Origin of the sequence: Christiangramia sabulilitoris (genome assembly GCF_007050985.1) — a bacterium.
Classification (GTDB): domain Bacteria; phylum Bacteroidota; class Bacteroidia; order Flavobacteriales; family Flavobacteriaceae; genus Christiangramia; species Christiangramia sabulilitoris.
In genome coordinates, this window is the sequence record NZ_VHSF01000002.1 from 1 (window position 1) to 57671 (window position 57671).

General features: G+C 37.2%; 42 protein-coding genes (1 of these 42 running past the window's edge). 15 read left to right on the plus strand and 27 right to left on the minus strand.

What is annotated here, in order from left to right; genetic code table 11:
• Both FGM01_RS06575 and FGM01_RS06580 read right to left on the minus strand, forming a co-directional pair.
• Positions 1–907, minus strand: a 907-nt coding sequence (locus FGM01_RS06575) for a right-handed parallel beta-helix repeat-containing protein (RefSeq protein WP_143410360.1), incomplete at its 3' end; no start/stop codon positions are given.
• Between the two features lie 135 nt (positions 908–1042).
• Positions 1043–3100 (minus strand): S8 family serine peptidase, encoded by a 2058-nt coding sequence (locus FGM01_RS06580; RefSeq protein ID WP_143410361.1) that lies wholly within the window; start codon positions 3098–3100, stop codon positions 1043–1045.
• Positions 3101–3377: 277 nt separating this feature from the next.
• Between FGM01_RS06580 and FGM01_RS06585 the strand changes: the two genes are divergently transcribed.
• The 3 genes from FGM01_RS06585 to FGM01_RS06595 all read left to right on the plus strand — a co-directional run bounded on the left by FGM01_RS06585 (position 3378) and on the right by FGM01_RS06595 (position 7349).
• Complete coding sequence (locus FGM01_RS06585; RefSeq protein ID WP_143410362.1) at positions 3378–4412, plus strand: helix-turn-helix transcriptional regulator; 1035 nt, start codon at positions 3378–3380, stop codon at positions 4410–4412.
• A gap of 152 nt (positions 4413–4564) precedes the next feature.
• Positions 4565–6715 carry a M3 family metallopeptidase gene (locus FGM01_RS06590; RefSeq protein WP_143410363.1) on the plus strand — a complete coding sequence of 717 codons (2151 nt, stop codon included), beginning with the start codon at positions 4565–4567 and terminating at the stop codon, positions 6713–6715.
• A 61-nt stretch (positions 6716–6776) separates the two neighbouring features.
• On the plus strand, positions 6777–7349 hold the full coding sequence (locus FGM01_RS06595; protein WP_143410364.1) for a pseudouridine synthase: 573 nt from the start codon (positions 6777–6779) through the stop codon (positions 7347–7349).
• On the opposite strand, the gene FGM01_RS06600 is transcribed toward FGM01_RS06595, so the two are convergent.
• From FGM01_RS06600 to FGM01_RS06615, 4 genes are read right to left on the minus strand one after another with little or no spacing between them, the layout of a single operon-like run.
• Entirely contained in the window at positions 7346–7906 is a 561-nt protein-coding gene (locus FGM01_RS06600) for a biliverdin-producing heme oxygenase (RefSeq protein WP_143410365.1), read from the minus strand. The genes FGM01_RS06595 and FGM01_RS06600 overlap by 4 nt on opposite strands.
• A complete protein-coding gene (locus FGM01_RS06605; RefSeq protein ID WP_143410366.1) occupies positions 7881–8447 on the minus strand; it encodes a response regulator in 567 nt (188 codons plus the stop codon). Before FGM01_RS06605 ends, FGM01_RS06600 begins: the two co-directional genes overlap by 26 nt.
• A gap of 60 nt (positions 8448–8507) precedes the next feature.
• On the minus strand, positions 8508–10718 hold the full coding sequence (locus tag FGM01_RS06610) for an ATP-binding protein (protein ID WP_143410367.1): 2211 nt from the start codon (positions 10716–10718) through the stop codon (positions 8508–8510).
• 3 nt (positions 10719–10721) lie between these two features.
• Complete coding sequence (locus FGM01_RS06615; protein WP_143410368.1) at positions 10722–14387, minus strand: CheR family methyltransferase; 3666 nt, start codon at positions 14385–14387, stop codon at positions 10722–10724.
• Positions 14388–14979: 592 nt separating this feature from the next.
• On the opposite strand from FGM01_RS06615, the gene proC reads away from it, so the two are divergent.
• The 7 genes from proC to FGM01_RS06650 all read left to right on the plus strand — a co-directional run bounded on the left by proC (position 14980) and on the right by FGM01_RS06650 (position 25151).
• Positions 14980–15786 carry a pyrroline-5-carboxylate reductase gene (gene proC, locus FGM01_RS06620; protein ID WP_143410369.1) on the plus strand — a complete coding sequence of 269 codons (807 nt, stop codon included), beginning with the start codon at positions 14980–14982 and terminating at the stop codon, positions 15784–15786.
• A gap of 30 nt (positions 15787–15816) precedes the next feature.
• Positions 15817–16590 carry a glutamate 5-kinase gene (gene proB / locus FGM01_RS06625; RefSeq protein ID WP_143410370.1) on the plus strand — a complete coding sequence of 258 codons (774 nt, stop codon included), beginning with the start codon at positions 15817–15819 and terminating at the stop codon, positions 16588–16590.
• A gap of 31 nt (positions 16591–16621) precedes the next feature.
• Positions 16622–17821 carry a glutamate-5-semialdehyde dehydrogenase gene (locus FGM01_RS06630; protein ID WP_143410371.1) on the plus strand — a complete coding sequence of 400 codons (1200 nt, stop codon included), beginning with the start codon at positions 16622–16624 and terminating at the stop codon, positions 17819–17821.
• Between the two features lie 98 nt (positions 17822–17919).
• Complete coding sequence (locus FGM01_RS06635) at positions 17920–19794, plus strand: M61 family metallopeptidase (RefSeq protein WP_143410372.1); 1875 nt, start codon at positions 17920–17922, stop codon at positions 19792–19794.
• Positions 19795–19912: 118 nt separating this feature from the next.
• Positions 19913–21916 carry a monovalent cation:proton antiporter family protein gene (locus FGM01_RS06640; RefSeq protein WP_143410373.1) on the plus strand — a complete coding sequence of 668 codons (2004 nt, stop codon included), beginning with the start codon at positions 19913–19915 and terminating at the stop codon, positions 21914–21916.
• 48 nt (positions 21917–21964) lie between these two features.
• Complete coding sequence (locus FGM01_RS06645; protein ID WP_143410374.1) at positions 21965–23635, plus strand: ABC1 kinase family protein; 1671 nt, start codon at positions 21965–21967, stop codon at positions 23633–23635.
• A 28-nt stretch (positions 23636–23663) separates the two neighbouring features.
• Entirely contained in the window at positions 23664–25151 is a 1488-nt protein-coding gene (locus tag FGM01_RS06650; RefSeq protein WP_143410375.1) for a S10 family peptidase, read from the plus strand.
• 6 nt (positions 25152–25157) lie between these two features.
• On the opposite strand, the gene thrC is transcribed toward FGM01_RS06650, so the two are convergent.
• From thrC to FGM01_RS06675, 5 genes are all read right to left on the minus strand, one after another.
• Positions 25158–26453, minus strand: a complete 1296-nt coding sequence (thrC, locus tag FGM01_RS06655; protein WP_143410376.1) for a threonine synthase — start codon at positions 26451–26453, stop codon at positions 25158–25160.
• A complete protein-coding gene (locus tag FGM01_RS06660) occupies positions 26450–27370 on the minus strand; it encodes a homoserine kinase (RefSeq protein WP_143410377.1) in 921 nt (306 codons plus the stop codon). Before FGM01_RS06660 ends, thrC begins: the two co-directional genes overlap by 4 nt.
• A gap of 2 nt (positions 27371–27372) precedes the next feature.
• On the minus strand, positions 27373–29820 hold the full coding sequence (thrA, locus tag FGM01_RS06665) for a bifunctional aspartate kinase/homoserine dehydrogenase I (RefSeq protein WP_143410378.1): 2448 nt from the start codon (positions 29818–29820) through the stop codon (positions 27373–27375).
• A 332-nt stretch (positions 29821–30152) separates the two neighbouring features.
• Positions 30153–31616, minus strand: coding sequence for a magnesium chelatase (locus tag FGM01_RS06670; RefSeq protein ID WP_143410379.1), 1464 nt, complete (start codon positions 31614–31616; stop codon positions 30153–30155).
• Between the two features lie 10 nt (positions 31617–31626).
• A complete protein-coding gene (locus FGM01_RS06675) occupies positions 31627–32757 on the minus strand; it encodes a vWA domain-containing protein (protein WP_143410380.1) in 1131 nt (376 codons plus the stop codon).
• A 166-nt stretch (positions 32758–32923) separates the two neighbouring features.
• Here FGM01_RS06675 and FGM01_RS06680 point away from each other — a divergent pair, with 166 nt between their 5' ends.
• Together FGM01_RS06680 and FGM01_RS06685 are read left to right on the plus strand one after the other, a co-directional pair.
• Positions 32924–33745: a phosphatase PAP2 family protein gene (locus FGM01_RS06680; RefSeq protein WP_143410381.1), complete on the plus strand. Its 822-nt coding sequence runs from the start codon at positions 32924–32926 to the stop codon at positions 33743–33745.
• A 16-nt stretch (positions 33746–33761) separates the two neighbouring features.
• Entirely contained in the window at positions 33762–34874 is a 1113-nt protein-coding gene (locus tag FGM01_RS06685; protein WP_143410382.1) for an endonuclease/exonuclease/phosphatase family protein, read from the plus strand.
• Here the strand turns inward: FGM01_RS06685 and FGM01_RS06690 are convergent.
• From FGM01_RS06690 to FGM01_RS06700, 3 genes are read right to left on the minus strand one after another with little or no spacing between them, the layout of a single operon-like run.
• Positions 34843–35247 (minus strand): response regulator, encoded by a 405-nt coding sequence (locus FGM01_RS06690; RefSeq protein WP_208012715.1) that lies wholly within the window; start codon positions 35245–35247, stop codon positions 34843–34845. The genes FGM01_RS06685 and FGM01_RS06690 overlap by 32 nt on opposite strands.
• Positions 35248–35269: 22 nt before the next feature.
• Positions 35270–38608 carry a PAS domain S-box protein gene (locus FGM01_RS06695; RefSeq protein ID WP_143410384.1) on the minus strand — a complete coding sequence of 1113 codons (3339 nt, stop codon included), beginning with the start codon at positions 38606–38608 and terminating at the stop codon, positions 35270–35272.
• 56 nt (positions 38609–38664) lie between these two features.
• Complete coding sequence (locus FGM01_RS06700) at positions 38665–40023, minus strand: capsule assembly Wzi family protein (RefSeq protein ID WP_143410385.1); 1359 nt, start codon at positions 40021–40023, stop codon at positions 38665–38667.
• A 76-nt stretch (positions 40024–40099) separates the two neighbouring features.
• Here FGM01_RS06700 and FGM01_RS06705 point away from each other — a divergent pair, with 76 nt between their 5' ends.
• Entirely contained in the window at positions 40100–40831 is a 732-nt protein-coding gene (locus FGM01_RS06705; RefSeq protein WP_143410386.1) for a tyrosine-protein phosphatase, read from the plus strand.
• Positions 40832–40839: 8 nt separating this feature from the next.
• Here the strand turns inward: FGM01_RS06705 and FGM01_RS06710 are convergent, their stop codons facing one another.
• The 10 genes from FGM01_RS06710 to FGM01_RS06755 form a co-directional block, all read right to left on the minus strand.
• Positions 40840–43242, minus strand: a complete 2403-nt coding sequence (locus FGM01_RS06710) for a GumC family protein (RefSeq protein ID WP_143410387.1) — start codon at positions 43240–43242, stop codon at positions 40840–40842.
• Between the two features lie 2 nt (positions 43243–43244).
• Entirely contained in the window at positions 43245–44018 is a 774-nt protein-coding gene (locus FGM01_RS06715) for a polysaccharide biosynthesis/export family protein (protein WP_143410388.1), read from the minus strand.
• Between the two features lie 10 nt (positions 44019–44028).
• On the minus strand, positions 44029–45996 hold the full coding sequence (locus FGM01_RS06720) for a polysaccharide biosynthesis protein (protein WP_143410389.1): 1968 nt from the start codon (positions 45994–45996) through the stop codon (positions 44029–44031).
• Positions 45997–46005: 9 nt separating this feature from the next.
• Positions 46006–47160, minus strand: a complete 1155-nt coding sequence (locus FGM01_RS06725; RefSeq protein ID WP_143410390.1) for a DegT/DnrJ/EryC1/StrS family aminotransferase — start codon at positions 47158–47160, stop codon at positions 46006–46008.
• Entirely contained in the window at positions 47153–47767 is a 615-nt protein-coding gene (locus tag FGM01_RS06730) for an acetyltransferase (protein WP_143410391.1), read from the minus strand. Before FGM01_RS06730 ends, FGM01_RS06725 begins: the two co-directional genes overlap by 8 nt.
• Complete coding sequence (locus FGM01_RS06735) at positions 47767–48372, minus strand: sugar transferase (RefSeq protein ID WP_143410392.1); 606 nt, start codon at positions 48370–48372, stop codon at positions 47767–47769. Before FGM01_RS06735 ends, FGM01_RS06730 begins: the two co-directional genes overlap by 1 nt.
• Before the next feature lie 27 nt (positions 48373–48399).
• The gene (locus FGM01_RS06740; protein ID WP_243735776.1) at positions 48400–49563 is read right to left on the minus strand and encodes a glycosyltransferase family 4 protein; all 1164 of its coding nucleotides are present in this window, start codon (positions 49561–49563) and stop codon (positions 48400–48402) included.
• A gap of 64 nt (positions 49564–49627) precedes the next feature.
• Positions 49628–50857, minus strand: a complete 1230-nt coding sequence (locus tag FGM01_RS06745) for a hypothetical protein (RefSeq protein ID WP_208012716.1) — start codon at positions 50855–50857, stop codon at positions 49628–49630.
• Between the two features lie 211 nt (positions 50858–51068).
• On the minus strand, positions 51069–52040 hold the full coding sequence (locus tag FGM01_RS06750; protein WP_143410393.1) for a hypothetical protein: 972 nt from the start codon (positions 52038–52040) through the stop codon (positions 51069–51071).
• Positions 52041–52242: 202 nt separating this feature from the next.
• Complete coding sequence (locus FGM01_RS06755; protein WP_143410394.1) at positions 52243–52806, minus strand: hypothetical protein; 564 nt, start codon at positions 52804–52806, stop codon at positions 52243–52245.
• 425 nt (positions 52807–53231) lie between these two features.
• On the opposite strand from FGM01_RS06755, the gene FGM01_RS06760 reads away from it, so the two are divergent.
• Both FGM01_RS06760 and FGM01_RS06765 read left to right on the plus strand, forming a co-directional pair.
• Positions 53232–53900 carry an acetyltransferase gene (locus FGM01_RS06760; protein WP_143410395.1) on the plus strand — a complete coding sequence of 223 codons (669 nt, stop codon included), beginning with the start codon at positions 53232–53234 and terminating at the stop codon, positions 53898–53900.
• Positions 53900–54838, plus strand: coding sequence for a glycosyltransferase family 2 protein (locus FGM01_RS06765; protein ID WP_143410396.1), 939 nt, complete (start codon positions 53900–53902; stop codon positions 54836–54838). Before FGM01_RS06760 ends, FGM01_RS06765 begins: the two co-directional genes overlap by 1 nt.
• Here the strand turns inward: FGM01_RS06765 and FGM01_RS06770 are convergent.
• The 3 genes in view from FGM01_RS06770 to FGM01_RS06780 are tightly spaced (at most 30 nt apart) and all read right to left on the minus strand, a layout consistent with a single transcriptional unit that may run on beyond the window.
• Positions 54818–55690: a glycosyltransferase family 2 protein gene (locus tag FGM01_RS06770; RefSeq protein ID WP_143410397.1), complete on the minus strand. Its 873-nt coding sequence runs from the start codon at positions 55688–55690 to the stop codon at positions 54818–54820. The two genes, FGM01_RS06765 and FGM01_RS06770, sit on opposite strands and share 21 nt — an antisense overlap.
• Entirely contained in the window at positions 55683–56648 is a 966-nt protein-coding gene (locus tag FGM01_RS06775) for a polysaccharide deacetylase family protein (protein WP_143410398.1), read from the minus strand. The genes FGM01_RS06770 and FGM01_RS06775 overlap by 8 nt, the downstream gene beginning before the upstream one ends.
• A 30-nt stretch (positions 56649–56678) precedes the next feature.
• Positions 56679–57671, minus strand: the 3' portion of a protein-coding gene (locus FGM01_RS06780) for a hypothetical protein (RefSeq protein WP_143410399.1). It continues 207 nt past the right edge of the window; 993 of the gene's 1200 nt are visible here — the last part of the coding sequence; its start codon lies off the right edge, out of view; the stop codon is at positions 56679–56681.

Sequence of the window (57671 nt, forward strand, 5' to 3'; positions counted from 1 at the left end):
AAGAATTAGCTATCACATTATTAGCAATCAGTCCAGGATTTTCAACAGGAGATTGACAAGATCCCAAATAAACTCCATGATAACCAGGACCACCTCCTATCAACCTATTATTAATTATCTCTCCTCCTCCTTCTGAATCACTTACCCATAATGAAGTACCATTATAGTGGGGCTGAATAGAAACAGAATTATTATTAAAAATAAAACCTGATTGATACTGCAAATGAACACCTCGGTATCCTGAGTTTTCTATGACATTATTTTCTATTACAGTACCCGGAACTCTTGAATAATAATCCGCCTTATAAGAAATACCTATAGAACCTCCTGTAATAAAATTATTCAGCAACCGAATATCACTCGAAGAAGAAGGGTCGAACCATACCACGGCCTGATTCGGGTGAGTTGATGTGGTCGTTGGACTGCTGAGCTTACAGTTCTCTACCAAGATATCATCTCCACGTCCAAACATCTGTAAGTTCCGACTATAACCAGTTCCAGTAGCCTCAAAACTTAAATTTCGTAATATGATATTGGAGGCATTGTTGAAATAAAAAATATAGTTATCTGCCGTACCGGTTGCTCCATAGGTCAATAAAACATCTTCCGCATTTCCACTGGCTGATTCATAAGTGATCGTGTTGGTCGTGGAAGATCCCAATATTTCTCCTATTAAGACCTGCTCGTTATAGGTGCCTGCTGCAATTTGAAAAACTACAGGCCCACTAACCCCCTGGGTTGTAATATCAGTTACTGCATCATTGATGCTAGCATATTCACTACCGTTTCCTCCTACAGAGTAGGTTCCATTAAGCTGTGCTAAAAGGTTAGCGGAAGGGATTAGGAATAGAAGAATTAAAAGAAATTTAAAATTCCTGATCGAAAATTTTGAGTAAAAAGTTTCCATACGAATACTCGTTTTGGTTGTTTAATAAAAATGCAGGCCATCAATGAGTCAGGGCTTGACTATTGAGTACGTAGGGGAACTCGTAAAATATATTATTGAATAATGAATTCTATTTATGAATCAATTATTTTCTTCTTAAAACTGAACCGTGATCTCATCTGAGCACAGTTCGAGGGAATTTGAAATACAAACTTTATAGGTAAGCGATGTACTCCCTTTTACACTAATTCTATCGGTATATGATCCTGTATTGGGAACTCTATGTCTTAACCTGCCATTTAGATAAATATCTATTTCCTCTGAGGTATTTGAAGGTGTCCAGGTCAGATCAGTGTACTCCTGACCTTTTATTCGATACCCATTAACGGTAAGAACTAAATTAACGGGGTCCGGTTCAATTGCCTCCATCCATCTATAAAAAAGATTACTCCCTCCCCGATCATCTGTTACGGTTAAGCTTACTTTATAATATCCTAATTCACTGAAAGTATGGACAGGATTTTGTAGCGTTGAAGTATTCCCGTCTCCAAAATTCCATAACCAGTTTTCAATTGTACCATCGTTATCCCAGCTGTCATCCTTTAAAAAGAAGGTAACACCATCTTGCTGATACCAAAATGATGCAGAAGGTGGCTTATTAGGCATTTCATCTGGATTTTCCACCTCGACAGGAATTAATACTTCAGAGCAATTATTATAATTTGTTTCACAGATCTGGAAATTAAAAGTATCATTTCCTTTTGCAGAAAAGGACCCAAAATACAACCCGTTATTTTCTACCTGACCAAAGAATTCACCGTTCTTATAAAGTTTTATGTACTGGTCCGCTGTGGGTTCCCAGGTTAAAGCGACCTCAATTCTTCTTTTCTCTTTATAAGAAAATACTTCAAAGTTTAACTGCGGAGGTGCGGGTGGAGAAAAATTGATATTATTCCAGAGACTATTAGCAAAATTACTGGAACCCTCAGGCACATTAGTTATATAATCCGGGGTAGAATTCTCTCGTATTGCAGAATGAACTTCCTGGGGAGTTGCAGAATTGTTTGCCTCCAAAAAAAGCGCGGCAATCCCTGCAACATGAGGAGAAGCCATAGAAGTACCGCTCATGATCTGCGTTGATGTATTATCTATATGTGAAGCTGAAAGAATATAGGTGCCAGGTGCAAATATATCTACACATTCACCAAAATTGGAATACCCGGCCATGTTATTATTTACGTCGCTTGCACCAACTGTAATTGCTCCATCAACATTAGCAGGAGTAAATAAACAGGCATTATCATAACTATTTCCGGCAGAAACCACATAACTGATTCCTTCTGAAATAGAGTTTTCTATTGCAATGGTCACAGGTTCGGTTTCTACAGAAGCAGTTCCTCCTAAACTCATATTCACTACTGCTGGTTTAAGGGCATTTAGTGTAATCCATTCTATCGCGGCCAGGATCCTTGAAACCGAAGATCCTCCATTACATCCAAAAACTCTTACTGAAACCAGTTTTACGTTCTTAGCAACACCGTAAGTATTCCCACCAACCGTTCCAGCGACATGAGTACCATGACCTCCACAATCTTCTCCGGGTTTTTGATTAGGATCTGTATTTTCCGGATTTTCCTCTAAAACAAAGTCATATCCCAGGCTCGCCCTGCCATTAAATTCTTCATGAGAGTAATTTATTCCCGAATCCATAATATAAGCATTTACACCGCTTCCCGTAGCGGAATACGCGTATGCCCTATCCATAATAATGTCTCTGGAATCTAAACGATCCAGTCCCCAGGTTACATAATTCTGGACGTAGCTTTCATTCGGATAGACATGAACATCCTCATAAACAGCCTCAACCCGCTTATCATTTTTAAGTTTTAAAACCTGTTTTTCTGATAATTCTGCGGCAAACCCTGAAAAAACTCTTTGGTATTTTCTGGTTACCCTAGCTTGTGATGGAATATTATTTATCTCTTGTAACAATTCATTTAAAACCTCTTCCCTCTTTAAGTGACCCTTTGATGGCCTTTTATTTAATATCACTATATAACTTTTATCAACTTGAGAAGTTTTGGAATGAACCCGAAGGATTGCATCTGGATCATCTTCGAAGTTTTCTGATGTACACGAAACCAGAAACAAAAAAAATAGAAACAATAAAATTTTGTGACAGGAAGCTGTCCAAGAAAAGTAATTTAAAAACATACCCTACGTTTTTTTTGGTGATTAGCTAGGTTTCTTATACTCGATCGGGGAAATCGATGCCGTAGGGAACTTCGACAGGAAATTCTAAAAACTGAGATTGAAGATAGAACTTTTAATTGAAACAGAGGGCAAAAAACAACCTAAATACCTGATTTACAATTATTAATAATATTTTCAAAAAACTTTTTAGTATAAGTTTAACTGGCCATTTGCTTTATTTTCGAGGGGTAGAATGTAATTTTAAAAACATTTTTAACTAATTAACTGAACCAAAAAAATGAAAACCTATCATTTAGAATTAAATGATGTAGACGATATAATTCCGGAACTGGCCAATCATTTTGGAACAGTCTATCAGGAAGAACTTGGAGAATATAATCTCGGGATACCCGCTTCCATTGGTGAAGGAACCATAAGCGTAATTAACTTTCCAAACGGGATAGGCCTTCATACTTACCAATGTACTTTTAAAGAAGATACCCAATTCATTTTATATCATCTTAAGGTTAAACCTATCCGGTTTATTTACTGTTTGGAGGGTGTTATCACCAGTGATTTTGGAAATAATCAGGATACAGAAACACTGCAAAACCATGAGTACCTCATCGCTGCACCAAAATCTGATGAAACCCATAATCTATGTATTCCCGGAAACAAGGAGGTAAATTTATGTTACCTGGAAATTGACCGGGTGAAATTTCAAGAATATTTTTCTTTTGACCTGAAGGATTTGGAGCCTGTCTTTTTTGAATTATTCAGTGATACCAAAGCTGGTACCAGGATCTCAGAAAAATCAAGTTTCAGCCTCAAGACAGCAGAAACCATCAAGGAGATAAAGAACACAGATATCCAGGGTTTTCCCAGGATAAACTTTATAGGTGCTAAAGCTTTGGAGATCCTAAGTTATATGCTAACCCAGTTTAAAAAAGGCGAAAATTCTTCCGATACAAAAAAACTGAAGGAGAAGGACATAAAAGCTATAGAAAAAGCTGTGGATTATATCGATACCAATATTTCCAACACCGGAACTGTGAATGATCTTGCTAAAATCGCGGGCGTAAATACCAACAAACTTCAGGAAGGTTTTCAATCTATTTTTGGAAAAACAGTGAATGAATATATCAGGGATATCCGTCTAACCAGGGCACTGAACATCCTCTCTGCAGGAAATAAAAACGTAAGTGAAGTTGTTTATGAACTGGGACTGTCCAGCCGAAGCTATTTTTCCAAGATCTTTAAAGAAAAATATGGAATATCCCCACGCAAGATTCTAGCCAGACGTACGGTGAATAAAAAACTCGAGGAGAATTAAACTGTTTTTTCCTGAATATTGTTTTCTATGCCCTGAAACTTCAAAAATGCATATAGTTTTTTTCTCTCTTTACCAAGACTAAATCTATTTACAAGCTTAATCCAACATATCATTTCTTCGTATATTCAGGCGAAATTTAAGAACCCAAATAAATGAACCCACACTTAAAAAAAGGACTGTGTTTTATAGCAATGGTCAGTATTTTAGGCTATGCTCAAAGTCAGAAAAAACCACAAAATACCATGAATAATCCTTTACTCACAGACTGGACCGGACCCTACTCAGGAGTTCCCGCATTTGATAAAATGAACGTGAAAGATGTAAAGCCAGCTATTAGAAAAGGTATGGAAATGCATCTTGCTGAAATTGATAAAATCGCGGAAAACCCGGCAGAACCAACTTTTGAAAATACAATTGTCCCAATGGAAAAGGCAGGATCTGAACTTGATCGTGCTTTTACATATTATGGCATTTTCAGCAGTAATGTTTCCAGTCCCGAATTCAGAGAAGTTCAAAAGGAATTATCTCCGGAGATCTCAGAGTTTTCCTCGAAAATAAGTCAGAATGAAAAGCTGTTCAAACGAATTAAAACGATTTACGAAAAATCCCGTAATAATCCGCTAGAACCTTCAGAACAAAGAGTTATAGAACTGATTTATGAGGATTTTGCCATGCAGGGAGCAGATCTTGATGAAAAAGCAAAGGAGCGCTATGCAGAGATCAATAAAGAATTATCAGGTTTATATACGCAATTCTCGAACAATGTTCTAGCAGACGAGGAAAACTATGTTCTTTATCTGGAAAAGGATCAGTTAGGCGGTTTGCCAGATTCTTATATTAAATCTGCCGCCCAGGCAGCGGCCCAACGTGGTAAGGAAGGCTTGTATGCTGTTACCAATACCCGCTCTTCTATGGATCCTTTCCTCACTTACTCTACAGAGAGAAGCCTGCGCGAGAAAGTCTGGAAGAGTTATTATTCCAGGGGAGACAATGCTGATGAATATGATAATAATGAGATCGTAAAACAGATCCTGAAACTTCGCGACGAAAGGGTGAAATTATTAGGTTATGATAACTATGCCCAGTGGAGACTTCAAAACAGGATGGCCAAAAATCCTGAAAACGCTATGAACCTTATGATGAAGGTTTGGCCTGCTGCTCTGGCCAGGGTTGAGGAAGAAGTTGCAGATATGCAAAAAATAGCTAATTCTGAAGGTGCCAATATTGATATCAAGCCGTGGGATTATCGCTTTTTTGCTGAAAAAGTTCGCAAAGAAAAGTATGATCTTAATAGCGAAGAGGTAAAACAGTATCTTGAATTAGGTAATTTAACTGAAGCTTTATTCTTTACAGCTGGCGAACTTTTTAATTTTAATTTCAAGCTGGTTAAAGAAGGTAGTGTACCTGTTTTCCATGAAGATGTAAAAGTGTGGGAAGTAACCGATAAGGATACTGGAAACTTAATTGGTCTTTGGTACCTGGATCCATTTGCCAGACAGGGCAAGAGATCTGGAGCCTGGGCTACAACTTACAGGAGCTATAGCGAATTGATGGGTAAAAAACCTGTGCTCGCTTCCAATAACTCGAATTTTATAAAACCTGCACCGGGAGAACCTGTATTGATCTCCTGGGATGATGCCGAGACATTCTTCCATGAGTTTGGACATGCCCTGCACTTCCTTTCTGCAGATATTAAATATCCCACGCTCAATGGAGGAGTTCGGGATTATACCGAATTCCAGTCTCAGTTACTGGAAAGATGGCTGTATACAGATAAGGTGATCAATCAATTTTTGAGACATCACAAAACCAATGAGGTCATTCCTCAAGCCCTTGTGCAAAAGATTAAGAAAGCATCTACCTTTAACCAGGGATTTGCGACGACTGAATTTCTTGCCTCGGCGATTATGGATATGAAATACCATACTACCAATCCAGATAAGATTGATCCTGACACTTTTGAAAGAGAAACACTTAATGAGTTGAATATGCCGGAAGAAATTGTCATGCGCCACCGCACGCCGCATTTTGGACATGTTTTTTCAAGCGAAGGATATGCTACCGGGTATTACGGCTATTTATGGGCAGATGTGCTTACTGCCGATGCTGCTGAAGCTTTTGCAGAATCTGAAGGCGGTTTTTATGATAAGGAACTGGCTCAAAAACTGGTTAAATACCTGTTCGCCCCAAGAAACGCAATAGATCCTGCTGAAGCTTATAGGAAGTTTAGAGGCAGAGACGCGAAAATCGATGCTTTGATGAGGGATCGCGGATTCCCGGTTCCAGCAGAAAGCAATCAATAATACCAGCCTTTTATATTTAAAAAATGTCCCGTAATTCCGGGGCATTTTTTAATTTCGGCCCATGCATAGACATTTCAAGATCTATAAACCTTTCGGCTTTTTAAGTCAGTTTATTACCAATCAGAAAACCGCCGGTAAATTTAAATTACTGGGTGAGCTACATGATTTTCCAGAAGGCACCATGTCTATCGGCAGGCTGGATAAGGATTCTGAGGGGTTGCTTTTACTAACTACCAATGGAAAGCTAAGCACCAAAATCACAGCAGGTAATTCAGAAAAGGAATATTATGTACAACTGGATGGAAAAATTACCCGGGAGGCGGTAAATGAACTAAGGACCGGGGTTGAAATAAGTATATCTGGCAAAAAATATATGACCAGGGAATGCAAGGCTGAAATTCTGGAGCATATCCCGAATTTCCCCGAGCGGGCAAAAAAGATCCGGGATGAACGCCACGGACCTACCAGCTGGGTAAGCATTACCCTTACCGAAGGTAAATTCAGACAGGTAAAAAAGATGACCGCTGCGGTTGGATATCCTACCCTAAGATTGGTGAGGGTAAGAATTGGTAAAGAATTACTGGGTGATCTAAAGGCCGGCGAAGTAATAGAAATAGAAAAAGTTGATCTCTAATCAGTCTGAGTCAATTGAATATTGAAAGCTTTTTCGAAAAGTAAAAAAGTCTCTTTTGCTTTACTTGTAGCCAGATCGATCTCTGTTTCACTAAATTCTTTTGAACGTAAAAATTTCAAATACTCGTTCCAGTTCCTGACACTATCCCGGTGACCATTAAAAAATAACGGAGCAGCAATTGTTTTCAATTCAGGACAATTTGAAATCTCTTTTCCAATGAGCATACCACCCATTGCCGATCCTTCAACCACATAAGCGGCACCAATCGCCTCTGCTTCATTACTACAAATGAAATCCAGATTATGCTCCAATTCATGTACCCCCAGATTATTAAGATCCTGGGCTAACCTCTGGGTTTTATCTGTAGAATAATTTTTCAGGTAATTCCCTATCTGCGCCTCAGCAGCATCATAGGCGATATAATTCTGAAACAGTAATAATTTATATTCTTCAAGGCTAATGGAGTGATCCATAATTTTCCCGGCAAGATTATCCTTTTCGATCTCGCGGTGTAAAGTAGAAGTTTCCTCTCTAAGCCTGTTCAGTATCTTCGTCATCTAGCTTGAATTGGTTTATGGCCAGTTTGATCTTTTTAATATTCTGCTGGTGTTCAGAATTATCTTCGTTGATCTTGTCCAAATAATCGTAGATCTGGTTTACAGTTATCTTGTTATCCCTTATCCTGTTCCTTAGTTCTTCCCGGCCGGTCATATTAATAACCACCTTTTTAAGCAATGGCTCCAGTTTTTCGCTAAGGTTGTTCATATGTTTTTTCAGGATATATCCTGAAGCACCATTCAAAATAGTATTTGCGGCAAGTTCCTCATCATTGATAGTACCTGTAATAAAGATGAAATCTATATTTTCATCAATACTTTTTACAAGTTCTAGTACATCCAGACCGGTACAGTTGGGAAGATTAAAATCTGACAGAACCACCTCGGGGGCAAAATTAAGCAGGAGCTTTTTGCAGTCTTCCAGGCTATCTACGATTTCGATCTCGGGAGATTTAACGATCTTATTAATCTGTCTTTTAATAAGCATGGCATCTGCCTCACGGTCTTCCACCAATAATATTCTAAGCGACGTATTAATCATTTAGTACAGATATAGTTTACGAAAGTATTATAAAGAGGATAAAAAGGCAATTATAGATTGTTAAACATGAAAATAGAAAACCGATCCCTGACCCGGTGAGCTTTCGGCCCAGATTTTTCCCTCATGTTTTTCGATTATTTTTTTTACGATGGCCAGGCCAATTCCGGTGCCTTTAAAATTCTCTCCTGAAAATCTTGAGAATAAATTAAAGATGTCTTCTTTATATTTCATATCGAAGCCTACCCCATTATCCCTGACGAAATAAACGGTCCTGTTCTCTACGGTCGCAGATCCAATTTCTATTCCGGGCCGGTCATTATTCTCAGAGTATTTCAGCGCATTAGTAATAAGGTTAGACCAGACCTGAGCGATCATTCTCTTATCTCCAAACATAGCCGGTAAATCTGGCTCTATAGCTATTTTAGTAGCTGGATAATTCACTTCCATATTCAGAGATTGTAGAATATCTTCAAGCAAATGCTGCACAGAAAATATCTGTTTATTCATTCTTTGAGCTGAAACACCGGCAAAAGAAAGTACATTATCTATGAGTTCACCCATTTCCCGGGTAGAACTCAGGATAGTATCTATGGCCCTTTGTCCTGGTTTAGGGAGACCGGAATAATAGTCTTCTTTCAAGATAAACGCATAGCCATCAATTCCCCGCAAAGGCGCTTTTAGGTCATGAGACAGTCCCTGGCTGAATAATTTCAATTCCTCATGTGCATCTACCAGTTGCCGGTTAAGATCATCTATCTTTCGCTTTTGTCTTTCCAACAATATATAGCTAAGACTTTCGCTTAAATTACCAGCTCCTGCAATTTCGTGGTCCTTCCAGCTATCAGAATATCCTGTAAGTTTTTCAGACCATTTATCAAAAGATTTCCTTGGGGTTAATCGCTCTTTATTTCTATCGTAGGTGGCTTTATTGGCGGGGTTTCCTCCCCAGTCTACAGTTTGAATAACCTCAGGCCTGAACCAAAGGATAAAATCCCTTTCGCTACGACCTAAACGTACACTTAGTAACCCCGAGGCAACCTCCTGAAATTCTTTGGCTTCAGGATATATTTCAGAAAGATTATTAGTACTGAAAAGATTTTGCTCTCCCGGCAGTATAAGTTGCTTAAAAAGTTTTTTGACCTGCCTTTTTTCCGGTGTTTCACCAACCAGTTTGATCTTTCCATTTAAAATTATGGCTGCCCCGGAAGAGGGTAACAAATCGGTTATTTTTAATGGAAACTCACTAAGGCCTTTTTTAATATTATCCAGTTGCTGGATTTGATCGATTAACCTGATCCTAAGGGCATCGTATTTTTCAATTTGATTCAAATAATGCTGTGATTCTTTTACAGACAACTCATTCGAAAATATTTGAATTAAAAATTCACAGGTTTGTCTCTGGTAATAATTTATAAACCTGGCCTCATTATGGTGACAGGCCAGTAATCCCCATAGTTTACCATTACTTATCAATGCGGCGGTAAGTGATGCACCCACCTGCATATTTTGAAGGTATTCTATATGTATTGGTGACACTGCCCTTAAATTAGAATTTGAAAGGTCTAACGGCTCGTTATTAATTGGAGAAATTTCAGGAGTAATTTTTACCGGCGTATAATTAACATCAGCAATAATGCGAATCTTATTTTTCAGGAAAAGCGCCCTGGCTTGTTTTGGAATATCACTGGCCGGATAATGCAGGCCCAGCCAGCTTTCCATGTCTTCATTTTTCTCTTCAGCGATGACCTTACCATTCCAGTCCTCATCGAATTTATAGATCATCACCCGGTCATATCCAAAAGTTTTTCTGGTAATCCGGACCGCATCCCGGCATAGATCTTCACTGGTGCCGGCGTTATTCAAAGTGCTGAGGATTTCAGATAATTCTTTCTGAAAATCCAGACTATTTTCGTTTTTCTGAACCGGTTCAATATCCACAATCAGGCTTTCACCACTGGAATGCGTTATCGCTACAAAGGTTTCACTTCCTATCTTCACCTCTACTACCGGGAAAGTATCTTCTTCAGAATTGGCCTTAAGAATTTTATTACTCAATTCTTCACCTAATAAAGATTTTAAATTGCTTTTTAAAAGCTTTTTTTCAGGCCAGCCAATGATCTCCTGCGAATTTGCACTTACCTGAGTAATCTTTCCGTTAAACCTGTTACAAGCCAGCAGCAGGCCGTGATCCTGGGTAGCACCAATAATATGAATGGGCTCTTTTTCACAACTGGATAGATCAACCTTTTCAGGATAAATGTCTCGCGGCATTTATTAATTCGCTTTTAATTTGAAATAGAAAGTACTTCCAACACCTTCCTGGGAATCCACCCAGATAGAACCTTCATGCAGAAGCACTATTTTCTCCACATGAGCCAGTCCCACTCCGGTTCCATCCATATTTTCATTACCGGGCACCCGGTTGAAAATGGTAAAAATATTTCGTTGGTCTTCTTTGGAAATACCTATTCCATTATCCATAATTGAAAAAACCCAATGCTTATTTTCCTTGTATGCAGAAATTCTAACTTCCGGATCCCTGCCTTTAGGTACGTATTTGATAGCATTACTGATAAGGTTCTGAAAAAGCAATCTTAGTTCTACTTCATAACCCTTTAATTTAGGCAAAGCGCCGGTATGTATCTTGGCATTGGTATCCTTAATACTTTTACCAAGATCATATTTTACAACCTCCACAATTTCTTTTGTATCCACCAAAGTCTTCTGCCCGTTCTTCCCAATACGGGAATGTTCCAGTAGAGCTTTTATCTGTTCTGAAAGTCTGTCTGAAGCATTTTTTATATACTTAATATAATTAACTCCCTTCTCGTCCAGCTGGCTCGCATACATTTTACCAAGCACATCACTACCAAATTTAATAGTGGCCAGAGGTTCCTGGAGATCATGAGAACAAATAGAAACAAACTGTTCCAGATCTCGGTTTGCTCTTTCGAGATCATTCTTCTGTTCTCTCAATTGCTCCTCTGCTTTCTTTAAAGCCGAAACATCAACACAAGTGAAACGAATAGTTATAAGTTCATTATTTTCATCTTTCTCTGCCGTGGCATTTACTATAACCGGTAAAACCTGACCTTTCTTAGTCACCATATTCCGTTCAAGGTTGATCAACTCACCGGTTCTTTCGATACTGGATTTTAAATTCACATCTGAAAGTTGAGAATCACTTTCAAACAACTCATGAATTGGTTTCCCAATAAGATCATCCTTTGAGGCAAACCCCAGCTTTTGAACTGCTTTCTTATTACATTGAACTATTTCTGAAGTATTGGGATCTACACTAATGTGTAATACCGGGTCATCTTCGTAGAAAGATTTGAATCTCTGTTCACTGGCTATTAGCTTTTCCTTGGATTTTTGAATCGATTCAATATCCACGAAAGTGATTACCACACCATCTACCTTCTCCCCCGATCCCATATAAGGACTAATACGTTGCAAATAATTCTTACCTTCCCTGGAAACTATATGTTTTTCAAGGGTTTTACCCGTATTAAGCACCTTCTGGCATCTATCCAGAAAGTTCTGCTTCCGGGTAAGTCCAAAGCTATTGGTAAAATTATCTATTGGCCTGCCAATATCGCCGTTGATAAGGCTGAAGTGTTTTTTGATTGCCGGAGTAAATTTCCTGATCTTAAAATCTGAATCAAGGAAAATCACCCCAATATCTGTACTTTTTAGGAGGTTGTTCATATCGGCATTTAATGCTGCTAGATCGTCCATCTTCTGGATATTCTCAGCATTTACCGTGTTTATCTCCTCATTAACACTCTGCAGCTCCTCGTTGGTACTTTGCAATTCCTCATTAGAAGCAAGCAACTCCTCATTGGCCGCCTGTAATTCCTCGTTACTGGTTTCTATTTCTTCTAAAGAAGACTGCAGATCTTCCTTGGTAGTTTTTAATTCGTGCTCGAGTCCTGCTACATATTCTTTGGTTTGATTAGAAGGGCTCAATTTAGGCACCTCCTCTACCTCCTCAAAGTTTAATTCCTTTTCAATAAATGTGATCACATAATTGGTTTCTCCTTCTAAACTATGATCTGTAAAAGGTTTGATGACAATATCTGCACCAATTTTACCGTCCTTATTATTAATGATCACATCTCTGTAAACAACCCGTTTATTTTCCTTTAGAGCTTTATTAAAGGTTGACTGGACGGCATATTTCAACTCCTTATCCAGCATATCCAGAAGATTGATTGAAAAACCACTTAAAGGAAGGTTGGCATATTTCCTGAATTCACCTACTGCCTGAAGGATATTATAATCTGAATCTACAAAAACTGAAGCTCCGCCAAACTGTTCTAAAATGGTTTCATTAAGCTCAGCCTGTAACTTCTGTTTGATAGGATTACCGCCATGGGCACGATTTCTCTTAAATATTCTATCCTGACGATTCTCAATTAAGCTGGAATTTTGCGTTTCCGTAAGGGAGGCATGACTTATGCCATTCTTGATCCTCGTACTGGGTTTAATATTTTTATAAATTTTCCATCTACGGTCTATTTCTGTAAAATGCTCTTTATGGCTTTGCACACTTTCACTGGTACCTAAAACCAGTATGCCATTTTCCTTCAGCGCATAATGCAGCATGTTCATCGCCTTCCTCTGGATACTATTTTGGAAATAGATCAATAGATTTCTGCACACCACCATATCCATATTACTAAAAGGTGGATTCTTTATAATGTTATGCCTGCTAAAAATGACAGATCTTCTAATTTTCTCAGAAACCTGGTACCCTTTGGTCTTGCTTATAAAATACTTAAGAAGTAGATTCTTGGAAATATCGGCGACTATACTTTCGGGATAAATACCTTTACTACCTATATCAAGATGAGTCTGCGAAATATCTGTGGCGAAGATCTTAATTTCTATATTTTTGCCCTGGGCTTCCATTTCCTCGTGCAGGCACATGGCAAAGGAATAAGCTTCTTCACCAGTACTACAGGCTACATCCCAAACTTTTAGAGTTTCACCATCTTTCTTTTCAGAGATCATTTTAGGGAAAACATCAGTCCGTAACTTTTCCCAAACTTCCTCATCCCTGAAAAATTTGGTAACTCCTATCAGAAATTCCCGGTAAAGGATTTCTACTTCCTCGTCATTATTCTTAAGGTATTTAAAATATGCTTTTAAGCTTTTACACTTACAAATATTCATCCTCCGTGCTACCCTCCTGGCCAGGGTGGCATATTTATATTCCCTAAAATCCAGGCCTACTATTTCGTCAATATAATTCAGGATTCGATTTAATTCTTTTTCATCAAATTCTGAATCGTCACCTTCGTGAGAAAAAATGGCCGGAGCAGAAATAAAATCTAACAGTTCAGGACCCATATCTTCTACCGGAAGTATATAATCTACTAATCCGGTATTGATAGCGCTTTTAGGCATTCCATCAAATTTGGCATCTGTTGGTTCCTGTACCATCACCATCCCGTCATTTTCCTTAATTGCACGGACTCCTCGGGTTCCATCACTGCCTGTGCCACTTAAAATCACTCCAATACTGCGTTCCTTACGCTGTTCTGCCAGAGATTCAAAGAACATATCAATAGGCAGATTGAGCGTCTGGTTATTAGGCTTTTCAGTTAAATGAAGGCTATTGCCGTTGAGGATCAAATTATTAGGGGGTGGTATCAGGTAGATATGACCTGGTTTGATCTCCATCTCATCAAAGATCTGAACAATGGGCAAATTGCTGTTCTTCTCAAGCAATTCTCCCATCATGCTTTTATAATCTGGGGAAAGGTGTTGAATTACAACATATGCATTACTATCTCCTGCCGGAATGTTTTTAAAGAAAGCTTTCAAAGCCTCCAGACCTCCAGCGCTGGCACCAACTGCGATAATCCTTGGTGATGATATTTTTTCTTCAATAACAGCCTCGGCTGTGGAATTTTCTTTAATACTTTTCATCAATCTTCAAAGTGGTTAGGGCATCTCTAATCTATAAGAAAGCAGACCTGTAATGATAAATAAATCTTCTATTTCCCAGTACTACTTTTCCCACATTTATTACGGTAAATGCTATACTTCACCAAAATTTCTTTTTCTAACGGAAATTTTCATGCCAGAAATTTCTATATCATCAGAAGTTTTAAAAAATTTAAAACATGACATTATTACAGCAAATTGCCATTTCTGCAAATATTTAGAAAATTTAAGAATCGAGAATTATAAATAACATTACTTTAAGACTTGGGATTTATCCCGATTTCTACCTGAAATTTGCATTTATTATATCTGCATTTATCCCCCATTGAATTTCATATATGTGCAAAGGCTTTAGCTTCATTTTGTGTATTTCACAACCCCACCCCGCTAATTTTTAGGATATCCCATCAGATTTTTAAGAATTTCTTATAGCATACACCTGAATTTTCAGGGTAATTTGTAAATAATCGATATAAGACCAGGAAATAGATTGGCATTATCGCACGGTCTTTGAACCATATACGGCACGACTTATTGGTATAGCACCAAAATAAATTGAACCTAAAAATTTAAAATGAAGACATTAGTAATTGGAGCAGGAAATATGGGATTAACTTACGCCGAGGGAATGGCGCAATCTGCAATGCTTAACAGAAGAAACCTCATGGTTTTTGATAAATCTGCAGATGTGGTTATGAGATTGAAAGACCTTAACCATTTTGATGTATATGAGCATTTAGAAGAATGCTTACCCCAGGCAGACATGGTTTTTATAGCCGTGAAACCATATCACTGCGACGAACTATTTAAGGAAATGAAATCTATGGTTAATAAGGATCAAATCTTTGTATCTCTTATGGCCGGAGTTACCATTAATAAGATACAGGAAGGTCTTGGAGCCAAAAAAGTGGTTAGATCCATGCCTAACCTACCCGCACAGGTTGGAAAAGGTGTTACCTCCTATACTGCTTCCAAAGAAGTGTCCAGAGTAGAGTTATTAATGGTACGTAATCTTCTGGATACTACAGGAGAATCCATTCACGTAGAAAATGAAAATTTCATAGATGCTTCCACCGGTATTTCTGGTAGTGGACCTGCTTATGTATTCTACTTCATGAATTCTATGCTGGAAGCAGCAAGGAAGATGGGCTTTTCAAAGAACGATTCAAAAGTACTGGTAAGTCAAACATTTGAAGGTGCCGTAACCTTGTTCAACGAAAACGACCTTTCTCCAGATACCTGGATGGAAAGAGTGGCCTCCAAGGGTGGTACTACCAGAGCTGCTTTAGATTCCATGGATGATAATAATGTAAAGGAGTTGATTAAGGAAGCAGCTTATGCTGCCTTTGATCGTGCCGTAGAATTAGGTGAAGAGAAATAACAAAATCTAAAATTAGAAAATACTCTTAAGATGGAGAATAAAAGAAGGATTGTTGTTAAGGTTGGAACGAACGTGATGACCAATAAAGACAATAGAATTTTAGGACCAATATTAAAAAGCCTGGTTAGACAGATAGCCACGCTGTATGAAGAAGATATACTGGTGGTACTTGTTTCCTCTGGTTCTGCAATAGCAGGAAAAGAAATTTTGGGAGAGATAAGCATCGTAGACGAAAGTAAACGCAGACAGGTATATTCTTCTGTAGGCCAGCCGCGAATGATGCGACATTATTACAGCATATTTCATGACTACGGGATGAGATGCGCTCAGGTTTTAGCCACAAAAAGAGACTTTAGCCCAGGGATACACAGAGAAAACATGATCAATTGCTATGAATCATTATTATCTGAAGGTATCATCCCGATCGCGAATGAAGATGACGCTGTATCAGTGACCATGTCTATGTTTTCTGATAACGATGAACTTGCCAGCCTGGTTGCAGAATTGATTGGAGCAGAAAAGTTGATCATTTTAAGTGATACAGACGGACTTTATACCGGACATCCTGAAGATGAGGATTCAGAAAAACTGAATAAAGTAATGGTCGATGAAAATGTTGAGAAATATGTTCAGGAATCAGACAAAGGGGAAGGCGAAGGCCGAGGCGGAATGGAGTCTAAAATTAAGATCGCCAAAGGAACCGCTTCTAAGAATATTACTACCTATATAGCAAATGGTAAACGTGAAAATGTAATACTTGATATTATGGCCGGAAAGCCAGTAGGAACTAAGTTTACCATATAAAGAATTAGATTAATCTAAAAAGTAAATGAATATGAAGTTGATAAAATCTGAAATTAAAAATAAAGTACTTAAGTCCATGATGACTATCCTGGATAGAAGGCGCAAAGAGATAATCGCTGCGAACAAGCAGGATCTTGAAGCTTTTAAAAAAGACGATCAGGCCATGTATGACCGGTTGATCGTAGATGACAAAAAAGTGGACGGTATGATCCAGTCTGTTAAAGAAGTAATGGATCAGGAAGATCCTGTTGGTCAGGTAATCGAACACAGAAAACTGGATACGGGTCTTGACATCACCAATAAGACTTCTCCTTTTGGAAATATTATGATCATTTATGAATCCAGACCCGATGTAACTATTGAAGCGGCAGTTCTGGCTTTTAAAGCAAATAATAAGATTTACCTGAAGGGCGGTAAAGAAGCTATTAATTCTAACAAAATTCTGGAAGAATGCTGGCATGAAGCCCTTGAGGAAAATGGATTGAGCAAGGACTGGATCAAGCTTTTACACCTGGACAGGACTGAAACTCAGGAATTTTTGAAAAATCCACCAGAGCAACTGGATCTTATTGTGCCCAGAGGCGGCGAAAGACTGATTGCATTCGTAAAAGAACACGCTACCGGAGCAGTTCTTGTAAGCGGTCGTGGAAATAACTTCCTCTATGTTTCGAAAAATGCCGATTTCGAGATCGCCAAGAAAGTCATGCTTAATGCCAAGATCGATAAGATCTCAGGTTGTAATGCTTTAGACAAGGTATTGGTCGATAAGAATATTGAAGATTATGAGTCGAAACTGAAAGAACTTCAGCAGTTATTCAGCGACAATAAGGTGAATATTCTGGTAGATGAAGAAGTTTCGAAAGTACTTTCTTCAGAAGAATTAATCCCTTCAGAAGATACCTGGTATGAGGAATTCCTGGCAATGAAAATCGTAATAGGCGCGACTGATGGTTTAGATTCTGCTATAGCGAAGATTAATAAATATTCAGGTGGTCATTCGGCATCCATTATTACAAAAGATAAAGATGAAGCTCTTACTTTTATGGAGCAGGTAGATAGTGCCGCAGTATATCACAATGCCTCTACCCGTTTTACCGATGGAGGACAAATGGGAGTTGGAGCAGAGCTGGCAATTTCTACAGATAAACTGCATCACAGAGGACCATTAGGTTTGAAGCAGCTGGTTACCAATAAATACTACGTGCTTGGTGAAGGCCATGTTAGAGTGTAATATCAGAAAAAAATAGTAGTATTAAGGCGCCAAATGGCGCCTTTTTCTTTGTAACATTTCCACCTCAATGCAGTCATATATATTAAAGTAAACATTTTATGAAAAAAATAATAATGGGATTTGCTGCAGCTACCCTGCTTTTTAGCTGTAAAACTCAAAATGTAAATCAACCAAAAGTAGAACAACCGGTTGTCGCCACGATCAACCTGGTAGATGTGCAGGATGATAAGGTATGGGTCACCGTAGATCCGGACAGATTTACCGTGGAGTCCACGACTTTCAATATTCCTAAAACCGTACCGGGGACATATTCAGAAGACAACTACGGAAAATTTACCGAAGGCTTCAAAGCAATCGATTACAAAGGCAATGAATTACCTGCAACCAGGGTCGATGATAATAGCTATAGCATACCAAATGCGAAAGACCTGGATAAGGTAATGTACATGGTCAATGATTCATTTGACTGGGATAATGAAGGTGGAGTTTACTCAATGGCCGGAACCAATATTCTTGAAGATGAGAATTTCCTTTTGAACCTTCATGGGTTCGTTGGTTATTTCGATAAAATGAAAGAAAAAAAATTCAGGTTAGAAATTCTAAGACCTGCAGATCTTGTAGCCGGAACTTCACTTACTATAGATAGCACTGTTGATGGAAAAGCTCCAAATACCAGGCTGGATGTTTATAACCTGAACCGGTACTTCGAGGTAATTGATAACCCTATCATGTATTCTGCACCAGATACTACCAGCTTTATGGTAGAAAACATGAAGGTCTTACTTAGCGTCTATTCTCCCAATAAAAAACATTCCGCTCAAAGCTTAAGACCAGGAATGGAGAAAATGATCCGTGCTCAAAAAAGGTTTTTAGGCGATATCAATAGTACCGATAAATATGCGATCCTGGTCTACCTTTCAGATTCACCGGGAGAAGGTAATGCCGGGAATTTTGGCGCTTTGGAACACCATACTTCTACAGTAGTAGTGATGCCAGAATCAATGGAAGCCAATGCACTGGATAAGAGCATGACCGATATTGTTTCTCATGAATTCTTCCATATAATCACTCCCTTAGGAATTCATTCCAACGAAGTGCATTACTTCGATTATAACGATCCAAAGATGTCTCAGCATTTATGGCTGTATGAAGGTGTGACCGAATATTTTGCAAACCTTTTCCAGGTAAATCAGGGTCTTATCGAGAATCAGGAGTTTTATAACCGCATGGTAGACAAGATCAATTCTTCCCGAAGATTTGATGACACAGTACCTTTTACGGTAATGAGTAAAAATATCCTTGAGGATGAATATAAAGATTCATATTACAATGTTTATTTAAAAGGTGCCCTTATCGGGATGGCCCTGGATATTCGTTTGCGCGAATTAAGCAATGGGAAAATGGGAATTCTTCAGTTGATGAAGAAACTAAATGATAAATATGGTAAGGACAGGCCTTTTGAGGATGAAAACCTTATCCCGGTGATCGTTGAGCTTACTTACCCTGAAATTCAGGAATTTTTTGACACCTATATCACTGGATCTACACCTATTCCTTATGATGAGTATTTTGCCAAGGTAGGACTGGAAGAAAAGGAAATTCTTAAAGAAGTTGATTTTTTCATCAATGGGCAAACTCCTTATATTACTGCCAACCAACAAACAATGGAAATTATCTTTAGGAGTGATATCGAAATGAATACCTTCCTGAAGGATCTGGGAATTAATGGTGGGGAAACCCTGAAGTCTGTAAATAGTACAGCTTATAATATCCAGAATGTGTATGATTTGATCATGGCCAGTCAATCCTGGGAAGAAGGTAATGATATAACCATGACCGTTGTAAGAGATGGTGAAGAAATAAAACTTGAAGGTAAAATCACCGCACCTAAGGCAATGAATAAGACCTATACTGAAATTGAAAATGCAGATTCAGATCAAATTGAGCTGCGTAACGCATGGTTAAAAGGATAAACTTTTTAATATTTTAATATTTAAGCAGCTGGAATAATCCAGCTGCTTTTTTTTGTTTCTTTTTGATGAAAGCCTGCATAACTTGTTATCTTTAAATTCGATTTAAACCGATCAATTTATGGAAAGCATGCTCCTGCAGGATGTCGTTATTATATTAGGATTATCTATTATTATAATCCTTGCCTTTAACCGGCTTAAATTACCAGCGATCCTGGGCTTCCTGCTGGCAGGGATCATTGCCGGGCCTTATGCATTTAATCTCATAAGTTCTAAACATGAGGTCGAATTATTATCTGAGATTGGAATCATCTTCCTGTTATTTGTAATTGGGATAGAACTTTCTCTAAAAGGCTTGGCATCGATCAAGAAGATCATTTTCCTGGGAGGTGGCTTACAGGTTGGCGGAACCATTCTTATAACTGCCTTAATCTCGACCTTTATAGGGCTACCAATGAATACCTCCATTTTCCTAGGCTTTCTGTTTAGCCTGAGTAGCACAGCAATTGTGCTGAAACTTCTACAGGAGCGCGGGGAAATTTCAACACCTCATGGAAAGATAGGACTGGGAATTTTGATCTTTCAGGATATTATCGTGGTACCTATGATGCTTTTTACACCCTTACTGGCTGGAGAAACACCTAATATTCTGTCCACGATTGCTATCATGGCGATAAAAATTTTACTGGTTCTTATTATTGTATATATCCTCGCCAGATATGTCGCGCCAAAGGTCTTTGGCTGGGTCGTAAAAACGAAAAACCAGGAATTATTTATACTTACCGTGGTTGTATTTTGTTTTGGTGTAGCCTGGCTAACGGCAACTGTAGGTTTATCCCTTGCCCTTGGAGCATTTTTCGCCGGTTTGATCATTTCTGAATCAGATTATAGTCATCAGGCTACCGCGAATGTACTTCCCTTTAGAGAGATCTTCATCAGTTTCTTTTTTATATCTGTAGGAACCTTATTGAATCTCGAATTTTTCATCAATAACCTGGTTAATATAGTCCTTTTGGTCATTGGAGTGATCCTCCTCAAAATGCTGGTAGTAGGTATAACCGTCCTGATCCTGAAATATCCGGTGAGGACCGTTTTCCTGGCACTATTCAGCCTTTTCCAGGTTGGTGAATTCTCTTTGCTTTTATCTGGTGTGGGGAAAGAGAACGGTATAATTCCGGAAAATATCTACCAGTATTTCCTGGCAATTTCGATCATTACCATGGGGGTTACGCCATTTCTAATTTCCTATGCACCAAAAATCACTTATTCCTTACTAAAGGCTCCTATTCCTTCAGCAGTGCGTAAGAGACTGGAAAATATCAAAAAAAGTTCCAAGGCAGATGAAGAGTTTTCAGAAGAGAACCTGCACGATCATCTGGTCTTGATTGGCTATGGAATAAATGGTACAAATATTTCCAAAGCTGCTAAAAAAGCTGAAATTCCATATGTGATCATTGATACAAATCCTGAAAGTTTTGAACAGGCAAAAAAGAATAACGAACCAATTATATTTGGAGATGCTACCCAGGCGACTATCTTGAAGCATGCTCATGTTCAGGAAGCCCGTGTTATCGTAATCGCTATTTCAGACCCCGGGGCCACCAGGAAAATGCTTACCACCATCAGGCAATTTACCCAAACCGCAACTATTATTGTAAGGACAAAGTACGTTAAGGATATGGAAGATGCCATGCGACTTGGGGCAGATGAAGTGGTACCTGAAGAATTTGAAACCTCTATCGAGATCTTTACCAGGGTGCTGAAGAAATACCTGGTTCCCTTTAATGAGATACAGGAGTTCATTAACCAGATAAGATCCTCTGACTATGAGATGCTAACATCCATGAAAAAAAGCCCTCACTCCCCTGCTCTGCAGCATTTAAATATTCCAAACCGGGAAATAGTTACCTTAAAAGTACAGCGTGCTAACCATCAAATCGTAGGGAAGACAATAGAAGAGTCAGGGATCGGGAAAAATTACCGGGTGACGCTATTAGCGATACATAGGGACCGGCGTTACCTCACAGAGATCTCTCCTGCCACCGTAATTGAACAGGGTGACCTGCTTTACCTTTTTGGGCATCCCAACAACATTACCCATTTAAATGAATTGCTTTCTTTTTAGTGTTGCTATATTTTATAAATTTAAACTTCTAACCATTCCCTGAAATTGATGAGCAATACACCAGATAAGATCAGAAGATATTACAAGTTCATTCGTTTTATGCTAAAATACTGGAACAGCGACCTTTTTCGCAAGACCAGCTCTGTGGCAATCAACGGCAATATTTCTGAAGACGATGAGGAACATCAGTTTGATCAAACCCCTGAAGAACTCGTGGAAGATCTTAAAGCAATGGGACCTACTTATATTAAATTAGGCCAGTTGCTTTCTACCAGGCCAGATCTTCTTCCTGATGAATACCTGAATGCTTTAGCCAATTTACAGGATAATGTCTCACCTGTACCTTTTAATGAGGTACAGAGTATTATTGAAAAAGAACTGGGTACGAAAATTTCAAAAGCTTTTAATTCTTTTGAAGAAAAGCCCTTGGCCAGTGCATCCATAGGACAGGTACACAGGGCTGAACTGCGCTCGGGAAAACCGGTGGCAGTAAAAGTTCAGAGACCCGGCATTACTAAACAATTTCTGGAAGACCTGGATACTTTAGATGAATTAACCGCAATGGCGGTAAGACATCTGGAAACTGCGAAAACCTATGCCATCGATGAGGTTTTTGCAGAACTAAGAAGGATTCTTCTTAATGAACTGGATTACAAAAAGGAAGCACAGAACCTCAAGAGATTAAAGCGTAACCTGGCTCAATATGATCATCTTATAATTCCGGCGCCGGTTGATGATTATAGTTCATCTCGCGTTCTAACTATGGAATTTGTAAGCGGTAAAAAGATAACCTCACTATCTCCCTTACGCCAGATGGAAAATGATTTTTCTGAACTGGTAGAAGAGCTGGTAGAAGCCTATCTGCAGCAAATAATCAACGATGGTTTTGCGCATGCAGATCCTCATCCAGGTAATATAAAATTTACAGATGATAACCAGATCGCATTGATAGACCTGGGCATGGTAGCCAGATTTTCTCCTCAATTACAGGAAAACTTAATCGAATTACTGTTAGCCATAAGCCAGAGTAACGGAGAAAAAACGGCTCAGACACTTCTAAAAATGAGTGAGCTGGACGAGCAATCTGAGAAAAAGCGTTTTACAAAAACGGTTACCGACGTGATCATGGAAAGTGAGAACAGCCTCGCCAAGGACCTGCAGACCGGGAGAATTCTAATCCAACTTAACAGACTAGCACTCACCACTCATATCAAGCTGCCCGTAGAAATCAATATTCTGGGTAAGATACTTCTAAACCTGGATCAGATCGTGGCTCTTCTAGATCCTGAATTTGATCTGAGACGGGCTATAAAAAGGAATGTGCATGAGATCATGCGCAAAAAGATGCTGGCAGAATTAAAACCAGAGAATTTTTTTGGCACTTTGATAGAATCAAAGCATTTCCTGGAGCAAATGCCCGGGAGAATGAACCGCATTACTGAAAATCTGGCCAATAACGAATTTAAACTTAAGATCGATGCGATCGATGAAAAACGGGTAACTGATGGTTTTCAAAAAGTGGCAAACCGAATTACCCTGGGTCTTATAATTGCAGCTATGATCGTTGGAGCCTCCATGCTTATGCAGGTGCCTTCAGATTTCCAAATATTTGGATATCCAGGCCTGGCTATGATATTCTTTCTATTAGCCGCTGCCGGAGCGATAATTCTTAGCTACGTAATCGTCTTTCGGGATGAAAATTTAACCAACAAAAAATAATTTTTAACCTTTAGAATTCAGAATCAGGATGAAAAGATTTTCCTTTTTAATTACACTCTTATTATTCCCTTTTTTAAATAGCAAATCCCAGAACGTAGAAATACCAATGGATACGACGGTTACTACCCAACATTCGGTAACCATCAACGGCAAATCCATTAATTATAGCGCCGAAACTGGTTTTATGCCTCTTTGGAATGACCACGGTGAACCAATAGCAAGTTTATTTTATACCTATTATAAACGCAGCGGCATTAAAAATATCGAAAACCGGCCTCTGGTTATTTCATTTAATGGCGGGCCCGGATCTGCTTCTGTCTGGATGCATATCGCCTATACGGGACCACGTGTTCTGAAAATAGATGATGAAGGTTTTCCTATTCAGCCCTACGGAATAAAAGATAATCCACATTCTATCCTGGATGTTGCAGATATCGTTTTTGTAAATCCTGTGAATACAGGTTATTCCAGGGCAATTCCAGATGCTGAAGGAAAAATTGACCGCGAAAATTTCTTCGGAGTTCAGGCAGATATAAATTACCTAGCAGAGTGGCTGAATACCTTTGTGACTCGCAAGAACAGGTGGTTATCGCCAAAATATCTTATTGGAGAGAGTTATGGTACCACCAGGGTTTCAGGATTAGCCCTGGAATTACAGAACAGCCAGTGGATGTATTTAAATGGTGTTATTCTCGTTTCACCAACAGAAATCGGGCTGGACCGCGAAGGACCGGTGGAAGTAGCTAACAGATTACCTTATTTTGCTGCTGCTGCCTGGTATCATAAAGCATTACCTGCTGAATTACAACAAAAAGATCTCGACGAGGTACTACCTGAAGTGGAAAATTATGCCATTAATGAACTTCTTCCAGCTCTCGTAAAAGGTGGATTCATGGATGAGTCTAAGAAGAATGAGATAGCTGAAAAAATGGCTTATTATTCCGGAATTGATAAAAAGGTAATTCTTCAAAATAATCTTGAAGTCCCCTTCAGATATTTCTGGAAAGACCTTTTAAGAGAAAGAGGTGGATTTACCGTAGGTCGCCTGGATTCCAGGTACAGAGGTCTTGATGCCAGGGAGGCCGGTGACAATCCTGATTATAATGTTGAATTGACCTCGTGGCTGCATTCCTTTACTCCTGCCATAAATTATTATCTACGGGAAGAGCTTAATTTCAAGACAGACTTAAAATATAATATGTTTGGCCCGGTTCATCCCTGGGATCGCAGTGGGAACAATACCGGTGAAAATTTAAGGCAGGCCATGGCCCAGAATAAAAATCTGGATGTTCTCATCCAGGCCGGATATTTTGACGGAGCAACCACCTATTTCAATGCCAAATATTCTATGTGGCAGCTAGATCCAAGCGGAAAAATGAAAGATCGTCTAAGTTTTAAAGGCTACCGAAGTGGACATATGATGTACCTGAGAAGTGAGGATCTTGAAAAAGCCAATGATGACCTTCGTCAATTCATAGAAAATTCTCTACCGGGGAATGAACCGGCGAAATATTAAAATTTTTTAATCCATTAAATATCCCTTCAGATCCTCATAATTATTGATCTGAAGGGATATTTTTTCTTTGTGCATTAAATTCTTTATTGATGCGGGTAATTTGATCCTGGTCCCTATAGCTTCTTCTACCGAATCCAGAAATTTAACCGGGTGGGCGGTTTCCAGGAAAGTACCATGATAGCCCTCATGCTCCTTTAAAAATTTCTGAAGCCCAAGGTAGCCAACTGCTCCATGCGGGTCTAAAACATAGCCATTCTCAGCATAAACTTCTTTCATAACCCTCTTGGTAGCTTCATCGTCGAAACTGTAAGCAGAGAGAACTTTTTTGATTTCTGTATATTCATTTTTAAACAAATTCAGGATCCTAATAAAATTGCTTGGATCACCTACATCCATTGCATTTGAAATTGTTGGAACACTGGGCTTCGGCTCGTAATTTTCGGTTTCCATAAATTTTGTTACCGTATCATTGGCATTATTGGCAGCTACAAATCGATCTACAGGTAAACCCATTTCCCTGGCCATCATCCCGGCACATATATTTCCAAAGTTACCGCTGGGGACAGAAAATACAAGCTTTTTATCCTGCTCCCGCAACTGCTGGTAAGCCAGAAAATAATAGAACATCTGTGGCAGCCACCTGGCCACATTAATGGAATTCGCCGAAGTTAATTTCCGTATTTTGGTGATCTCTGAATCCAGAAACGCCTGTTTGACCATTCTTTGGCAATCGTCAAAAACACCCGCAACTTCCAGGGCAGTAATATTCTTTCCCAGAGTGGTTAGTTGTCTCTCCTGTATCTGGCTTACTTTACCTTTTGGATAGAGTATTACTACATCTATGCCCTCTACTCCCAGGAATCCGGTGGCGACTGCCCCACCGGTATCTCCAGAAGTAGCTACCAGAACTGTGATGTTTCCTAAATTTCCTTTTTTTATAAAATGACCCAAACTGCCAGCCATAAATCTCGCGCCAACATCTTTGAAGGCAAGAGTAGGCCCATGATATAACTCCAGTGAACTGATATTTTCCTCTATATTAACCACCGGAAATTCAAAGTCCAGGGTATTGGAAATGATCTTTTCAAGATCGTAATCAGGGATCTCTTCAGCCACATAGGGTTTAATGGCGTTATAAGCGATCTCATTCTTCCCGAATTGGTGTATTTCAGCAAAAAATGAAGCGGGTAATTTCTCAATTTTTTTTGGAAAGTATAATCCTTTATCGGGGGCGAGGCCACGAACAACAGCATTTTCAAAATTGCTGATATGATTTCTATCGTTTAAACTGAAATATTTCATAAAATCCTTACTCCTGATTTGTTTATAGACGATTGATGCAATTCAAAATCTATCATTTTGTCTGAATAGAAATTCTGAATTGCGTTTTTCACTTTCGTAGCATTTTTATCTCCTCTGCATAAAGCATACACCGAAGGACCAGACCCGGAAATGCCAAATCCCAAAGCCCCGTTAAAAGCGACCAGGGCGGCCAAATCATTAAAATAAGGGATTAATATAGAACGTATTGGCTCTACAATTTCATCCTGAAGACTCCGTCCAATTAGATCATAATCTTTGGTATAAAGTGCACTTACAAAAGCACCCAGGTTACCCCACTGGTTTATGGCAGATTTCAGACTTATATTTTGCTTGATAATAGACCTGGAATCTTTAGTCTTGATCTCAATCAATGGATGCAAGATCACTACCCTCAACTCTTCTGGTACCGGAAGACTAAGTACCTCCAAAGGACAATAACTTCTTACAAGGCTAAAACCTCCCAATAGCGCAGGTGCCACATTATCTGCATGAGCATTACCACTGGCAAGTAATTCCCCTTTCATTGCAAATGAGATCAATTCCTGTTTGGTAAATGGCTCCCCCATGATCTTATTTACAGCGAAAACTGCCCCGGCAGAACTGGCTGCACTACTACCTATTCCACTTCCCGGTTTTATTTTCTTATCTATTTCAATATCAAATCCCTGATCGATATTTAATTCACTTAATAGGGCATTTACTGCTACCCCAGCAACATTTTTATCTGCTTCCAGCGGAAGGTCCTGCCCGGAAATCCTGGTGATTCGTACCGTCTTGAGATCGTTCTTTTTGATCAGCATTTCATCACCTACGCTATCAAGGCAACATCCCAAAACGTCGAAACCACAAGAAAGATTTGCCACAGTTGCCGGTGCGAAAACTTTTAGTTGCTCCATAATTATTTCTTTCCTATTCTAATGATATCGGCAAAGATTCCAGAGGCGGTCACCTCTGCCCCTGCTCCTGCACCTTTAACGATCAATGGTTGTTCGGGGTACCTGTCTGTAAAAAATAAAACGATATTATCACTTCCGCTCAAATTGGCAAAAGGATGATGTTCATGCACTTTCTGTAAACCTACCCGGGCTTTGCCATCTTCTAACTGGGCCACATATTTTAATTCGGCATTTTCTTTCTCAGCATCTCTATATAAGTTCTGAAATTCAGGTTCGTCCCTTTTTAATAATTCAAAAAATTTATTATTCGTTTCGCTATTCAGGCTTTCTGCAGATAAAAAATCGTCCCTTTCAATATCTTCCAACTCAAGCTGATGGCCGCTTTCACGTGCCAGGATCAGGATCTTTCTGGCTACATCCACTCCACTTAGATCAATCTTGGGATCTGGTTCTGTATATCCCTCTTTCATTGCTGTCTCCACGACTTTATAGAAAGGATCGGTAGCATTATAATTATTAAAGACGAAATTCAAACTTCCTGAAAGGACAGCCTGGATTTTTTTAATCCGGTCGCCGCTGGCCATTAAATTCTGTAAGGTGTCTATTATAGGAAGACCTGCACCAACATTCGTTTCGTATAAAAAAGAAGCCCCATATTCTCTCGCCAGATTTTGAAGATTCTCATAATTTTCAAAAGCATCTGCACAGGCTATTTTATTACAGGTAACTACAGAGATTGAATTTGCGAGATAATCTTTATACCAACCGGAAATCTCAGCGCTGGCCGTATTATCCACGAAAATACTATTCCGCAAATTGAATTGTTTTACCCGCTTAAAAAACAACTTTTTATCTGCCTGTTCTCCCGTTTCAAGAAGTTTCTGCCAATTCCCTAGATCTATCCCGTCTTCATCGAAATACATTTTCCGGGAATTGGAAACAGCCAGTACTCTTACCTTTAATCGTAATTTATCAAGCAGATAAGTCTCCTGCTTTTTTAGTTGATCCAGTAATTTACTTCCTACATTTCCTACCCCGGTGATGAACAGGTTCAACTCTTTAGAAGGCACCTCAAAAAACTGCTCATGTAGTGTATTTAAAGCTTTAGTTACATCCTTTTTAGCAATCACGGCAGATATATTCCGCTCTGAAGAACCTTGCGCTATGGCTCTTATATTGATATTGTTATTTCCTAAAGCACTAAACATTTTCCCGCTAAGACCATGATGACTTTTCATCCTGTCACCTACCAGGGCAATTATTGAGACATCATCCTCAATTTCCACAGGTTTGATCTTTTTAAAAGCGATCTCGGCATCAAAAGATTCGTCCAGAGCTTCCTTTGCTTTTTCTGCTTCATCAGCTTTTACTGCTATGCAGATACTATGTTCAGAAGAGGCCTGAGTAATTAATACCACATTAATGTGTTCCTGGAACAGCACTTCAAAAAAGCGCTTCGAAAAACCTGGAATTCCAACCATCCCGCTACCTTCTATATTCAATAGTTTAATTGAGTCGATATGAGTGATACCGGTAACCCATCTAAAATTCTTTTTACTGGATTTTGAGATGATCGTTCCTGGTGCTTCAGGTTCAAAGGTATTTTTAATATGTATCTCGATATTTTTGTCGAGTAGAGGCTGAAGGGTTGGTGGATATAAAACTTTTGCCCCGAAATGTGATAATTCCATAGCCTCTTCATAACTAATATGATTTAGTGAATAGGCCTGGGGAACCAGGTTTGGATTGGCTGTAAACATCCCGTTCACATCGGTATATATATAAACTTTATTCAGATCCAAGGCTCCGGCAATAATAGCCGCAGTAAAATCTGAACCCCCACGGCCCAGTGTAGTAGGTACTCCCTGGTCATTTTTCGCAACAAATCCCGGAACTATATAAAAATCTGCCTTGTGTTCCTGGAAAAAATCTGTAATGTTTTTATTAGTGACCTCGTAATTTACGACCACCTTTTCGTTAGTATTTTTACAAACGATTAATTTTCTGGAATCGGTAAATAATGAATCGAGGTTAAGACTTTTGAAATATTCAGCGATGATCATCGAACTTAATATTTCTCCAAACCCTGAGATCACATGTCTGGTTTTATCTGAAAGTTCATTTAAGAGGTAAACTCCTTCATACAAAGTTTCCAACCGGTTAAATTGATTTTTTACTTTGCTTAAAATACCGCTTTGGGCGGTTACCGGTAAAAGTTCCCGGACTACATCCAAATGTCTTTTTTCTGTCTTCTCAAGGACCTCCTTATACCTTAAGTCTTCTTTTGAGGCAAGTTCAGCCATGGTTAGCAGGTCATTGGTAACACCTCCGAAAGCGGAAAAAACTGAAATAACAGCATCTTTTTCCAAATGTTCCTGAATAGTTTTTGCAACAAGCTTAATTCGTTCTGAAGTGGCTAAAGATGAACCACCAAATTTCAGGATATACATAACTGAAACTGTTTAAAGATTTATATAGATTTAGATATACTGGTACGGACGGATGTTATATAGCTAGGACCCCAAATGGGGTAATACCTGTAATCGTGATAGCAATAATCAGCATTGGAAAGATTGAATTTCCGGCAGTCTTATTGATATTTCCCTGTAGTTTTTGCACGATTTTTTCTCGAAATGTTTTTTAAAGGTATTCAAATTAATTTACCAACAAAATTATTTCCATGCTTCCCTTCAAAAATTATCAATTTACTAAAAATCAACAATAAAAAACCCGATAAAAACAATTACCGGGTTGAAAATGTGATAATTATAAAATTAATATTTTATAATCCACTGATGTAGCTTCCATAAAGATCCTTAAATTGAAGGCCTTTCGCGAAACGTTGTTTACTAAGTTTTTTATGTTCCACCAGAGCCCATAATAAGAACTCCTTCATGAAATATTTATCCTCTTCCTTAAGATCGGGCTGATACTTTTTTATTAAGTCATTAAGAGGTTCTATTGAATCTAATTTTTCTTTGTAATCAGATTCAGTAAGATCATCGGGCAATTCGAATCCTGAACCGTCAAAGAACCACTCTATAAGATTGTCATACGGAGTTGTAGCATCTGGTTTCTGTAATTTTTCGATCGGCGGAAAATAATTAGGAAACAGGGATTTAACTGCATCACCTATGAGCTGCATGGCAACAAAGGCAGCCCCTTCCTGCTCTCCTTCATAGACCAGCTCCACCTTACCGGTAATCGCCGGAATTACACCAAGGAAATCACCAAATCTAAGCAGCGTTTCTTCTTCTCCATTCTTTATAGCCCTTCGTTCCGCAGTACTTAATAAGTTTTCGAATGCCGTGATACTCATCCTTGCACTCACACCACTTTTATGATCTATAAATTCACTGTCCCGGGCCTCAAAACTTATCTGTTCTAAAAGATCTTTAGCAATTTCTGGCACGTAAATCAAATCGCTCTGTCTTTTATCCAGTCGGGCTTCCTGTGAAGTGATCAATTTCGCTATTTCTATACTTTCAGGGTAATGTGTAAGAATTTGAGAGCCTATCCTATCCTTTAGCGGAGTCACGATACTTCCTCTATTGGTGTAGTCTTCTGGGTTCGCAGTAAAAACGAATTGCATATCTAAAGGTAATCGCAATTTGAAACCCCGAATCTGAATATCACCTTCCTGTAGAATATTAAAGAGTGCAACCTGAATTCTTGCCTGTAAATCAGGTAATTCATTGATTACAAAAATGCTCCTGTTTGCCCTTGGAATCATTCCGAAGTGGATCACCCGGTCATCAGCATAACTTAGTTTCAGGTTGGCGGCTTTAATTGGATCAACGTCACCAATAAGATCTGCTACGGTGACATCTGGGGTTGCCAGTTTTTCAAAAAAGCGTTCTTCCCGATGGATCCATGAAATCGGAGTATTATCGCCTTTAGCAATGATCATTTCCCTAGCATATCTGCTAATTGGTCTTAATGGGTCATCATTAATCTCTGAACCTTCTATGGTAGGAATCCACTCATCCAGAAGGTTTACCATAAGTCTGGCCAACCTGGTTTTAGCTTGTCCGCGTAAGCCCAGGAGATTAATATTATGACGGGATAAAATGGCTCTTTCCAACTCGGGAATTACCGAATAGTCATATCCATGAATGCCTTCAAAGGCTTTTTCATTATTCCTGATCTTTTGCTTGAGATTATCTCTTAATTCGTCTTTGATGCTCTTACTTTGGTAACCTGCTTTCTTGAGGTCACCTAAGTTTTTAATGCTTTCCTTGTCCATATATATTCTCTTATCCTCTTATTCTTTTCTTCCTGTTAATTTCATAATCTTCAAAGATCATTTCACCCAGGCCTTTTAGTCCTGTATAAAAGGCTTTACCCTGATTGGCAGCCGTAAATTCCTGAACGAACCTGGTAAGGTAGGGATCCTGCGCGATCATAAAAGTGGTAATAGGTATTCTAATTTTTCTTGCCTGGCGTGCCATGTTATAGCATTTATCCACTATATAGGGGTCCAGCCCCATACTATTCTTGTAATAACTACCGTCACGTTCCCTAACACAACTAGGTTTACCATCAGTAATCATAAAAATCTGTTTATTGGTATTTCTTTTTCTGCGCAACAGGTCCATAGCTAATTCCAGGCCGGCAACTGTATTGGTATGATAGGGTCCAACCTTAAGATAAGGTAGTTCTGCGATAGAAATAGGCCAGGCATCATTTCCAAACACCAGAATATCCAGAGTGTCCTTTGGATAACGGGTAGTGATCAATTCAGATAAAGCCATTGCGACTTTTTTGGCCGGTGTGATCCTGTCTTCTCCATATAAGATCATACTGTGACTAATATCTATCATAAGTACAGTACTCATCTGGGATTTATAGTGCGTTTCCTCAACAACAAGATCATCTTCAGACATGGTAAATTCACCGATACCATGGTTGATCTGAGCATTACGCAAACTTTCTGTTACCGAGATCCTGCTTAAAGAATCTCCAAACTGATAAGCCCTAAAATCTCCAGTATGCTCATCTCCTCTACCGGTCTGATCTGTTCTATGGTTACCGGCAGATCCTTTTTTCAATTTTCCAAAGATCTGTTCCAGGGCCTGTTGTCTTATTGCCCTTTCAGTTTTGGCTGTAATTGCCATTCCGCCATTGCCGTCATCATCAATTTCCTCTCTTATATATCCTTTCTTTTTGAGATCTTCTACAAAATCATCCAAAGTATAATCCTCATTGGTAAGTTTATATTCTTCATCGAGTTGTTTCAACCAATCCAGGGCCTCATCGAGATCTCCCGAAGTATGCGTAATAATCTCTTTGAAGATTTCGAATAACTTATCAAAAGGAGATGTTTCTGGCGCGTCATATTTATTAAATATAAATCCTCTAATCTCCTTATCTACATTCCTTTTCATAAGCTTAAAAATAACCCTTTTTCAAGAGAATTAGAATACATGCTTTGTAAACACTAACTAAACTTTTGTTAATTGAGTTAAACCATCATCCTGCCAGAGCCTGTTATTCTTTTCTTAAATACTTCATGCATTACGAGAGATATTAGAGATTTGAAAAAAATATATCATGAAAAAAATCGCTCTGCTTTTGTTAGTATTTTTCATCTCTTCTAATTTTTATGCACAGGAGAGTACTTCACCCTATAAAACAGATTTCTGGAAAGACGGATCCTGGATTGCCGGCTCTACCGCCATGAATGTGCTGGGGGTCATTACTATCCAGAACAAAGAAAACCTTACTGATGCAGAGCTAATTGAACTGGATAAAAATGATCTTTGGAAAATCAACCGGGGAGCAGCGGGTAATTATTCTGTAAATGCAGATGAACTAAGCTATATCCCTTTTTATGCCTCATTTGCCAGTCCTTTACTTTTTCTTTTAAATGAAGGTGAAAGAAAGAATTTTGGACAGATCTCTGTTATGTTTATTGAAACAATGGCCACTACCGGAGCATTTTTTACCATTACTGCCGGAACCGTTCAAAAAAGCAGGCCGTTGGTTTATAATGAATCGCTTTCAAACGAGGAAAGAGCAGATTCTGATGCTCAAAGGTCTTTCTTTGCAGGGCATACTGCTGCTACCGCAGCAGCTACCTTTTTCTCTGCTAAAGTATACCAGGACTACCATCCCGAATCGCCTGCGGTTCCATTTGTCTGGGCAGGAGCGGTTGCTGTGCCTGCTTATGTGGGTTACCTGCGAACAAAGGCCGGCAAACACTTTTTAACAGATAATATTGTAGGTTTTGGAATTGGTGCCGCATGTGGTATCTTAGTTCCTGAAATACACAAAATCGGGAATGAAAAATTGGACATTTATCCAACTGCGCAGACTAATGTAATGGGAACCGGTGTTGATACTAAAGGTATTGGTATGAGCTATTCGTTTTAAAAAAAGTCTGAATTTTATGAGTGTTGGAGAAATTATTATTCTGTTTTTTTCTGTTTTAATGTGTATCCCTACACTGGCCTCAATTACCAAATTTGATAAATGGTGGGTAAGGGGCTTCGATTTTCCCCGCATTCAGATTAGTTCATTAATCATCCTGGTCATCATATTTTCATTTTTCATATATGATTTCTCAAGGGTATGGCATTTTGTAATTACAGGTTTATTAATCCTTAGTTTGCTCTATCAGTTTAAAAAAATCTTTCCTTATACCTATTTTGCTAAAAAGCAGGTATTGAAATTCGAAGGAAAAAATACTGATGGCACTATATCTATTCTTGTAAGTAATGTTTTAACACCTAATAGAAGAAGCGATAAACTTCTTGCTCTGGTCGAAGAAAGACAGCCAGATGTTCTTCTTACTCTCGAAACAGACAAAAGATGGGAAGATGAACTTTCTATACTGGAAGAAGAATATAAACATACCGTTAAGATCCCTCAGGACAATTTATATGGAATGCATTTATATTCTAAACTTGAGTTGCAGGAAATCAAGGTTAGAAATCTGGTACAGAATGATATACCTTCCATTCATGGAAAAGTTGTCCTGAAAAATGGTAAAAAAGTAAACCTTCATTGTTTGCACCCTATGCCACCAAGCCCTTCAGAAAGTGATACTTCCACCAACAGAGATGCAGAACTACTTATGGTGGGCCGTGATCTGGATGCTGAAAATGATTCTATCCTGGTGATTGGTGATCTTAATGATGTAGCCTGGTCACGTACTACCCGGCTGTTTCAAAAACTAAGCGGACTTATGGATCCACGGAAGGGAAGAGGTTTTTTTAATACTTTTCATGCAGATTATTTTCTGCTTAGATGGCCCTTGGACCATGTATTCCATACTAAGGATTTTACCCTGATAGAAATAGCGAGGGAAAGAAATATAGGCTCAGATCACTTTCCCATGTACATCAAATTGAATTACAAGCCTAAAGCCATGGCAGCCAATGTAGATACAGATGAACCTGCTGAAGAGGAAAAGGATTGGGCCGAGGATAAGATCAAAGATGCTGACCCAATAATGGAGAAAATGGAATTTAACTCTCTTCGAAGTACCCAGACAGCTTAGAAATCCCCTTTAATTTAGAGCAATGCCTTGCCGAAACGGGTTTCTCGATGAAATCCACAACATGAGGATCGTTCGCTGCTTCACGCTTGTCCTTTCGGTCTATAGAAGAAGTTACCATCACTACATAAAATCTTTCATTTCCTGGAATCTCTTTTAATCTTCTAAGAAATTCCCAGCCATCCATTTTTGGCATGTTAATATCCAGCATGATTAAATAATCAATATCGCTTCCAGCTTCTTCAGCAAGAAAATCAAGTGCCTTCTGACCATCTTTAAAACTATATGGATCCGGATCAAGTTCGGTTTTAGAAACTATTTTTCTTTGTAAAAAAGTGACTATTTCGTCGTCATCTATAATAATCGTGCGCAACATTTGTAAAGTTATTTGGGACATATTACAATTCCTTTTCAGTTTGAACTGCTATTTTCCTGATAATACCATCCAGCTCATTTGCTGAATTTAAAATATTTTTAAGTAATTCTTCTGTATCGTCAAAATCATCTTTATAATTTAAAAGGAGGTCTACCAGACCCATCACCTTAGCCAATGGTGCCCGTACCAGGTGAGATTGAGTCCAGGCTATTTCCTTGAGTCGCTTATTATGATTTTCTATTGCGATCAAATTGCGTTTTCTTTCGGTGATATCCTGCATAGAACCTATAATTCTAATTGGTTTTTTGTGACTATCAAAGATCAAATAGCTTCTATCCAGTACATATTTATAAGAACCATCGGCACATCTAAATCTGTATTCGATAGTTAGGTTTTGCAGACCTTTATTTTTCATTCGGTTCTCTGCTGCTTCTACCTTTAATCTATCCTCAGCATGAACTTTTTCATTCCACCATTTTCCCGAATATAAATTACTAACGTTTTTATAGCCAAAAACCTCTTCTATAGTATCACTAACCTTGACGGCATCCCTGGCGATATCATAATCTGTTATGACATCACTGGTTGCCTTAGCAACAATATCATAACGCTTTAAGCTTTCGATAAGCTCCTTTTCCTGCTCAACGAATTCAGTAATATCCCTGGAGTTCATTACTATCCCGCCAATTGCTGGTTCACTTTTAAGATTCGTAACGATAGTTTCAACCCATCGCCAGCCATTTCCTTTTCTTTTTACCCTGTATGAAGGTAATTGAACCCGTTTTTGCTTTTCAAGTAAAACTAGTTGATCCTCCAGACTTTTAAGGTCATCTTTATGGATATGGTCCATGAAATTGGAACCATTTAATTCCCAGGGATGCAGACCAAACATAATTTTGGAGGCCGGGCTATTATAAAAATAATTATAATTTTCGTCTACGATTGAAATAAGATCAGACCCGTCCTGGACAAGAGCTTTAAAGCGTTGTTCCCTTTGCAGTAATTTTTCTTCAGCAATGATCCTGTCGGTTACATTTCTAACCAAAGAAACCCTGGCTTTATGCCCATCAAAATGAACCGGATTACTGTTAACATTTACATAGATTGCTTCTCCGTTTTTCTTGAGATGTTTGACCTTAACCTGGAAGAAACTTTCTTTTTTAGCCGAAATGATTTGTTCTATATTTTTGTCTTCCCTCTTTTCCCATAGATCTCTTACCGTCATTCCTGAAAACTCTTCTTCAGAATAACCGTACAGATCTATAGCAGCTCTATTTACCTTCAGAAATTTTAACGTATACCTATCTAATACCCACATAGGTAAAGGACTCCCATCAAACAGGCTTCTATATTTTTTTTCAGATTCAGCTAGTTTTTCCTGGGTAAGCTTTCTAACTTTTATATTTTCAGATAGCTCTTCATGTACTTTTTTTAATGGAGTAATATCTGTCCCATAAGTAAATACAACGTTCTCTTCTGCAAAGAACTGGGAGAAACGCCATGAAATCCAAAGGTAGCCACCATCTTTTTTCTTGCACCTAATTTCAAAATCTTCGCCGCCTACCGTTAAATTACTAATGGCAGCATAAGTCTTTTCCAGATCTTCTCTATGAATAAAATCGATAAAGGGCTTGGTTAAAATTTCACATTCCGTATAACCGAATTTTTCAATAAATGAAGGGTTGATTTTTTTAACAAAACCATCCATTCCTATTACTGCAATTAGATTAGGAGAATACTGGAAAAAGTCATTTAACTGTTCCTGGCTTCTTTTTCGCTCAATGGCTGATGCAATCTGAAGAGTTATATCATTTAAGAGTTCTGTTTCTATCTTCTTTTTATCTCCGGTTGATCCAAGGCAAAAAATAGATACCAATTTACCTTCAAAAATTATGGGAAATCCTACCGCAGATTGAATTGACTGCCCCCCTTCGAGTACCATACCCTGAAGAAGGTCTCTTTCATCTTCATTCCGTATCACTTTCATTTCGCCGGATTCCCAAACCATTCCCGGCAATCCAACTCCTTTTTCATATATCTTACCGGCAACAGATAAATCTTTTCCTTCAGGCCAGTAAGCTGTTCTAACCAGTTTTTGATTATTGATACTCACCTTGTAAGATTCGGCATAATCAAAATCAAGATCTTCACAAAAGATCTTTAAAACCTTCATCATCGAATCATGTAAGGATGAATTATCTCCAAAGGCCTTAATTACTTTAAAAACTAATTCCTGTTTTTTATTGTAAAGGTAGGTCTCTGTTATATCTCTGGCTATACCAACCAGGCCGATAATTTCTTCATCCTGATTTTTAAGGGGTACTTTTGTGAGCAGCACTTTTTCTTCGAAACCGTCTATATTGATTACCGTATCTGGCCTGTTAATAACGGCTTCGCCAGAATTCATAACCCACTCATTATCTGAAATTATTTCCTCTCCCTTCTTCGAGTCAAAATAATCTTTAGGGGTATATCCCAGACTACTGTCATCTGAAGGTTTACCAAGTATTTGCTGATAAAATTTGCGATTGGATAAAATACTTTTGTGCTCCCGGTTCTTTACAAAAATATAATCAGGAATATTATCAATGATAGCACGCAGCATCTTCCGTTCATCTAAAACTTTTTTTTCGGCAAGACGCTGTTTGGTGATATCTTTTGCAATACCATAAACCCCAATGATTTTATCATGATGATATATGGGGAGGTTATTTATCTCTAAAATCCTGGCAGTACCTTGAGTACTGAGAAAATTGGCAGTATAACTTTGATTTTCTCCTGCCAGCGCTTTTTGAAAATGTCCTAAAACCTTTGGTTGATCTTCTTTGGTTATAAATGGAAGGAAATGCATTTTCAGCAACTCTTCCTGGGTAGTTTCAGCAATCTCTACCGATCTATTATTGACATTGACGAAATTACCATCAAGGTCAAATGAAAAAACTGCATCGGGATTATTATAGAATAAATTGGAATAAACCTGTTTATTATACTCAGTTACCGTAGCGGCAATATTAGTAGAAGCTGAAGTCTGCGTTTTTTCAGCAGTATTAATAACTATCGAGACCTTATCTATTAAATTATCATTTCCAAGTATTGGCAATAGGGATAAATCTAAACTATATCCATTCTTATTTAAAACAATAGTCTGGGGATTTCCGGCAAGGCAAACTAATAATTTGCCGGTAAATTCTGTAGAAAACTGATCTTCTGAAAGATCGGTAAAACTGAAGCCATTTTTTAAAACTAAATTGAAAGATTCCAGGAAGATCTGGCTTGCCTGTTTATTGAAACCACAAATACCTTCGTCATAACTATAGGTAATGACAGCCACACACTGGTTCAAGGTAGGGTCCTGGTTCAAGTTAATTGCTAAGATTTAAGGCGTGAGGAAAGTACAAAAAAAATATTAATTGGGGCCTAAAAGATCGTTTTAGAAAAATTAATTCCAAATCCGTAATTAGATTTCTCGAAAGACTTTATATCGGCTCCAATCTGTGCTTTAAGATTATAGTCGCCATCTAGAATTTGCATTTCTAAAAGAGTTGATAAAATGTTTCTGGTTTCAGGAAAGAAGGAGTCTTTAACTCCATAATTTTTTCGATAGCTTAGCAAAAACCGATAAGGGTGATCTTTTATTAGCTCTCCTTTCAAGCCCAGGTGATGAACCATGATAATATTTGTGCCAATCCTGAAGTTATTATCATTTAAGAGTATAAATGGTACTCCAAGAATCTGGCTATTATAGGTCCAGCCGGAACGATACAAATTGTTATTAAAGTAATTATCTGCACCGTCTACCAGGGAGCCAGCCCTATCCCGACTTTGATTCTTAGTATAATAGAATTCATACATAAAAGCTTTCAGGATGGAGGTTCCCCAAAAATCATCACGGTTATCTTCAACATAAATCCCATATCTGCCATCTGGAAGATTTCCTCCTTTCAAACCAGAGGCGTCCTCAAAAATATGATTATATAAAAATTTAAAATCTAAGTCTCTTATTTTCGTTTTTACCTTTATTTCGTAACTACCTATTTGATTTCCAAGAGCATTCACCTCCTGGCCGTTCCCTACGTCTCCTTCACTGGCCATCCCTGTAAAAATTCTCAAATAATCTTCGAAAGACTTTGGCAGCTGACCGAATTCCTCTGAGACCCCAGCCCACTGTACAAAATGTTGAGCCCCGATTTCAATCTGAAAACCGGCTACGCCTCGGTAAACAGCGTGCAGAGATTTGTGATGAACCCTGGTATCCTGGATGTAACGGTTATCGTCCATTAAATATTCTTCCAGACTTACCTTAAAACCAATTCCCCGATCTTTAAATAAAAATATAGGATCACGGCTGTAGAGTCTAATTCCAGGCATTGGTCCTGCATTCAAAGACCAGAGTATATTTTCATTTGAAGCACTTAGACCTTGAAAAATATCTTCCCTTTGCATTTTACCTACAACAACACCGATTTTAGGTGTCACAAAATTAAAATAAGCCTCATCGATTCTAATTCCATTTGTGAATCCATCTTTGTAAAGTCCACCCACACCGAACTCGGCATAAGTATCTGAACTCAGGTTAAACCTGGATGTTGCAGAAATTAAACCCGATAAATTAGATTCTTCATCTACCCTGCCCCGCCTATTTGAATGTAACCATAATGGCGACTCTTCCCCGGAATACAGTAAACCTATCCCTTCCAGATTTATATTAAAATCAGTTTGGCTCTGACATTGAAAAACAGAGACGAATACAAAAAAAACAATAAAGGGAATTCTCATTGGTTAGTTCTACGAACACTGCAAATATTAAGAATAAGAATTAAAATTATGTAATTTTGGTTCCAAAATAATTTCAATGCTCTCATTTTTTCAGAAGAATATTTATTTAGTCGATTTAATTGAAGGTATTACTGATTTTCATAATCATATTTTGCCCGGAATAGATGACGGGGCGAAATCTATTGAGGAATCTATTGGGCTTATAAAGGCATTTGAGAATATAAGTATTACCAATTTTGTGGCTACTCCGCACGTTATTGGAGAATATTACCCTAACACACCACAAACAATATCTTCCGCATACCAGAATTTGGCCAAGCAATTAGAGGATCCGTCACGTATAGCTTACGCTGCGGAATATATGATGGATCAGCACTTTATAGATATACTGGAAAATGGCGAAATCCTGAACATCATAGGTTCCAAAGTACTGGTAGAGATGTCCTACTTCCAACCTCCGTTGAATTTGAACGAAATATTATTTAAAATACAAAACGCTTCATATTCCCCTATTTTAGCACATCCAGAGAGGTATGCATTCTTCCATTCTAAATCTCTAGAGAAGTTTAAGGATCTTAAGTCCAGAGGCTGTGATTTTCAACTTAACATGCTTTCCCTCTCAGGTCATTATGGACTGGGAATTCAGAAAACTGCCTTTCAAATGCTGGAGAACAAAATGATCGATTTCATTTGCAGTGATGTACATAGAATAGACCATCTTGAAAAGATCAAAAAAATCAAAGTTCCAAAGAAATTTTCAGCCGGGATTCAGACTGTTATTAATAATCAGAAAAATTTATTTTCTTAAGAAAACAACTAGCTAAATAATCTTCTTTTAATTCTGGTCCATCTGGATTCTTTATCTACTCCATATCCATATCCATAGCCATAGGAATACCCGTATTGCGCACCATAGGAAAATTTAGAATAATCAACATCATTTAAAATTACAGCCAGTCCTTTAAGCTTACCTTGTTTCTTCAGATCTTTAGGGAATTCCAGTAAATTTTTCTCTGTAAAATCAGCACGAGTGACGTACAAAGTATAATCTGCAAGCTGACTAATTAACAAGGTATCGGTTACTATCATGGATGGAGCGGTATCAACTATGATATAATCATAATCAGATTTCACATTATCAATCAGTTGCCGCATACGGTCATTCATTAATAGTTCCGCAGGGTTAGGAGGTATAGGTCCTGAAAGTATAATATCTACAGCTATACTATCATCATTAGTTTTTGAAATAACATCGGAATGGGTAATGGAATAATCATATAAGAAATCTGACAATCCTTTTTCTTTGGCTCCCTCCATCTGGTCCGTGTACCTATGCAATTTTGGATTTCGAATATCTGCACCGATTAAGAGGACAGATTTACCAGTACTGGCTAAAGTTCTAGCCAGGTTAAAAGAAACAAAAGTTTTCCCTTCCCCTTTAACTGTAGATGTAATAAAAATCACCTCACCTTTATCCTGATTCCGATTCTGTATTAAATATGCCAGATTTGTTCTTAAAATTCTGAACGATTCAGCTAAGGGAGAACGATCGTTTAACTGGATTACATCTGCCTGTTCCGGTCCAATTCGAGGCACTTCCCCAATAAAAGGTACTACTTTTAACAAGGAGGCCAGATCACCCTTGTGATGAACTTTGGTATCCAAAAGATTTTTAATAAAAACGATTAAAATTGGAATAATTAAACCCAAAAGAAACCCTCCAACTAAAATCAACCATGGCGCTGGATCAACCGGTGTATTTACGGTGTATGCAGAATCCACAACCCTGGCGACCGAGCCAGTTGCAGCATAAGATATTGCCGCCTCCTCTCTTCTCTGTAATAAAAACAAATAAAGTTGTTCTTTTATTTGTTGCTGTCTTTCTATACTCCGCATGCCTTTTTCAAGACCTGGGAAAGAACTAAATTTTCCTTGCGCAATATTTTCTCTATTGTTGAACTCTTTAATTTTAACTTTAATTGACTCCCGAGCAGTTCTTATATTTTCATACAAATTAACTTTAAACGTATCTAGCTGATCTGTAATAGATTTCACAACTGGATTATTGACGGTGGAACTTTTTAAATAAGTATTCCGTTCTACAACTAACGAATTATATGAATTTATAAGCCCTCCGACATTTCCTTCATTAATTCCTACCTCAGGAAGAAAAACATATTCTTCCTTGTCCTTCAATAAATTTTCTATAAAATTAAGTAATTCTAATTGTGTTTCAAGATCAAATATTTCTTGTTCAGCTTTAGTATATTTGGCACGAAATTCAGCAGCGCCAGATTCGACACTCATTATGCTGTTATCACGTTTAAAATTAGCAATTCCACCTTCAACTGAATCCAATTCATTTGTAATCATTTCCAGTCGTTCTTGAATAAATCTAGTAGTATTTTTTGCAACCTCTTGCTTATTTTCAATGCCTTCTTCATTGAACCGTTCCATAAGTTTATTCAGAAAATCTTCAGATTTGGCCGCAGATTCATTAACCATAGATAATTCTAAAATATCTTTTGACTGACCTTTAGGAGTTATTAATAAATTCTGAATAAATTGATTAGCTGTCTGCTGAATTGGCGTGACTAAAACATTTACCGTTTTAAAATTTTTAAAAGTGTTAGAATTATTCCCAGATTTAGATGAAACAGTAAATTGCAAGCCTGAGTAAGTAATCGTTTCCCCTATATTAAAATTTTCATTAAAGTCAGATAAAAGGGACTTCAAATTAAACTCTGTATTTGAAATGGGTGTAATTAATAAATTTAAATTTGATTTGTTAACTAGCGAATCTGGAGATATAAAATTAAGCTCAATAGGACTGTTTTTATATGCTTCTACAGTAATTACATTACCTTCTATAAAATATGATTTATTGAGATTTAATTCATCTACCACACTCGAAATTAATTGTTTCGATCTTAGTTTTTCAATTTGACTTTGTAAGCCGACGTTTTGGAAGGCCAGCAATGCTCCTCCCCCACCAGGCAATGCACTCATTGCACTATTTTTTTGGTCATCAACCATAATCATGGTAGACCAGGTTCTATATTTGGGGATCGTATACCTGTTATACAGATAGGCTATTACCAAACCTACAATTATACCTAATAATATCCATTTCCAATATGCAAGATATTTATATATTTCAGCTTTGAGATCAAATGAAGATTCTTCCTTTTCATCAATAAAGTCATTAAGTTCTTCCATAATTATTTAAGACTATTTATAAGAACATAAATCCCAATTATCGTAGTACCGAGTGATATTATTCCCTGATAGCTAGTAAAAAAGCCGGCAGATTTTACGGCTCGGTAAGTAGGTTCAACATAGACAATATCATTTTGTTTTAAGTAAAAAAATTCACTTGAAAACAAAGATGTATCAGTCATATCGATAGTTCCTATCTTCTTTACACCTTCTGTTTCTCTAATAATAGTAATATTTTCCCTCTTGCCATTATAAGAAATATCCCCAACCATGGCTATCAACTCGGGCATTGTTATTCGGCCGTCTGTAATTTGAATTCTTCCGGGACTTCCAACCTCTCCTAAAACCGTAACACTAAAGTTGACAATTCGCACATCAACAATAGGCTCTTTTACGTAATCCTGAATTCTGTTTTCCAGCTTATCCTGAAGCTCAGTACGGGTAAGGCCTACTACTTCTACTTTACCCAGGACAGGAAAGTTAATGATGCCATCGGGACTAACCAGATAGCCTGACAAGGATGGATCCTGTCTGCCAGCACCACCTTGCTGCTCGCCCATTCGCATTTGGAAAGGTTTTACAATTTCTTCGTTTATTGATGAGGAAGAGACATTAATTCGTAGAACGTCATTTTTTTCAATTTTTGGCTCGTAATCCAGTAGATTTTTGCTTCCTTCTAAAACCTCCTTACCTTCATAAAAATAAACGATTTCTTTTTTAGTAGCACAACTATTCAATAAAAGGGTTAGTAGGCATAGCCCTATAAAATTCTTCATAAATATTAATCTATTCTTTCTTTAATTCTGCGATATTATCGAGACGCTCATAAGAAGAGTTGTTACTTTTAAATTCGGGAATGAGATCCTTTAATTTAGCAACTACTTTATCATTCTTTAACTTATTTGCCGATTTGATAATTTTAATGATTTTACCGTTGATCAACTCATAATTTCTAACCACATCCTGGCCGATCATAATCTTTTTGTGATGGGTAGGTAAGGTTTTACACTCATCATTCAACAATTCTTCATAAAGTTTCTCACCAGGTCTTAATCCGGTTATTCGAACTTTAATATTTTTATTTGGTTGATAACCAGCGAGTTTTATCATTTTGATGGCTAAATCCATAATCTTAACGGGTTCTCCCATGTCAAATACAAAGATCTCTCCCCCTTTTCCCATTGCACCTGCTTCAAGAACCAGCTGACATGCCTCAGGGATGGTCATAAAATATCTTATAATATCCGGATGTGTAATCGTAACAGGACCACCTTTCTCAATTTGTTTTTTAAACAAAGGAACGACAGATCCATTTGAGCCCAGTACATTTCCAAACCTGGTAGTTATGAATTTGGTGTTATGGCCAGAATGATTAAGCTGTTCATGATAAAGTGACTGTACATACATCTCTGCGGCCCGTTTAGAAGCACCCATGACATTGCTTGGATTTACAGCTTTATCTGTAGATACCATAACAAAATGACCAACCTGATACTTGACTGCCAAGTCTGCTAAATTCTTCGTGCCGTGAATATTGACAAAAACAGCCTCATGCGGATTGCTCTCCATCAAAGGCACATGTTTATAGGCAGCAGCATGATAAACTACATCAATATCCTGATTTTGAAACATCAATTCTAATCTCATTTGATTGCCAACATCGCAAATCACCGCCTGGAAATTGAGATCAGGGTATTTTGATTCGATTTCAAGTTGGAGATTATGAAGAGGAGTTTCTGCCTGATCTAATATAATCAACTTTCTTGGGTTATATTCTGCTACCTGTCTTACTATCTCACTCCCAATTGAACCAGCAGCGCCCGTAACAAGAATAGTTTTACCAGTTAACTGTTCGATTTTATTTTGAACATCTAATTGAATAGGCTCTCTATCCAGCAGATCTTCGATTTGCAGAGTTTTAATGCTCTTGGTTACAGGTTGGTCCCCATCCCATGAGGAAACCAAAGGAGCATTATATACAGCAATATCGTTTTCAAGACATTCCTCTACCAATTTGAATTTTTCTTCAGAAGTAAAAGAGTTTTCAGAAAATATAATTGCCTTTGCTCCCAAAGAACTTACTTCTTTGTGAATTTTTTGGGTATGTCTAAGCACCGGTTTATCAAGAATACGTAAACTTTTATGCGCATTCGGGCTTAAAAATCCAACAATCTTGAATCTCTTGGGATGCTCAATATCTAGAGCTCCTGCAATCGAAATTGCATTTTCATCAACTCCTAGAATAACCGCTTTAATTAAAGCCTCATTTTTCTGTACGATCTTAAAATACTCGTAAACTTGCTTTACCCCAAGTCTGAATAGGAACAAAAGTGAAAATGAGATCCATAAATTTATAAGCAGGCCTCCAATTAGAAATATTTTTTCTCCGACAATAAAGTAGGTGGTATAGTTTATTATTATTAGCGTAAAAAAAACACTTACTGTAGCTAGCAGTAATTTTAGGGCATCTATATTCGAGGAATATCTTATAATTCCGGCGTATGTTTTGAAGATGTAAAAATAAAGGATATTGGTCAGGACTATAATAAAGCCTTTTTCAACGAAACTCAATAAAGTATATTGAAATGGGGATAGATCTAATACTATAAATATTGTTAGTATTGTGGAAATACTAACCAATCCTATATCGATCAATAAAACAGCCCATCGAGGCAAATACTTAAGATTTCTTATATCTAAAGCATTATCCGGACCGGTGAGAATATTTTTCAGGGCTTCGTTGATTTTACCCATAATATAAATCTATTTTTTCAAACAATCCAAGATCGCATTTTTAATTCGATCCCTGTCATTATCTGAAAGATTAGAACCACTTGGCAAACATAAGCCTTTTTTGAAAATATCTTCAGCCAAACCAGTACCGTAGAAAGGATATCCTTCAAAAACAGGTTGCATGTGCATTGGTTTCCAAAGTGGACGACTTTCAATATTCTCCGCTTCCAATGATAATCTTAAATCTTCCCGACTTATACCATTTGTTTTACTTTCCTCCACCTCAATAACGGTTAGCCAATGATTACTATAAAAATCGTTAGTTGGCTCTTTATGTACCTCCACACCTTCAATAGAATCGAATAAATTTACATAAAAATGAAACATCTCCCTTCGGGCAGCCACTCTTTCAATCAAAACTTCCATTTGTCCCCGACCTATTCCTGCAGAAATATTGCTTAACCTGTAATTATAACCCACCTGGCTATGCTGGTAATGTGGAGCATCATCTCTGGCCTGTGTAGCTAAAAACACAGCTTTTTGCTTTTCTTCCAAAGATCGGGTCACTAATGCGCCACCACCAGAGCTTGTAATTATTTTATTACCGTTAAATGAAAGAATTGAATATTTACCAAATGTCCCACAATTTCTTCCTTTATACGTGCTCCCTAATGCTTCAGCACTATCTTCAACAACAGGAATATCATACTTTGCTGAAATTTCCGCTATTTCGTCAACCTTATAAGGAGTTCCGTATAGATGTACTGCAATGATTGCTTTCGGTTTTTTTCCCTGTGAAATCCTGTCCTGAATGGCCAGTTCTAATTGTTTTGGACAAATGTTCAGGGTAGCTCTTTCACTATCAACAAATACAGGGGTTGCTCCCAGATACATTATTGGATTTGCTGATGCAGCAAAAGTCATACTTTGACATATGACCTCATCACCACGCTGAACTCCCAGTAATATTAGCGCTAAATGCAATGCGGCCGTGCCTGAACTTAGTGCGGCAACTTCAATTTTACCTGATCCATTCGAATTAAGGTAGCTTTTAATATCCTCCTCAAAACCATTCACATTAGGACCTAACGGTGCAATCCAATTATCATCAAACGCGGCGTTTATATATTCCAGTTCTGTTCTTCCCATATGCGGTGAAGACAGCCAGATCTTTTCTTTATTCATTTTCAACCCTATTATATTTTATAATTCTTCCCGGGCTACCCACCACTACTGCATAATCGGGAATATCATTTATAATTACAGCACCTGCACCTACAGTTACCCATTTACCAATACTCACTCCCGGAATTACAGTAGCTCCTGCACCTATCTGAGTACCTTCTCCAATATTTACATTCCCGGTTATTGTAGCCCCGGGAGAAACATGTACGAAATCACTAAAATTTGCATCATGCTCAATTATAGCTCCGGTATTAATTATACAATGATCTCCTATTATTGAGGAAGAATTAATTGTAGCATTAGGCATCACTACAGATCCATTACCAATCTTAATATCTTCCGAAATAATCGCAGATGGATGAACTATAGCTTTAATAAATGGATTTGAAACTTTTTCAACAATTTTTTTTCTTATCCTATTATTTCCTACGGCAGCGATCACCTCTTTACCGGTCATTTCCTCTGTAAAACTATGGAAGACATTCAAACCCTTGATATTTATTATTGAAGGGTCATCATCAATTATAAAATCTATAGCCTGGCTATTAATAGAATTAACAATATCTATGATAACTTTCCCATGTCCGCTGGCGCCATATATGATCATCAGTTCTTTCCGTTAAAAGGTTCTGTTGTGGCCATATTTTTAGTATTTATTCCCTCTGAAATCAATACTTTCTTTATGGTTTTAAATAATATCCTTAAATCTAAAGCAAAAGAAATATTTTCTACATACCAAACGTCATATTCAAATTTCTGGGTCCAACTTATGGCATTTCGCCCATTTATTTGAGCCCAACCGGTAATCCCAGGCTTAACTTCATGCCTTTTCCTTTGTTCCCTGTTATACAGACTTAAATACTGCGGAAGTAAAGGTCTTGGTCCAATAAGACTCATATCACCCTTAAACACATTAATTAATTGGGGGATTTCATCTATAGAAAATTTTCTAACCAATTTCCCAATAACCGTTAACCTATCTGAATCTGGCAATAATTTTCCGGATCTATCCTTTGCATCAGTCATCGTCCGGAATTTTATTATTTTAAAAATCTTTCCGTGTTTTCCAGGTCTTTCCTGGAAAAAAAATGGCTTACCATTATTAGCAAAGGCCAGCAGTACGGTAAAAATTAGTAATAACGGACTTAAAATAACTAAGCCTATCAGAGCTACGAAAAAATCAATAATAGGTTTCAGGTATTTTTTATACATTAAATAAATCTTTTCGCAGCGGCGAATTTAATCATGTTTATAGAGGCCTTCTAATTCTTTGTATTCTTTTAACAATAATTGCCAAAACTGAGCACGTTCATAATTATCCTGAATTATTTTCCGGCTATTTGCAATTAAGTTTTCTCTTAAATTTTCATCCAGTACCAAGGTTTTCATTGCTGTCTTCAAACCTTCTTCACTTTTCACCTCTACAATAATCCCATTAACGCCATCTTTCACTATCTCGTTACAACCGTTAATATTAGTAACAATCACGGGTAAACTCATTGCATTAGCCTGCATCACTACGTTAGGAAATCCCTCCCGGTAACTTGGAAATGCTAAAATATTTGCAATAGAGAAATACGGCCGAACATCGGTCTGGTAACCTGTAGTAATTATTTTTTTATGCGACTTAATCGTTTCGTAAACATCAGGTAATAGAGGATCAAGTTCCTTTTCAAACGGCCCAACCAATAACAGCGTGATATTATCGATTTCAGAATTCAGCTTTTCGAACGCCTTCACCAATTCATTAATCCCTTTTTCAGTTACCAGGCGCCCCACAAAGATAAATACCAGATCATCTTGCGGAATATTCAATTCCTTTCTTAAAATCCGTTGATCATCCTCTGAAAATTTTGCAGGATCGAAATAATTGGTATCTATACCATTGGAGCTACCCTTGCCTAAAACCTTCAACTTCTCTTCCCTGGCATATCCCGATTTAAAACAAATCCTTTTTAATTCCACAGAGTTTGGATATACCCTGGTGGCAAGCTTATAAGTTAATTTTTCTACCAGATCCAGGATTTTTCTTTTTAGACCCCTGGTCTCCAGAAGAGGTAAACCAGCGACAGTGTGTAAACGGATAGGGACACCGGCAAGGCTAGCAGCCAACATTCCAATTATTCCGGCTTTAGGTGTATGAGTATGCACAATAAGAGGTTTCTCTTTTTTCAGAAACCAAAATAACCGCAGAACGGCCTTTAAATCCCGGATAGGCGTTATAGCACGGGTCATTTCAACATGAAAGGTATCAACTTTATTCTTCAGCCCATATTGCACTAAACGATCCTTTTCAGCTGAAACCGCTATAACCTCATAATAGTTATTCATGTAAGTCAACTGTCCTTCCAGTAATTTCTCTAAAGACAAGGGAATTGTCGTAATTCTAACCAGTTTTTGCACTCACAGTAAATTTGGATATCGGCAAAGCTAATATTTTTATAGCGTTTTACCTTCTGATTAAATATCAGGTTGTAACAATCTTTCTTGATTTAGAAGAATTCAGAATATGCAACCTTCTTTTTACTTCTTCAGATTTGTCATAAGCCAGGAAATAATAAATAACAAAGAACATAAAATACATGATCATCGTTTTTTGTCTAATCATGATCCCAAGATTGGACATAATAAAGGTCATGGCAACAGAAGTTGAAAGAAAGATCATCAAACAGGTCTTTACATGAGAAGGTGCATTTTTCCAGAATTTGAAAAAATTAAGGCGAAAGATCTTTCCAAAAAGTAACAGATAAATAAGATTTTCAATAGATACTATTATTCCAAGAAATCCCGGAGCATCCAGAAAAAGTGGCCTAAACCAAAAAGTAAGAACTTTTTCCAGCAAACTATACCCGGCCATATTTACTCCAGAATTTGCTTCACTAAGGTTTTGTGACCTGTTGTCAGAAAATTGCATAAAATCGGCAACCAGAGTTGTAGAATCCCCAAGATTTACAACGGAAAGGATCTGATCTTTAAGTATCAGTATACCGACCATTACTATTGATGTCAATAAAACTTTATATCTCAGAGCTATAATGTTTTTCCCGAAATACAGCCCGTATAACCCGCCGGCGCAGAGAAGCAGAAACATATGCGGCCTTATAGCGAAAACCAGTAAAGAGGAAAACAGGAGTCCTAATATCCGAGCTCTTGGCTTATTCAATGAAAATGCAAAAAGCATTAATCCAAAAAAGATCAGCGCTCCTTTCCCTAGACTTGCAGACCAGAAGTGCATATTCGGGAAGAATAATACTAAGGTTAGCAGATCTACCTTTTTAAAAACCCGAACTTTGACATTAATATTTTCTTTAAAAAATAGAAAGCCGAGAACAAAACCCCAATACCCAATCCAGGTAAATAGAAGCATCATCAATTCAAACGAAAATTCAAAATAATTGATAAAGGGATACGAAAAGAAATCAATAAAAGTGGTTTCAGTTCCAAAAAGCTGAAACCAACTCCCTTCGAAGTTATCTGCTCTGGAGAAATAAGCCTTACTATCAGATCGATGGGACAAAGTATAGACATAATAAATAATTCCAAAACCAATATGGTAAAAGAAAAGCCAGTTCATTTTCACCTTTGGCAAAAAATGGAATTTCGAATGAAGATAAGCCAGTATTTTCTGGTTGACCTCAAACAAAAATGGAATCAGCATCAAGGCTTCTAAAATCCGGAAAATTAATTGGTATTCCATAGTTCAATGATTGAACATGGATTTTGCAAATAGCCTGCCATTTATGAATTGATCATAAAATCAGATTTTTTACTATGTCTATCTTATTTGACTTCGTTGTTTCTGTCGAAAATTTCCTCAAAATTGTGGATTGAAACCATTTTAAAATAAGAAATACTGGGAAAAAAAAGACCGTCAATGCTGACGGTCTTTTTTTTCAATATTTTTTTAGTTAATCTGCAATTACTCTTACTGTAAGGTTCACTGAATCTGAACAATCCCCATCTGTAATAGTATATGTAGTAGTATAATCACCAAGTTTAGATTCCCGATTAGGATCGTTAAACGCACTGATTAAGTTCCAGATGGATGGATCAAATGAACCATTTCCTGGCACACCTCTCTCTAGTAGACTTAGATAAAGTTTTCTCACCTCATCCCAACTTTCAATCGCTGCAGCCTGACTTACGGTCATTTCGATTAAATTGTCTTGGCCAGCATTAATTTCACATAAGGGTTCATCTAACTTATCTGGAATTACAATGATTGTTAGCTTGACTGAATCTGAACAGTCGCCTTGTTCTATTGTATACGTAGTGGAGTAATCACCTAATTTCACCTCATTATTTCTAAATGCATTTATCAAATTCCAGATTGTAGGATCAAAAGTTCCATCCCTTGGAATTCCCTGAGCTAAAAGGCTCAAATAAAGTTTTCTTACTTCGTCCCAACTTTCTATTGCCGACGCTTCAGAAAGTTCTATCTCCAAAGAAGCATCAGGCCCAGCGGTAAAAGCTTCACAATTATTCGCATCGTCAGCTGGATCTGGCACAACATTTACAGTTAAAACAACTGAATCTGAACAATCTCCATTCAACGAATAGGTAGTTGAATACTCTCCAATTCCTTTCGCTTGAAATTCCCTGATAATATCCCAAATTCTAGGATCGAAAGTTCCATTTCGGGAAACACCAGGTTGAAGAAGACTTAAATATAGCTTTCGCACTTCATCCCAGCTTTCTATGGCAGAAGCTTCAGAAAATGTGATAGTCTTAGCAGCATCTATTCCGGCACAACCGGCATCAGTAATTCCGGCATCAACACTTTCTACCGGATTAGTTATTAAGTCTTCTTCTATTGGATCAATACTACAGCCAATAAAAAGAACACATAAAATTAATTGAAAAAATAATTTTGTTTTCATATTGAATAAAGTTTAGAATGGTTACTCAAATGTAATTCAACAAAAATCAGTTTTTCAACAATTTCGATATGTAACTAGAATACTTGTTAAATAAGAGAATAAGTCTTACTTTAAGATTTCATTTGAAAGTATTAATCTTTAATTTGTAGTACAAATTTTATAATTCTAAACCTATAATTTTTCTGCGTATTTTAATTCCTTTTTACTGCGAATCCGGCACCACACGAAGAATTAGATTAGTAGAATCTGAGCAACTTCCAGTTCCTAAGGTATAGGTTGTAGGATAATCTCCTAACTGAGTTTCTCTACTTGGATCATTAAAATCATAGATTAAATCCCAAATACTTGGTTTATACACCCCATCCTTTTTATTCACGCCGGAATCCAGCATAGATGCATACGTTTTTCTAACTTCATCCCAGCTGGGTAATGCCTGTGCTTCTGACAAAGTAATTTCACGAATTTGATCTGTACCAGCATAATTTTTAAAATTTTCTATCTGGTAGGTAAAATAAAATTTCCCATTAGTTAATGTTTCGTCTGTAGCAAAATGTTCCTCTCTATTTTTTCCCTTTCCAAATTGTGCTACCGCACTAATCATAATTTCCTCGCCAACAGCAATATTAAGATCTTTGAAATTAAATCTCAATATTACTTCATCTACTGCCTTGTCTACAGATTCAGAATAATAAAATTCAGAAGGATTCAATTGACCATTCCCTTTCTTGGGAAAATCTGCCAGATCTTTGGCAAAATGAATGCTCATTTTATTTAAAGATTTTGAGCTTATTTTATTAACCCTTACCTCTAAATAATCGTAAAAATTTCGGACTGTTATTATAGCTTCTTGCCCAAACTCCAGATCGTAAACACTACACCCATCTATATTAGATATAAGGTTAACCTCGGATATTTTCATGTCATCCAAACTTTCCTGGTCCGAAGTGCAGGAATACAAGGCCATAATAAATGACAACATCATCAATCTTTTCATAATTAGCTGGTTATAAGTTAGATTATGAAATTTAGCAGATATGACCGATAGAACAAATTAAATCCTATTTAATTCGTTGAAAAGTTATTTTAGCATGGTAGAATACACGGATGGCGTATTCCATATGATATTTTTTGACTAAACTTGTCCTAGACTTAAAAATTCGTCGGTACTTTCAGAAATAGCAAAAATCTAATATGAAATCTAAATTATTAATTTACGGAATTGGAAAATTCGCCGAGTATCTGGCATTTCTGTTTAATAATGATTCCAAATACCAAGTTATTGGATATTGTATCGAAGAAAATTATTTAAAAAGTAATAAAGTTAAAAGTATAATTAATAACCTACATGTTTATTCATTTGAGAATGTCACGAATGAAATAACTGATGATTTCGATATTTTTATAGCCATAGGAAACAATGACATTCGAGCAAGAATCTTTAAAAAAGCTATTGAGTTGAATTTAAGTTTCGCCAATTATGTATCTTCAAAAGCGACGATCTGGGAAAATTTTGACAACGCTAGAAACATTTTTATTGGTGAAGGATCGATCATTCAGCCTTATGTAAATATTGGTGACAACACCTTTATTATAGGTGGACGAATTGGTCATCATTGCAATATAGGTAATCATGTGCTAATGACCGGCAATACTATTGGAGGGAATGCGACCATCGGAAATTTTTGCTATTTAGGTATGAATTCTACCATTAAGCAAAATTTGGCAATCGCTCAGAATACGGTTATAGGTATGGGATGTAATTTGGAAAAAAACACAAATCCTTACGAAGTTTATTCTAATAAAGGAACCACAATTAGAAAAGTTGATTCCAAACAACTCGGCAATAGATTTTTAAAGTAATGGATTTTAGACAATTCCAGGAACGTTATCAAAAATCACCAGTTGAACATTATAAACATAGCAAAGCTAATGATATATTAGTTAGCGTATTGGTACAAACTTATAACCACGAAAAATACATTGCAGAATGTCTCGATTCAATAATCAAACAAGAAACCAGTTTTAATTTTGAAATTATTGTTGGAGAGGATGATTCTACAGATAAAACTCGTTCAATTTGTTTTGATTATGCAAGTAAATATCCTGAAAGAATTAGGTTAATATTACATAGTTCAGAAAACAAAATAAAAGTTAATGGAATCGGAACAGGAAACTTCAATGCTATATATAATTTCTATGCAGCAAAAGGCAAATATATAGCCTTTTGTGAAGGTGATGATTTTTGGACAGATCCCTTTAAGCTTCAGAAGCAGGTGGACTTTTTAGCTCAGAATGAAAACTTTTCATTCTGCTATCATCAATTTATTGAAAAGCCAACTTATGATGTAATGGATTTTATTCCTCTGGATCAACCAAAATTTGATCTTAGCAGTGAAGATATAATTAACCTCAAGTCCCATCCACAGTTATCTACAGTTTGTTTCAGAAAAATATTTCCACAACTTCCGGAGGAAATATTAAAAGTTATTAATGTAGATAGCTTCATATTAAGCATCCTTGGTAATTATGGTCCAGCTAAGTTCTTAGGCGAAATAACTCCAAATATGTACCGAAGACATAGCGAAGGAATCTGGACAAAGAATGAGAGAGTTCTACAATTGCAGCTTAAAGCGAAAACTTTTAAAAACTTGCTGGAATATTATCGAAGTGAACAAAAAACTGAAGCGGCAAGAGGAATTGATAGGTATCTGCGTAATATTAACCGGAGTTTATTTATTCTTTATATAAAAAGGAAAAATATATATTCAGCATTGAAGTTAACACGAGATATTTTTTAGGCCCAGTTTCTTTAATTGATAATGAAGAATTTTTAAAAATGGTTTAAAATAAAAAGGTCTTTTTTTAAAGGCCAATTTAAAAAACTCATAGGCTTCTTCTCTCCTCTTTAGTCTTTCATTCAAATAACCAATCTGATATAATAACCTTGAATGTGAAAGTGAATCTTCAGAATAAATTTTCGCATGCTTTTGTAATAAATACTGTAAAGATTTTAATTTGGAACTAGGTTCACTATTCGGGCGACAGCCCAGATTAATATTATATTCAAGATATATAGAAGGTAGAGTTATAGTTTTTAAGTCTGGAAGATGAGCAATTCGCATCCCCATTTCAAAGTTCTCCCCAAATATAATATTAGGATCAAATCCACCTACAGACTCAAGAATTACTTTCCGGTAACATACACTTCCAGACAAAAAACTTCCCCTTATTCCATTATATATTTTTTCGAGTTTTCTAGGTTTCCAGATGGATGTAGTTTCTCCCGATTTTTTTTTAACCTCCCAGAAAATAAGATCATATTTTTTATGGTCCAAGAAAGTAAGATCCCGAATTAGATCTGGATAAAATTTATCATCTGAATCTAAAAAAATAATATGATCAGAAGATGCCAGTTTAATTCCATGGTTACGAGCCATGGAAACACCTGAATGCTGCTGATATACGTATTTGATCTTATCGTTTACTAAAAACTTCTGAATTTCACCTTTGGTATTATCAGTTGAACCATCGTCTATAATTATTAAATTCCAGTTATCTACAGACTGATTTATAATACTTAATATTGCTTTAGAAATCTGCTGGGCTCTGTTATAGGTCGGAATTATTATGGAAAAGTCAAATTCAGACACCTTTCAAAATATTATTTATCCCTTTCATAGAAAGAGATTGAAATCCATATTTATTTTTACAATCTAAAAAGTGCTTTAAGATTAATTCTAAATCCTGAAGATTTTTCCTAGGATTATTACCGAAGTTATGAGGATGCCACCATAAATGATAAACCTTAGCATTTCGCGCTGCATAAGTTATTTCGTCTATAATTCTTTTCATTTTTAGTTTATCTAAAAGCGGCTTTCCGGTATAAGGCCTGAGTAATCTACTGGCAGGCTGAACACTCACTTGAAATTTACAATCAATATCTGAAAACTTATAGGGTTTATCCTTTTTTCCTAAATAAGCATCTCCCGTCCGGAATATTTTTTGTTGTAGAGAATCATTTTCAGTATCTTTCCAATACCAGGTCTCTGGATTAGAGCGCACACTTTTGATCCCAAAATCACTACAAATTTTAAGATAATTAGTGTTTAACTGATTTCGTGGAAAAACAAGGGAATCTAAATCGACACCAAAATTTCTTGCCATCTTGATGGCAGTGTTCATATCAGCAGAAAAACTATCTGCATTTTGCCCATCTTCTCTACAATAATAATGTGAATAGGTGTGAGTTGCTAATTCCTGATTTGCTGTTTCAATAATTTGTTTAACTAACTTAGGAGCAAAACATAAATCTTCGGTTTCTTTTTCTTGGATACTTTTTCCGAAAGTATAGGCAGATAAATTTTTATTGAAATATTCAGGTAAGTAATCTGGAATATTTTCATTCCATTCTTCCCAGTTTTCATTACAAAGCATTCCTACTGTAGCCCAGGTGCAATGAATATTATAATCTTCAAAAAGCCGTAGGATTTCAGGAATAAGACTGCGGGTATTTTGAAAATATTTTATTCTATCTCTCCATTCAACCTTATCAAAAACTCCCCAAAGCAATTCGAAATCAAGTGAAATTACTAAAGCTCCATTTCCCATTTACGTATAATATATATCTATAATTTTAAATTAACTGACTCCCAATTCCCTGCTCTTTAAAATTTTATTTTTCCTTTTTTTCAACATAACTATCCTGTCGTATTTCTTCTGAGCCAAATAATAATAAATTACAAAAAATAAAAAGTACATAACCATCGACTTCTGACGCATAATTATTCCCAGATTAGACATAACGAAAGACATCGCCAGCGAAGCAAGGAAGAAAACAGTAAGGCTCATTTTTACAGTTACCGGTGATTTCTTTAAAAATTTAAGGAAATCCTTTTTCAGTATTCTTATAAATAACAGTAAATAAATTAGGTTTTCAACTGAAACAATGAGTCCTAGCATTCCCGGTGCATCAAAAAATAATGGCCTAAACCAAAATGTAAATAGTTTTACTGGCAAGGGGTAATCTACCATATCCACTCCCGAACCTGATTTTGCCAGCTCCCCCCCTCTGTCTTCTGAAAAATCTTCAAATCCTTGAACCAAATTCTCAGATTCATCTAAACCGGCCATTCCGAGAATAGTGTCCTGCACCATAATCAAGCTACCAATCATTCCAATATAGATTAACATTTTTTTCCAAAATGCAATTTTCTCTTTACCTGTCATATATCCTAACACGGTACCCGCCGCAACAAATAAGAACACGTGCGGCCTAATATAATATATTAATACAGAGGCAAGAATGAGAGTAAACCACCTGGATTTAGGTTCCTTAATCGCATAAGCGAACATCATTAAACCCATAAATATTGGAGCGCCCTTACCTAAAGAGGCTGTCCAAAAATGCATATTTGGAAGAAATAAGACAAGAATTAAAAAATCTAATTTGAAGACTTTTAATTTTATTGGTATGTTTTCTCTAAAGAACAAGTATGCATAAAGAAAGCCTATATATCCAAACCAGGCATAAAGAACCATCATCATTTCATAATTAAAACCTAAAACATTAATAAAAGGCCAGGACATAAAATCAATGAAAGTTGTACTGGTTCCGAAATACTCCCCCCAGGC

Coding starts and splice junctions, on each gene's coding strand:
- FGM01_RS06595 (WP_143410364.1), top strand. CDS start 6,777: ATGCATAGACATTTCAAGATCTATAAACCTTTCGGCTTTTTAAGTCAG.
- FGM01_RS06700 (WP_143410385.1), bottom strand. CDS start 40,023: ATGAGAATTCCCTTTATTGTTTTTTTTGTATTCGTCTCTGTTTTTCAA.
- FGM01_RS06735 (WP_143410392.1), bottom strand. CDS start 48,372: ATGTATAAAAAATACCTGAAACCTATTATTGATTTTTTCGTAGCTCTG.
- FGM01_RS06745 (WP_208012716.1), bottom strand. CDS start 50,857: ATGGAATACCAATTAATTTTCCGGATTTTAGAAGCCTTGATGCTGATT.
- proC (WP_143410369.1), top strand. CDS start 14,980: ATGAAGACATTAGTAATTGGAGCAGGAAATATGGGATTAACTTACGCC.
- FGM01_RS06685 (WP_143410382.1), top strand. CDS start 33,762: ATGAGTGTTGGAGAAATTATTATTCTGTTTTTTTCTGTTTTAATGTGT.
- proB (WP_143410370.1), top strand. CDS start 15,817: ATGGAGAATAAAAGAAGGATTGTTGTTAAGGTTGGAACGAACGTGATG.
- FGM01_RS06670 (WP_143410379.1), bottom strand. CDS start 31,616: ATGGACAAGGAAAGCATTAAAAACTTAGGTGACCTCAAGAAAGCAGGT.
- FGM01_RS06615 (WP_143410368.1), bottom strand. CDS start 14,387: ATGAAAAGTATTAAAGAAAATTCCACAGCCGAGGCTGTTATTGAAGAA.
- FGM01_RS06755 (WP_143410394.1), bottom strand. CDS start 52,806: ATGAGCATTCATTTTGCCAAAGATCTGGCAGATTTTCCCAAGAAAGGG.
- FGM01_RS06690 (WP_208012715.1), bottom strand. CDS start 35,247: ATGTTGCGCACGATTATTATAGATGACGACGAAATAGTCACTTTTTTA.
- thrC (WP_143410376.1), bottom strand. CDS start 26,453: ATGAAATATTTCAGTTTAAACGATAGAAATCATATCAGCAATTTTGAA.
- FGM01_RS06630 (WP_143410371.1), top strand. CDS start 16,622: ATGAAGTTGATAAAATCTGAAATTAAAAATAAAGTACTTAAGTCCATG.
- FGM01_RS06725 (WP_143410390.1), bottom strand. CDS start 47,160: ATGAATAAAGAAAAGATCTGGCTGTCTTCACCGCATATGGGAAGAACA.
- thrA (WP_143410378.1), bottom strand. CDS start 29,820: ATGTATATCCTGAAATTTGGTGGTTCATCTTTAGCCACTTCAGAACGA.
- FGM01_RS06610 (WP_143410367.1), bottom strand. CDS start 10,718: ATGCCGCGAGACATTTATCCTGAAAAGGTTGATCTATCCAGTTGTGAA.
- FGM01_RS06760 (WP_143410395.1), top strand. CDS start 53,232: ATGAAATCTAAATTATTAATTTACGGAATTGGAAAATTCGCCGAGTAT.
- FGM01_RS06705 (WP_143410386.1), top strand. CDS start 40,100: ATGCTCTCATTTTTTCAGAAGAATATTTATTTAGTCGATTTAATTGAA.
- FGM01_RS06600 (WP_143410365.1), bottom strand. CDS start 7,906: ATGACGAAGATACTGAACAGGCTTAGAGAGGAAACTTCTACTTTACAC.
- FGM01_RS06645 (WP_143410374.1), top strand. CDS start 21,965: ATGAGCAATACACCAGATAAGATCAGAAGATATTACAAGTTCATTCGT.
- FGM01_RS06605 (WP_143410366.1), bottom strand. CDS start 8,447: ATGATTAATACGTCGCTTAGAATATTATTGGTGGAAGACCGTGAGGCA.
- FGM01_RS06750 (WP_143410393.1), bottom strand. CDS start 52,040: ATGAAAACAAAATTATTTTTTCAATTAATTTTATGTGTTCTTTTTATT.
- FGM01_RS06715 (WP_143410388.1), bottom strand. CDS start 44,018: ATGAAGAATTTTATAGGGCTATGCCTACTAACCCTTTTATTGAATAGT.
- FGM01_RS06675 (WP_143410380.1), bottom strand. CDS start 32,757: ATGAAAAGGAATGTAGATAAGGAGATTAGAGGATTTATATTTAATAAA.
- FGM01_RS06585 (WP_143410362.1), top strand. CDS start 3,378: ATGAAAACCTATCATTTAGAATTAAATGATGTAGACGATATAATTCCG.
- FGM01_RS06660 (WP_143410377.1), bottom strand. CDS start 27,370: ATGGAGCAACTAAAAGTTTTCGCACCGGCAACTGTGGCAAATCTTTCT.
- FGM01_RS06635 (WP_143410372.1), top strand. CDS start 17,920: ATGAAAAAAATAATAATGGGATTTGCTGCAGCTACCCTGCTTTTTAGC.
- FGM01_RS06580 (WP_143410361.1), bottom strand. CDS start 3,100: ATGTTTTTAAATTACTTTTCTTGGACAGCTTCCTGTCACAAAATTTTA.
- FGM01_RS06650 (WP_143410375.1), top strand. CDS start 23,664: ATGAAAAGATTTTCCTTTTTAATTACACTCTTATTATTCCCTTTTTTA.
- FGM01_RS06775 (WP_143410398.1), bottom strand. CDS start 56,648: ATGGGAAATGGAGCTTTAGTAATTTCACTTGATTTCGAATTGCTTTGG.
- FGM01_RS06765 (WP_143410396.1), top strand. CDS start 53,900: ATGGATTTTAGACAATTCCAGGAACGTTATCAAAAATCACCAGTTGAA.
- FGM01_RS06720 (WP_143410389.1), bottom strand. CDS start 45,996: ATGGGTAAAATCAACGAAGCCCTGAAAAATATTCTCACCGGTCCGGAT.
- FGM01_RS06640 (WP_143410373.1), top strand. CDS start 19,913: ATGGAAAGCATGCTCCTGCAGGATGTCGTTATTATATTAGGATTATCT.
- FGM01_RS06680 (WP_143410381.1), top strand. CDS start 32,924: ATGAAAAAAATCGCTCTGCTTTTGTTAGTATTTTTCATCTCTTCTAAT.
- FGM01_RS06710 (WP_143410387.1), bottom strand. CDS start 43,242: ATGGAAGAACTTAATGACTTTATTGATGAAAAGGAAGAATCTTCATTT.
- FGM01_RS06730 (WP_143410391.1), bottom strand. CDS start 47,767: ATGATCATATATGGCGCCAGCGGACATGGGAAAGTTATCATAGATATT.
- FGM01_RS06590 (WP_143410363.1), top strand. CDS start 4,565: ATGAACCCACACTTAAAAAAAGGACTGTGTTTTATAGCAATGGTCAGT.